The 57,671-nt window shown below is 59.5% G+C and carries 40 protein-coding genes, 1 rRNA gene and 2 pseudogenes; 19 read left to right on the top strand and 24 right to left on the bottom strand.

Annotation, left to right across the window (positions count from 1 at the left end; translation table 11 throughout):
• The first annotated feature begins 71 nt into the window (after window positions 1-71).
• The 12 genes and pseudogenes from JZ00_RS17600 to JZ00_RS30250 all read left to right on the top strand — a co-directional run bounded on the left by JZ00_RS17600 (window position 72) and on the right by JZ00_RS30250 (window position 13,950).
• Window positions 72-1,088, top strand: coding sequence for a hypothetical protein (locus JZ00_RS17600; protein ID WP_235433098.1), 1,017 nt, complete (start codon window positions 72-74; stop codon window positions 1,086-1,088).
• A gap of 199 nt (window positions 1,089-1,287) precedes the next feature.
• Window positions 1,288-4,752, top strand: coding sequence for a type I restriction-modification system endonuclease (hsdR, locus tag JZ00_RS17595; protein WP_039592356.1), 3,465 nt, complete (start codon window positions 1,288-1,290; stop codon window positions 4,750-4,752).
• 96 nt (window positions 4,753-4,848) lie between these two features.
• Window positions 4,849-6,360 (top strand): RNA-binding domain-containing protein, encoded by a 1,512-nt coding sequence (locus JZ00_RS17590; protein ID WP_039592357.1) that lies wholly within the window; start codon window positions 4,849-4,851, stop codon window positions 6,358-6,360.
• 66 nt (window positions 6,361-6,426) lie between these two features.
• Window positions 6,427-7,977, top strand: coding sequence for a class I SAM-dependent DNA methyltransferase (locus tag JZ00_RS17585; protein WP_039592358.1), 1,551 nt, complete (start codon window positions 6,427-6,429; stop codon window positions 7,975-7,977).
• Window positions 7,970-9,433 (top strand): restriction endonuclease subunit S, encoded by a 1,464-nt coding sequence (locus JZ00_RS17580; RefSeq protein ID WP_039592359.1) that lies wholly within the window; start codon window positions 7,970-7,972, stop codon window positions 9,431-9,433. Before JZ00_RS17585 ends, JZ00_RS17580 begins: the two co-directional genes overlap by 8 nt.
• 7 nt (window positions 9,434-9,440) lie before the next feature.
• Complete coding sequence (locus JZ00_RS31795; RefSeq protein WP_327183643.1) at window positions 9,441-9,581, top strand: restriction endonuclease; 141 nt, start codon at window positions 9,441-9,443, stop codon at window positions 9,579-9,581.
• A 443-nt stretch (window positions 9,582-10,024) separates the two neighbouring features.
• Complete coding sequence (locus JZ00_RS17575; RefSeq protein WP_039592360.1) at window positions 10,025-10,627, top strand: TetR/AcrR family transcriptional regulator; 603 nt, start codon at window positions 10,025-10,027, stop codon at window positions 10,625-10,627.
• 322 nt (window positions 10,628-10,949) lie between these two features.
• Window positions 10,950-11,633, top strand: coding sequence for a type 1 glutamine amidotransferase domain-containing protein (locus JZ00_RS17570; protein WP_039592361.1), 684 nt, complete (start codon window positions 10,950-10,952; stop codon window positions 11,631-11,633).
• A 102-nt stretch (window positions 11,634-11,735) separates the two neighbouring features.
• A complete protein-coding gene (locus tag JZ00_RS31535; RefSeq protein WP_039592362.1) occupies window positions 11,736-12,071 on the top strand; it encodes an aldehyde dehydrogenase family protein in 336 nt (111 codons plus the stop codon).
• Window positions 12,047-12,259 carry an aldehyde dehydrogenase family protein gene (locus tag JZ00_RS31530; protein WP_327183713.1) on the top strand — a complete coding sequence of 71 codons (213 nt, stop codon included), beginning with the start codon at window positions 12,047-12,049 and terminating at the stop codon, window positions 12,257-12,259. The genes JZ00_RS31535 and JZ00_RS31530 overlap by 25 nt, the downstream gene beginning before the upstream one ends.
• Window positions 12,260-12,293: 34 nt before the next feature.
• On the top strand, window positions 12,294-13,451 hold the full coding sequence (locus JZ00_RS17560; RefSeq protein WP_039592363.1) for an alkene reductase: 1,158 nt from the start codon (window positions 12,294-12,296) through the stop codon (window positions 13,449-13,451).
• Window positions 13,448-13,950: pseudogene (locus JZ00_RS30250) on the top strand (SDR family oxidoreductase). The gene JZ00_RS17560 and the pseudogene JZ00_RS30250 overlap by 4 nt, the downstream one beginning before the upstream one ends.
• On the opposite strand, the gene JZ00_RS17550 reads toward JZ00_RS30250, so the two are convergent.
• From JZ00_RS17550 to JZ00_RS17525, 6 genes are all read right to left on the bottom strand, one after another.
• Window positions 13,844-14,773, bottom strand: coding sequence for an AraC family transcriptional regulator (locus tag JZ00_RS17550; protein ID WP_039592364.1), 930 nt, complete (start codon window positions 14,771-14,773; stop codon window positions 13,844-13,846). The pseudogene JZ00_RS30250 and the gene JZ00_RS17550 overlap by 107 nt on opposite strands.
• Window positions 14,774-14,796: 23 nt before the next feature.
• Entirely contained in the window at window positions 14,797-15,630 is an 834-nt protein-coding gene (locus JZ00_RS17545; RefSeq protein ID WP_039592365.1) for an oxidoreductase, read from the bottom strand.
• Between the two features lie 350 nt (window positions 15,631-15,980).
• On the bottom strand, window positions 15,981-16,556 hold the full coding sequence (locus JZ00_RS17540; RefSeq protein WP_039592366.1) for a hypothetical protein: 576 nt from the start codon (window positions 16,554-16,556) through the stop codon (window positions 15,981-15,983).
• A 110-nt stretch (window positions 16,557-16,666) separates the two neighbouring features.
• Window positions 16,667-17,524 (bottom strand): PoNe immunity protein domain-containing protein, encoded by an 858-nt coding sequence (locus tag JZ00_RS17535; RefSeq protein WP_039592367.1) that lies wholly within the window; start codon window positions 17,522-17,524, stop codon window positions 16,667-16,669.
• Window positions 17,521-26,811 (bottom strand): two-partner secretion domain-containing protein, encoded by a 9,291-nt coding sequence (locus JZ00_RS17530; protein WP_200900490.1) that lies wholly within the window; start codon window positions 26,809-26,811, stop codon window positions 17,521-17,523. The genes JZ00_RS17535 and JZ00_RS17530 overlap by 4 nt, the downstream gene beginning before the upstream one ends.
• 24 nt (window positions 26,812-26,835) lie before the next feature.
• Window positions 26,836-28,542, bottom strand: coding sequence for a ShlB/FhaC/HecB family hemolysin secretion/activation protein (locus JZ00_RS17525; protein ID WP_039592368.1), 1,707 nt, complete (start codon window positions 28,540-28,542; stop codon window positions 26,836-26,838).
• Window positions 28,543-28,995: 453 nt separating this feature from the next.
• On the opposite strand from JZ00_RS17525, the pseudogene JZ00_RS31995 reads away from it, so the two are divergent.
• Together JZ00_RS31995 and JZ00_RS31990 are read left to right on the top strand one after the other, a co-directional pair.
• A pseudogene (locus JZ00_RS31995) lies at window positions 28,996-30,009 on the top strand (methyl-accepting chemotaxis protein); the annotation flags it as partial.
• Between the two features lie 42 nt (window positions 30,010-30,051).
• Window positions 30,052-30,915 carry a methyl-accepting chemotaxis protein gene (locus JZ00_RS31990; protein WP_412177682.1) on the top strand — a complete coding sequence of 288 codons (864 nt, stop codon included), beginning with the start codon at window positions 30,052-30,054 and terminating at the stop codon, window positions 30,913-30,915.
• A 53-nt stretch (window positions 30,916-30,968) separates the two neighbouring features.
• Here the strand turns inward: JZ00_RS31990 and JZ00_RS17515 are convergent, their stop codons facing one another.
• The 6 genes from JZ00_RS17515 to JZ00_RS17490 all read right to left on the bottom strand — a co-directional run bounded on the left by JZ00_RS17515 (window position 30,969) and on the right by JZ00_RS17490 (window position 35,900).
• A complete protein-coding gene (locus JZ00_RS17515; protein WP_039592370.1) occupies window positions 30,969-31,388 on the bottom strand; it encodes a type II toxin-antitoxin system VapC family toxin in 420 nt (139 codons plus the stop codon).
• Window positions 31,385-31,630, bottom strand: coding sequence for a FitA-like ribbon-helix-helix domain-containing protein (locus tag JZ00_RS17510; protein ID WP_039592371.1), 246 nt, complete (start codon window positions 31,628-31,630; stop codon window positions 31,385-31,387). The genes JZ00_RS17515 and JZ00_RS17510 overlap by 4 nt, the downstream gene beginning before the upstream one ends.
• A gap of 71 nt (window positions 31,631-31,701) precedes the next feature.
• A complete protein-coding gene (locus tag JZ00_RS17505; protein ID WP_039592372.1) occupies window positions 31,702-32,070 on the bottom strand; it encodes a glyoxalase superfamily protein in 369 nt (122 codons plus the stop codon).
• A gap of 124 nt (window positions 32,071-32,194) precedes the next feature.
• On the bottom strand, window positions 32,195-33,667 hold the full coding sequence (locus tag JZ00_RS17500) for an N-acyl-D-amino-acid deacylase family protein (protein WP_039592373.1): 1,473 nt from the start codon (window positions 33,665-33,667) through the stop codon (window positions 32,195-32,197).
• A gap of 1 nt (window position 33,668) precedes the next feature.
• Entirely contained in the window at window positions 33,669-34,529 is an 861-nt protein-coding gene (locus tag JZ00_RS17495; RefSeq protein ID WP_039592374.1) for a MurR/RpiR family transcriptional regulator, read from the bottom strand.
• A gap of 21 nt (window positions 34,530-34,550) precedes the next feature.
• Complete coding sequence (locus JZ00_RS17490; protein ID WP_039592375.1) at window positions 34,551-35,900, bottom strand: GntT/GntP/DsdX family permease; 1,350 nt, start codon at window positions 35,898-35,900, stop codon at window positions 34,551-34,553.
• A gap of 271 nt (window positions 35,901-36,171) precedes the next feature.
• On the opposite strand from JZ00_RS17490, the gene JZ00_RS17485 reads away from it, so the two are divergent.
• Window positions 36,172-37,617 carry a SulP family inorganic anion transporter gene (locus JZ00_RS17485; RefSeq protein WP_039592376.1) on the top strand — a complete coding sequence of 482 codons (1,446 nt, stop codon included), beginning with the start codon at window positions 36,172-36,174 and terminating at the stop codon, window positions 37,615-37,617.
• Between the two features lie 106 nt (window positions 37,618-37,723).
• Here the strand turns inward: JZ00_RS17485 and JZ00_RS17480 are convergent, their stop codons facing one another.
• Window positions 37,724-38,641 (bottom strand): LysR family transcriptional regulator, encoded by a 918-nt coding sequence (locus tag JZ00_RS17480; protein WP_039592377.1) that lies wholly within the window; start codon window positions 38,639-38,641, stop codon window positions 37,724-37,726.
• A 42-nt stretch (window positions 38,642-38,683) separates the two neighbouring features.
• Window positions 38,684-39,274, bottom strand: coding sequence for an NAD(P)H-dependent oxidoreductase (locus JZ00_RS17475; protein WP_039592378.1), 591 nt, complete (start codon window positions 39,272-39,274; stop codon window positions 38,684-38,686).
• A 197-nt stretch (window positions 39,275-39,471) separates the two neighbouring features.
• On the opposite strand from JZ00_RS17475, the gene JZ00_RS17470 reads away from it, so the two are divergent.
• A complete protein-coding gene (locus JZ00_RS17470; RefSeq protein WP_039592379.1) occupies window positions 39,472-39,786 on the top strand; it encodes a putative quinol monooxygenase in 315 nt (104 codons plus the stop codon).
• On the opposite strand, the gene JZ00_RS17465 is transcribed toward JZ00_RS17470, so the two are convergent.
• On the bottom strand, window positions 39,776-40,540 hold the full coding sequence (locus tag JZ00_RS17465) for a sulfite exporter TauE/SafE family protein (RefSeq protein WP_039592380.1): 765 nt from the start codon (window positions 40,538-40,540) through the stop codon (window positions 39,776-39,778). The genes JZ00_RS17470 and JZ00_RS17465 overlap by 11 nt on opposite strands.
• A gap of 161 nt (window positions 40,541-40,701) precedes the next feature.
• Between JZ00_RS17465 and JZ00_RS17460 the strand changes: the two genes are divergently transcribed.
• A complete protein-coding gene (locus JZ00_RS17460; protein WP_039592381.1) occupies window positions 40,702-41,583 on the top strand; it encodes a LysR substrate-binding domain-containing protein in 882 nt (293 codons plus the stop codon).
• Window positions 41,584-41,680: 97 nt separating this feature from the next.
• The gene (locus tag JZ00_RS17455) at window positions 41,681-42,025 is read left to right on the top strand and encodes a cupin domain-containing protein (RefSeq protein WP_039592382.1); all 345 of its coding nucleotides are present in this window, start codon (window positions 41,681-41,683) and stop codon (window positions 42,023-42,025) included.
• A gap of 118 nt (window positions 42,026-42,143) precedes the next feature.
• Here the strand turns inward: JZ00_RS17455 and mmsB are convergent, their stop codons facing one another.
• Entirely contained in the window at window positions 42,144-43,031 is an 888-nt protein-coding gene (gene mmsB / locus JZ00_RS17450) for a 3-hydroxyisobutyrate dehydrogenase (protein WP_039592383.1), read from the bottom strand.
• A gap of 10 nt (window positions 43,032-43,041) precedes the next feature.
• Window positions 43,042-44,568 (bottom strand): CoA-acylating methylmalonate-semialdehyde dehydrogenase, encoded by a 1,527-nt coding sequence (locus JZ00_RS17445; RefSeq protein WP_039592384.1) that lies wholly within the window; start codon window positions 44,566-44,568, stop codon window positions 43,042-43,044.
• A 140-nt stretch (window positions 44,569-44,708) separates the two neighbouring features.
• Here JZ00_RS17445 and JZ00_RS17440 point away from each other — a divergent pair, with 140 nt between their 5' ends.
• Window positions 44,709-45,656: a LysR family transcriptional regulator gene (locus tag JZ00_RS17440; protein ID WP_039592385.1), complete on the top strand. Its 948-nt coding sequence runs from the start codon at window positions 44,709-44,711 to the stop codon at window positions 45,654-45,656.
• Here JZ00_RS17440 and JZ00_RS17435 read toward each other — a convergent pair.
• The 7 genes from JZ00_RS17435 to rrf form a co-directional block, all read right to left on the bottom strand.
• Window positions 45,653-46,156, bottom strand: a complete 504-nt coding sequence (locus JZ00_RS17435; RefSeq protein WP_039592386.1) for an OmpA family protein — start codon at window positions 46,154-46,156, stop codon at window positions 45,653-45,655. The genes JZ00_RS17440 and JZ00_RS17435 overlap by 4 nt on opposite strands.
• Window positions 46,157-46,160: 4 nt before the next feature.
• Window positions 46,161-47,429, bottom strand: coding sequence for a diguanylate cyclase domain-containing protein (locus tag JZ00_RS17430; protein WP_039592387.1), 1,269 nt, complete (start codon window positions 47,427-47,429; stop codon window positions 46,161-46,163).
• Window positions 47,426-48,001 (bottom strand): YfiR family protein, encoded by a 576-nt coding sequence (locus tag JZ00_RS17425; RefSeq protein WP_039592388.1) that lies wholly within the window; start codon window positions 47,999-48,001, stop codon window positions 47,426-47,428. Before JZ00_RS17425 ends, JZ00_RS17430 begins: the two co-directional genes overlap by 4 nt.
• A 147-nt stretch (window positions 48,002-48,148) precedes the next feature.
• Complete coding sequence (recD, locus tag JZ00_RS17420) at window positions 48,149-50,236, bottom strand: exodeoxyribonuclease V subunit alpha (RefSeq protein WP_039592389.1); 2,088 nt, start codon at window positions 50,234-50,236, stop codon at window positions 48,149-48,151.
• Window positions 50,233-53,922 (bottom strand): exodeoxyribonuclease V subunit beta, encoded by a 3,690-nt coding sequence (gene recB, locus JZ00_RS17415; protein ID WP_039592390.1) that lies wholly within the window; start codon window positions 53,920-53,922, stop codon window positions 50,233-50,235. The genes recD and recB overlap by 4 nt, the downstream gene beginning before the upstream one ends.
• Complete coding sequence (recC, locus tag JZ00_RS17410) at window positions 53,919-57,371, bottom strand: exodeoxyribonuclease V subunit gamma (protein ID WP_039592391.1); 3,453 nt, start codon at window positions 57,369-57,371, stop codon at window positions 53,919-53,921. Before recC ends, recB begins: the two co-directional genes overlap by 4 nt.
• A gap of 154 nt (window positions 57,372-57,525) precedes the next feature.
• Window positions 57,526-57,641: ribosomal RNA gene (gene rrf, locus JZ00_RS17405) — 5S ribosomal RNA — on the bottom strand.
• Between the last annotated feature and the right edge of the window lie 30 nt (window positions 57,642-57,671).

Below are 57,671 nucleotides of genomic sequence, written 5' to 3'. Positions count from 1 at the left end.
GGCTCAGAAAAAAATACTCTCCGGCAAAAATATGGGGGGCACTCACGGACATGTAGTAAGGACGACAACAAATGAGCGAATCCGCCTTTCTCAGATACAAGGACGTGCTCGTCAACGACCACAGTGCCTCCGCGAAATGTTTACGATCGATCGTGCGGTCGATGCGTGCCCCTTACAGGCACGTAGTGTCCGCAGATGATCTGGGACAGCTTAGTTCGGAACATTTTGGTGTGGCACAAGCCCTGCTGAACGACTACAGGAAAGGGTTGCACAAAGCCCTTGAGTTCACAGATGTGCTTCGTGAGGTTGAGCGACGCTGGCCGGATTACACCGAGGTACCGTATGGGCTGTACCCGTTCCCAGACCCCGAGACGGTATTCGTGCCCGAACACGCGGAGCTCATCGAGCACTTGCAACCGTTCTTTAGCATCGACCTCAGTGTGGTCAATCCTGAGTGGTCCGGATATCTGACCATGCTGGGTCCCATGGAGCCGTCAGAACATCACTTCGTGGGTCAAGCGACGGAGGACACCTGGTGGCATTCTCCGCTCGTGCATACCAACTGGATTGGTTTCAAGGTCGAGCAGGGGCAGTATCGTCTGATGGGCGACCCGCGCTATTTCTTCCTGCATCCGGACAACCAGTATTTAGCCGACCCGTATGTGGAGGCGCGCGCGAACCTGCTCGAAATGTACGCGGATCAGAAAACGGCCTATGAAGCGGCCAAAAAGCTTTATCGGAACTCGGGGCGCCTGTTCTTCCCATCAGCGTTAGTCGATGGGGTCCCCCTGTACGACGTTGAGCAGATGACGTTTGTCGAGCAGATTGGTGGTGTGGCGGACTACTCGAAATTTCCGGTTTCCAGTCTTTCGCTTGGTTATGCGGAACGCCAGGAGAACGGAGTAACAGCAGGATACCCGTGCAGCCCCGCTGGACACCCGTTTCATCACGTGGCGAGCGTACCCGCACATCATTACCAGAGCTGGGGGGCGGATCTGATCATGATGTTCTATGAGCCGGTGGCGCAGTTGGTGCTGTTTACGTTTTATTGGGAGCCTTGCGAGGATGAAGGATACACAGGGGACTAGCTTTGCGAGCTCACCGACGATCTGTGATGGTTATCGACGCAGTTGCATAAAATGCAGAAGAGCCCTGTCACCACGCGGGGCTGTTTTTCCAAGCGCTCGTAAGCACACACTGTAATACACGTACCACGCTTCGCATGGCATTATGCCCTCATTGCGTCGGCACTCTCGGGATGGCCGGTGACTCACTCAAGGATGGAACATGGCAGAGAGCAGCAACTTCGCCTTCTTCAAAGAACACGATCCGGTCTTTTTTCAACTTGCCAATACGGCCGAGCGAGTTTTTTCCAGTGACCCCAACACGACGCTGATCAAACTGCGACAGTTGGGCGAAGCGCTCGCCCAGGATCTGGCGGTAAGAGCAGGCATTGAGTTCGACGCCACCACGTCCCAAGCTGACCTGCTGTATCGCCTGAGCCGTGAAATCCAGCTCGACGGCAACATCCGCAACCTGTTCCATACGCTGCGGGTCGAAGGCAACAAGGCCACCCACGAATTCCGCACCCTGCATCGCGAAGCACTGGATGGGCTGCGGGTCGCTCGCGCCTTGGCGATCTGGTACCACCAGTCATTCGGCAAGGGCGGCAGCGCCTTCAAGGCCGGGCCTTTCATGGTGCCGGTGGATCCGAGTGAGCCTCTGCGTGAGCTGCAGGGACAGATCGAAAAACTTCGTGCAGAGCTGGGCGACAGTCGTCAGCAACTCGAGAGCAACCACCAGTTAGCCGAGCTATTGGCGCAAGAAAAGCAAGAGCAAGCCAGTCTCGCCGGACAGATGAACGAGGAAGCGCGTATCTACGAGCAGATTGCTCTGGAGCGCGAGGCAGAGCTATCCAAAGCCCGAGTCGATTTCGAAGCGCGGCTGAAAGTGCTGCAGCAACAACTTGAGGATCAGCCCAAAGCTGTCCAGCAGGTCACGCGCAAGACTCAGCAAGCCAGCAGCCAGTTCGACCTCAACGAAGACCTCACCCGTATCCTTATCGATCAACAGTTGAACGATGCGGGCTGGGAGGCCGATTCACTCGACCTGACCTACAGCAACGGCGCTCGGCCCGAAAAGGGCAAAAACAAGGCCATCGCCGAATGGCCAACCAGCAAAGCGAAAGAGAACGCTGATTACGTGCTATTCGCTGGCCTCATGCCGGTTGCCATAGTCGAAGCCAAGCGTAAGCGCGTCAACATAGCCGACCGCATCTCCCAAGCCGAGCGCTATTCACGCCAGTTGATCGTGACAAACGATCTGCAACCGGCCGGGCAGAGCGAGGGCTGGGCCGACGGCCAGGGCGACCACTTCAAAGTCCCGTTCGCGTTCGCCTGCAATGGTCGTCCCTACATTAAACAACTCGCCGAGCTGTCCGGCATTTGGTTCCGCGACTTGCGCAGCCCGGCCAATCTGCGCCGGCCGTTGCAGGACTTCCACACACCAGACGGCCTGCTCGACCTGCTCAAGCGCAACACTGAAGACGCCGAAGCGATGCTAAAACAGGAAGGCTTCGGCTATCTCAAGCTTCGGGGCTATCAGGAGAACGCCATCCGCGCCGTCGAGCAAGCGCTGGCGGCCAATCGCCGCCAATGCCTGCTGGCCATGGCCACAGGGACCGGCAAAACGCGCACAATCATTGGCCTGATGTACCGCTTGCTGAAGGCCGAGCGCTTTCGCCGTATTCTTTTCCTCGTAGATCGCAGCGCCCTCGGGCAGCAGGCCATCGAAGCCTTCAACGAAGCGACGCTGGAAAAGAGCCACACGTTGGCGCAAATCTACAACATCAAAGAACTCGGCGACATGGCTGCCGAAGCAGAAACACGGGTCCAGGTCGCCACTGTGCAGGCCATGGTCATGCGCATCTTCCAGTCAGACACTCCGCCGCCCATCGATGCCTTTGACTGCATCATCGTCGACGAAGCCCACCGCGGTTACACCCTCGACCAGGAAATGACTGAGGGCGAGCTGACGGTGCGCGACTTCAACCAATACCTGTCGCAGTATCGCCGCGTGCTCGATTACTTCGACGCCTGCCGCATCGGCCTCACAGCCACGCCAGCCAAGCACACCAGTGAAGTCTTCGGTGCCCCGATATTCACCTATAGCTATCGTGAGGCCGTGGCTGACGACTGGTTGATCGATCATGAACCGCCCATCCGCTACAAGACCCAACTGAGTGATAACGGCATTCACTTTGCGAAGGGCGAGAGCGTCAGCGTCATCGATACGAGCACTGGCGAAGTGGATGTCGCCGAACTCGAGGACGAACTCGACTTCGAAATCGAGTCCTTCAATCGTCGCGTAATTACTCCCGGTTTCGACAAGGTCATCTGCGAGCAACTGGCACAAGAGCTCGACCCGTTGGGCGACGAAAAAACGATGATCTTCTGCGTCAACCAGGCGCATGCCGAGCGGGTGAAAACCCTCCTGGACGAAGCCTTCAAGAACGTTCACGACGAGGATTACAACCAGGCGGCTGTACAAATCATCACTGGGCAGAGTGACAAGGTCAAACAACTGATCCGCCAGTACAAGAACGAGCGCTACCCGAGCATTGCCATCACGGTCGACTTGTTGACCACCGGTATCGACGTGCCGCGCATCTGCCACTTGGTGTTCATGCGCCGGGTGCGTTCGCGCATTCTCTACGAACAGATGAAGGGCCGCGCGACTCGCCGCTGCGATGACATTGGCAAGACGGTCTTCAAGATCTACGATCCCGTTGATCTGTACGCAGCGCTCGAACCAGTCGATACAATGAAGCCGCTGGTGAAGGACCCGAACATCAGCCTGGAACAACTGGTCAGTGAACTGACCAACCCGGCCAGCCTCGATGCTCCGGGCAACCTGCCAGACACCAGCCATGCCCACGACGTTTTGGACCAACTGAGCCAGCGGGTCATGCGCATCCTGCGCAAAGCCACCCATAAAGCCGAGCAGAAGCAAATCCTCAAGGACAAGCTCGCTGAACTGGAAGATATCTGGGGCGTAGCCCCCGACAAACTGCACCAGCACCTGCACAAGCTCGGTCCGCAGCAAGCGGCCCAGTTCATTCAACAGCATGCTCAATTGCTCAACCAGCTCGCCACGGTGAATGCCCTGCTGGGGTCGCTGAACTACCCGGTGATCTCCACCCACACGGACGAACTGATGACCCGTGAGCAGAACTACGGCGATTACCATAAGCCCGCCGACTATCTGGAAAGCTTCAATGACTTCGTCAGGAATCAGCTGAACCAGTCGGTGGCCCTGGGGGTAGTGGTCAACCGCCCGCAAGATCTCACCCGCGAACAACTGCGCGAAGTGCGCTTGTTGCTCGACGGCCATGGTTACAGCGAGGTGAACCTGCAAAGCGCCTGGCGTAACCAGACCAACCAGGAGATCGCGGCCAGCATCGTCGGCTTCATCCGCCGCGCAGCCCTCGGGGGGGCGCTGCTGCCATTCGAACAGCGCGTAACCAAAGCGATGGAGACTATTTACGCCCTGCACCCATGGACTCAAGTCCAGCGTAAGTGGCTGGACCGCCTTTCCAGACAACTGGTGCACGAAGTGGTTATTGACGAGAAGCAGATTGGTGAAGCGTTCAGAAATGATGGCGGCAGCAAGCGGCTGGACAAGATGCTCGGCGGCAACCTCGCCGCGGTGCTAGATGCCCTGAATGATAACCTCTGGGCACAAACGGGGTGAGGCCGATCCGGACTGTCGGATTGGCCACCGCCCTCCTTCATGAGGAATAATGCCTCCTGCTACCGATTTATCGACCGCAACACCTAGAGAAGTTTAATGACCCTTGCCGAGCTTCATCAGATCCTTGCACGTGGTGAGGACAGTCGCCATCAGTTCAAGCGTGATTTCAACAATATCGATGCCTTGGCAGCCGAGTTGGTGGCGTTCGCCAATACGTCGGGTGGCTATCTGATAATTGGCGTAGAGGACTCAGGGGAGTTTAGCGGGCTGGGTAGCATCGACGTTGCGCGACTTAATCAGTTGCTCTCCAACGCGGCCTCACAGAATGTCCGCCCGGCGATCAATCCATTATCCAGTAACCTTCAGACCGAGCACGGACTGGTCATGGTGGTGACAGTCGAACAAGGACTGAACAAACCCTACGTCGACAACCAGGGTCGCATCTGGGTCAAGAACGGGGCCGATAAACGCCGGGTCACGGCGCGCGAAGAGCTACAGCGTTTATTCCAGCAAGCCGGGCTGGTGCGCGCCGATGCAGTACCGGTCGCGGGCTGCAGCGTGACGGATATCGACACTCAGGCGCTGGGCGATTACTTCCAACATCGTTTTCGGCAAAGCCCCGAGCAAGCAGGTTTGGAAACCATCCAAATCCTGGAAAACCTCGGCCTCGCCAGCGGCGGCATACCTAACTTGGCCGGTTTGTTGCTCTTCGGCAGAACGCCACAACGACTGTGCCCTGCGTTCGACATCAAAGCGGTGGCGTTTCCGGGTACGGTGCTGCATGACCGCCACTACCTCGACAGCGAAGACATCGACGGCAACCTGCCGGAGCAATACCGCCGCAGCCTCGCCTTCATCAAACGTAACCTGCGCCATGTGCAACGCCAGCAGGGCTTCAATTCCCTCGGCCAGCTGGAAGTGCCGGAGGAAGTGTTCGAAGAGCTGCTGGTCAATGCCCTGATCCACCGTGATTACTTTGTCAGCGCCTCCATCCGGATCATGATCTTCGCCGACCGCATCGAATTGATCAGCCCTGGGCACCTGCCTGACGTGCTCGATACCGAGAAAATCCGATTCGGCCTGTCCAACCGCCGTAACCCGACGCTCACCTCCCACGCTGTGCACATTCTCCCCTATCGCGGTTTGGGCACCGGCATCCCGCGCGCTATCGATGCGTGGCCAATGATCCGGCTGGAGGACGACCGGCAGAGTGATCAGTTCAAGGTGGTGATTGAGCGCGCCATTGAAAAAGGGCCTCTTTCGGGCCCAAGCGGGGACCAAGTAGGGACTAAGTCGGGCCTAAGTAGGGACCAAGTAGGGACCGAGTCCGCTGTCGAAGGACAACAGGTCGATACTCGCCTGCCTTTGCAGCAAGAGCAGTTAACGCTGCTGTACAGGATGGCAGGCGATCACTCTGCGCCAGAACTGATGACCTTCGTCGGGCGCAGCAACCGTAGCAAGTTCCGCGAGCAGGTTTTGGCCCCATTACTGGCGCTTGGCGTGGTCGAGATGACCATTCCGGACAAGCCCAACAGCAGCAAACAACGCTACCGCCTGACTGCGGCCGGCCGTGTGCTAAAGGCTGAACAACGTTCCTCAGACGACTGAGCCCAGACAACCACTTTTTTGCACCAGCGCAATCTGGCGCTTTACACATTTCGCCACAGGTACCCCATGACCAACTCCGATATCGTTCAGAAACTCTGGAACCTCTGCGACGTCCTCCGTGACGACGGCATCAACTACAGCGACTACGTCACCGAGCTCGTGCTGCTGCTGTTCATCAAGATGGAATACGAACAGGTTCAGAACAACGAGAACTTCGGCCACAAACTGCCCGAAGGCGCGCGCTGGCCAGACCTGGCTGGCAAGTCCGGCGTGACCCTGCTCGATCACTACCGGCAGATGCTGTTGGACCTTGGCAAAAACCCGGACCCGCTGATCGCTGCTATCTATGCCGACGCCCAGACCCGCCTTCAGCAACCGCGTCACCTCGAACAGCTGATCAAGAGCCTGGACGGCATCGACTGGTTCAGCGCCCGCGAGGACGGGCTGGGCGATCTCTATGAGGGCTTGCTGGAAAAGAACGCCAGCGAGACCAAGTCCGGTGCTGGCCAGTATTTCACCCCGCGTCCGCTAATCGACAGCATTATCCGCTGCATAAAACCGCAGCCGGGGGAGACCATTCAGGATCCGGCCGCCGGGACTGCAGGTTTTTTGATTGCAGCTGACGCCTACATCAAAAGCCAAACCGATGACCACTACGACCTGGACGCGAAGGCACAAGCCTTCCAGCGCAATCGTGCCTTTATCGGCGTAGAACTGGTGCCTGGCACTCGTCGACTGGCGTTGATGAACACCTTGCTGCATGGCATGGAAGGCGATGAGGAAGGTGTGGTGCACCTGGGCAACGCCCTCGGCCAGACCGGCGCCAGCCTGCCTAAAGTCGACATCATCCTTTCCAACCCGCCGTTCGGTACCGCCAAGGGCGGCGGCGGCCCGACACGCGACGACCTCACCTACCACACCAGCAACAAGCAGTTGGCCTTCCTCCAGCACATCTATCGTGGCCTCAAACCCGGTGGGCGTGCCGCCGTGGTGCTGCCGGATAACGTGCTGTTCGAGGCTGGCGTCGGCACCGACGTACGTCGCGATCTGATGGAGAAGTGCAACCTGCACACGATCCTGCGTCTGCCTACCGGTATTTTCTATGCTCAGGGTGTGAAGACCAACGTGCTGTTTTTCCAGAAGGGCACCGTGGAAAATCCGCGTCAGGAGGAAGGCTGCACCAAGCGTGTTTGGATCTATGACCTGCGTAGCAATATGCCTAGCTTTGGCAAGCGTACCCCTTTCGGCGCCACTCACCTCAAACCGTTCGAAGATGCCTATGGCGACACACCCGACGGCGAAAGCCCACGATCCGAGAACGTCGAAGGTATCGGTGAAAACAGCCGCTTCCGCTGCTTTACCCGCAATTACATCCGCAACGAGCGGAGTGAATCGCTGGATATCAGTTGGCTAAAGGACGACAGCAGCCTGGATGCTGCCGATCTGCCCGCTCCAGAAGTACTGGCCGGTGAGGCAATGGCTGAACTGACCGAGGCGCTGCATGAGCTGGAAGAGCTGATGAAGGCACTGGGGGCGGGGGATGAAGTGATGGCGCAGAAGCAGTTGATGGCTGAGGTGATGGGGTTGGTGGTAGCTCAGGAGAGTGGCGATGAGTAAGTTGCCGAGCACCTGGATTGATGTAGAGATCGGTGAAATTGCTGAAGTCATAGGTGGAGGTACGCCAAACGCGAATGACGTCGAAAATTTCACTGCTCCCGGCGAAGGTATCGCTTGGCTTACACCGGCCGATCTCAGTGGTTACAAGCGAAAAGAAATTACCTTCGGCGCACGAGACCTAACTTCGCAGGGATATAAGTCTTGCTCTGCCAAACTGATGCCAAAAGGCAGTCTGCTGTTCAGCAGTCGCGCGCCTATTGGCTATGTGGCAGTGGCTGCGAATGAAATCGCGACCAATCAGGGCTTCAAAAGCTTCGTTTTGTCTCATGATATTAACCCTAGCTACGCTTTTTATTACCTGAAAAGTATTCGACAGCTGGCAGATAGCCTTGGAACAGGCACAACCTTTAAAGAAATTTCTGGCGCAACGGCTAAGACCTTACCGTTCCGGCTAGCACCAACCGCTGAACAAACCCGCATCGCCGCCAAGCTCGACGAACTGCTGGCTCAAGTCGATACCCTGAAAGCCCGTATCGACGGCATCCCCGCACTGCTCAAACGCTTCCGGCAATCCGTCCTAGCCTCCGCCGTGTCTGGCAAATTGACGGAGGGGTGGCGTGCGCTTAACCCGAGCGTGAGCCCTATCCTTCCTGATGAACTAAAAAAAGCTTGGGCTGATGCTTATCAATCGGATGGGAGGAAGTACAAAGAAGCGGACCTGCTGCCCGGATCGCTCGGGTATCCGCTACCGAATTCGTGGGTAGAGGCAAAGGTTGGTGAAGTTTTCGATGTATATGTTGGAGCAACGCCGAGCCGTGCAAGTCCCAAATTTTGGGGAGAGGAAATCCCTTGGGTAAGCAGTTCCGAAGTGGCTTTTTGCCGTATAAAAACAACAAGAGAATCGATTACAGAAGCAGGCTATAAGTCCGCATCAACGACCATCCATCCTGCTGGAACGGTCATGTTGGCAATGATCGGCCAGGGTAAAACCCGTGGACAGCCAGCTATTCTTGATATAAAGGCATGCCACAATCAGAACACAGCGGCACTCCGAGTTCATTCGGCTTACTGTATATCCGAATATCTTTATTACTATCTTTACGAGCGTTACGAAGAGACCCGACGTGTTGGCTCGGGAAACAACCAGCAGGCACTGAACAAAAAGACTGTTCAGTCCCTGCCGTTTCCTCTCCCCCCACGCGCAGAACAAATCGAAATCGTCCGCAGGATTGAACAGCTATTCGCCTTCGCCGATCAATTGGAAGCCGGTATCAAAGCCGCCCAAGTACGTATCGACCTCCTAACCCAAAGCATCCTTGCCAAAGCGTTCAGAGGCGATCTTGTGCCGCAAGACCCGAACGACGAACCGGCCAGCGTGCTCCTTGATCGCATCAAAGCTCAACGCGCGGCTGCACCCAAGGCCAAACGCGGTCGCCGGTCTGCCACGGCCGGCTAAATTCTACGTGCAGACTAAGCGCTGGCAGAGCACCGTTGGCCGCCCCGATTTGCAGGCGCTCTATGGCTCCCTGGCAGGGCAGAAAGCCAAACGTGGTGTATTCATCACCACCTTAGGCTTCACTGCCCAAGCGGTCGAGTTCGCGTGATCAGTCGAAGGACTGGTACTGATCGACGGTAAACGCTTGGTCAATCTGATGTTGGATCACAAAGTTGGTGTCAGCTCGCAGCTTTACAAGATGCCGAGGCTCGACAGCGATTACTTTGACGGGTCGCTCGGCTGAGCCCAAAAAACACCACTTATCGAAAACCAGAATACGCAGCATTCCATCTGGTATCCCAAGCAATTCGCCTGATCAATTATTAGTCAATAAAATCAAATAGCTACAGGTTTGTTTCAGCTCACCCCGGCCCACCACTTCATCATCTAAAGACGTCCACGGACGTCTTTTTATGTGACCGTAATTCATGAAAATCCAGACACTGCCCCCTGTAGCGTCCACAAATGCACGGCTCAACCCACGTAACCAGATGCATGAGCCAGGCGCCCTACTAGTAGACCGATCGACTAGAAACGATTAGCATCGCCTCCATGAACACCCTAAAGATCCGCGAAACATCCGACGTCCGCCAAGGCATCCTTGATGTAGGCCAGAAAATCATGGCCGCCAAAGGATATACCGCCGTGGGGCTGAACGAGATTCTGGCGACTGCCGGTGTGCCCAAGGGCTCGTTCTATCACTATTTTGGCTCCAAGGACGCGTTTGGCGAGGCCCTGCTCGAGAGTTATTTCGAGACTTATCTCGACGAGATCGACCAGACCCTCAGCCAGCCTGGCCTGACGATGGCGCAGCGTCTGCTGAACTACTTCCGCATCTGGCAAGACACCCAGTCCTTCCAGGATTGCCAGGGCAAGTGCCTGGCCGTGAAACTGGGCGTGGAAGTTGCGGACCTTTCCGAGGCCATGCGTGCCGTGCTCAAGCGAGGTACGTCGGGAATCATCGATCGCTTGGCGAGTGGGATCGAGTCCGGGTTGGCCGAAGGTTCATTGGCTATCAGCGGCACTCCCCATGAGGTTGCGCAGAACCTTTATCAATTGTGGCTCGGCGCCAGCGTCATGGTGAAGATTACCAAGAGCGTCCAGCCCTTCGAGACGGCGATGTCCACGACCCGCCAGCTTCTGAACCTGCCCTGATTCACTGGCATGAGCGATGCATCGCCAGTCGGAGCGTTGCACTGCTCATGTCAGACCTCGCCGCAGTTTCCCCAACGCTTTCTACTGTCCTTTCTACCCTCGCCTCACAGCCCGAAGAACAGTTTTCATAAAATCTGAAAAAGACTCTAGACGACCGGTCTAATTTACAATACCGTAGCGACACGTTCACCTTCTGGACCTAACCAACTACAGCTCTATCCAGTCAACCCAATGGTCGTTCGCCGCCACCCAACTAGACGACCGGTCTAATTTACAGCGATTTGCCGTGACCTCATGGCTCAACTGAAAAAAGGAAGCACAAATGAAAATTCTCATGGTTCTGACCTCCCACGACACGCTTGGCGACACCGGCCGTAAAACCGGTTTTTGGCTCGAAGAGCTGGCGGCGCCTTATTACACCTTCCTGGACGCCAAGGCCGAGATCGTCCTGGCGTCGCCAGTGGGTGGCCAGCCACCGCTCGATCCGAAGAGCAACGAGCCGTCCTTCCAGACAGATCTGACCCGCCGCTTCGAAACCGATGCCGTCGCCACCGCGCTGCTCGCCAACACCGTACGGCTGGACAGCGTCTCGCCTGCCGATTTCGATGCGGTTTTCTACCCAGGTGGCCATGGCCCGCTGTGGGACCTGGCAGAAGACCCGATCTCGATCCAGTTGATCGAGTCCTTTATCGCCGCCGGCAAGCCCGCAGCCCTGGTGTGCCACGCGCCGGGCGTTCTGCGCCACGTGAAGAAAGCTGACGGCGCCCCTCTGGTCGAAGGCATGCGAGTAGCCGGCTTCACCAATTCCGAAGAAGAGGCAGTCGGCCTGACCCACGTCGTGCCGTTCTTGGTCGAGGACATGCTCAAGGCCAACGGTGGCCTGTACTCGAAAGGTCCGGACTGGGCCTCCTACGTGGTTCGCGACGGCCTGCTGATTACCGGCCAGAACCCCGGCTCGTCCAGCGAAGCCGCAACGGTGCTGACAGAGCTGCTGAACAACGCCTGATCAAACCCTAGGTGGGAGACTGCGCAAGGTCTCCCGCACTCAACGACATCCCGATGCCATCGGCAAGGGGCCGGTTTAGCCCTGACGTTCCTGGAGACACGCATGATTGCGTTCAACTTGCAGCAAATCAAAGACGCTGGTTGGTTGAAAGAAGCCAACTACATCGACGGCCAGTGGATGGCAGCGGATGACGCCAGACACTTAGCGATAAACGACCCGGCCACCGACAACCAGATCGGCCAGATCCCTTGGGGCGGCGCCGTTGAAACACCCCGAGCCATCGACGCCGCACACGCAGCGTTCACATCCTGGTCACTGACCACCGCGGCAGAGCGCACCATCCTGCTCAATCGCATGGCGCAGTTGGTACGCGACAACCTCGATATCCTCGCCAGCACGCCTGCCAGTTCGGCCTGGCCGCGTACTTTTTCACCCTAGACCTGGCACACCCCTTCCGTGTCTCGCGCGACCTGCAGAGCGGCATGATCGGCATCAACGCCGAGGTCATCACTACCGTTGAAGCGTCCTTCGGCGGGGTCAAGGACAGCGGCATCGGTCGCGAGGGCTCGACTCACGGCCTGGACGAATACCTCAACCTCAAATACCTCCGCCTCGGTGGTTTGTAAGCCCACCCGACATTGACGCGACAAGGAATCGAATATGGAACATCGCTCGTTGTTCGAGCCCACCACGTTGGGCTCCATCACGCTGAAGAACCGCATCGTCATGCCGCCACTCACCCGCCAGCGCAGCGGACAGCCCGGCGACATTCCTACGGCCCTGATGGCCCGTTATTACCAACAACGCGCCAGCGCCGGCCTGATCATCAGCGAAGGCACCCAGATCGAGCCACGCGGCAAAGGTTATGCCTGGACCCCGGGCATCTACAACCAGGCGCAGATTGATGGCTGGCGCACCGTGACCGACGCCGTACATGCTGAAGGCGGGGTGATTTACGCCCAGCTTTGGCACGTCGGCCGGGTATCCCATAATGCTCTCCAACCCCATAACGCTGCCCCCATCGCTCCGTCGGCGATCCAGGCACAGAAGGCCAAGGCCTTCATCGAAACCAACCCAGGCACTGGTATATTGGTCACCCCCTCCATGCCACGCGAGCTCAGCGTCAGCGAGATCAAAACGTTGGTCGAGCTCTACGCCCAAGCCGCACGCAACGCATTGAGCGCCGGCTTCGATGGCATTGAGATTCACTCGGCCAACGGCTATTTGGTCAACCAATTCATCTCGACTCACGCCAACCAACGCACCGATGAATATGGCGGATCGCTGCATAACCGCCTGCGCTTCCTACGCGAAGTGGTGCAAGCCGTCAGCGCCGTGGCCGGGCCCGAGCGCGTCGGGGTGCGCTTCTCGCCTCTGTTCAGCAGCACCGATGAAGACCGCGTGTACATAGGCTTTGTCGAAGAAGACCCGCACCAGACCTATATCGAGGCCATCAAGGTGCTTGAGCGAGCAGGCATAGGCTACCTCTCGATCGCCGAAGCAGACTGGCCGAATGCGCCAGACCTGCCCGACGCGTTTCGTCGCGAGGTGAGAAGCACTTTCAGCGGTCGAATCATCTATGCCGGTTTATATACTGCGGCTAGGGCGGCGGGCCTGGTCGAGGCGGGCCTGGCTGACCTGGTTGCGTTTGGCCGGCCCTTTATTGCCAACCCTGACTTGCCTGAGCGCATCGCCAACGGCTGGCCGCTCAACGCCTTGGACGCCGCAGGCCTATATGGTGGCAAAGAGCAAGGGTTCATCGACTACCCGCGGTACAGCCCCTCCACATCCGACGTAAAACAAGAGGTAACCGTATGAACGATGGAATCGAAGGCAAAGTCGTCCTGATCACCGGCGGCAGCACCGGTATTAGTGCCGAAGTAGCTCGCCTGCTGGCCGCGCGCGGCGCAAAGGTGGCGGTAGCCGCACGTCGAGCAGACAAATTGGAGGCAGTTGTGGCCGAGATAGCTTTGGCAAGCTCGACGTGCTGGTCAACAACGCCGGGCTGATGCCGATTCGTCCCATGGCGGAGGTCAACACCGATGAGTGGGGCGCCATGATCGATGTGAATCTCAAGGGCACGCTCTACGGCATCGCCGCGGCGCTGCCACGTTTCCTTGCGCAGGAAAGCGGGCACATCATCAATCTTAGTTTGGGCGACAAGGTTCGCGTGACCTCCATCGCACCGGGCGCGGTGGAGATATTCAGTTCTAATGCGACGAAACATAACCAGACGCTCCCGAAGCTTCGGGCAACGCATACGTTGCCCTCATCCATTCAATCTCCGCCTGAGGCGTTCGCCCGAACATCCGCTTGAACTCGCGGCTGAATTGCGAGGCGCTTTCATAGCCAACATTGAACGCCGCCGTCGAGGCGCTCATCGTGTTGCGCAACATCAATAAGCGCGCCTGGTGCAGGCGTGTCGATTTCAAATATTGCATGGGCGAAGAGTTCGTCACACCGCGAAAGTGCAGGTGAAAGTTGGGCACGCTCATGCCCGCTTCGTGAGCGAGCGTTTCGACGTCCAGAGGCTCGTGGTAGCTGCTATGGATCTTTCGGATCGCCCGCGTGATCTTGCCGAAGTGCCCCTGGCGAGCGAGGGCGGCGCGCATCGAACCGCCCTGCTCGCCGGTCAGGATGCGGTAGTAGATTTCCCGTATCAGCGACGGTCCGAGAATTTGCGCGTCGCCCGGATAACTCATTGCCTCCAGGAAACGCAACGTCGAGCTGCGCAGCGGATCGTCCATGGGCGAGGCGTACATGCCTTTGGGCTGGGCATCGCTGGGGCCGAGGGTTTCGTCCACTTGCAGCATCAGCTCGCTGGCCAGTTGCAAATCGAGGCGCATGTAGATCGCCAGCATAGGCTCCTTGGCGCTGGCGTCGGTCTCCATGGTGAACGGAACAGGGACGGACACCACCAGGTAGTGCTGGGCGTCATACACGTAGACGTCATCGCCCAGATAGCCGCGCTTGCGCCCCTGGCACAGGATCACGATACCGGGCTCGTACAGGACCGGCGTGCGCGTCAGTGGCCGGTTCGAACGAAGGAACCGAATGTCATCCAGCGCGCTGAGGTTGTAGCCCTCGACAGGCGCGAGCTGTTCCATCAACTGCACCATATGCGTAGCGGCCTGAATCATCGACGCCTCCTTTTGCTGGCTGTTCAACCGTCAGTCGAACGGGTCAGCGCTTCCCATTGATCAATCTCGCTGGCCGCCCGACTGAGCTTGTCGCGCACCAGGTTCAGTGCATCGCTGCCCAACAGCAAATGCGCGGGCGGCGTCGGGCTGGCAATGATCTGCAACATCGCTTGTGCCGCTTTCCGAGGATCGCCCAGTTGCTTGCCGCTTTTCTCCACGCGCGCTTTACGGATCGGATCAAAACTGGCGTCGTAGTCGGCAATGCTTCGAGCAGTGCGCTGCATCGAACGGCCGGCCCAATCGGTGCGGAACGAGCCAGGCGCAACGGCCGTCACGAAGATGTTGAACGGTAGCAGCTCCTTGCTCAGCGTATCGGAGAGGCCTTCGAGGGCAAACTTGCTCGCGCAGTAATAGGAAATGCCCGGCATCGTAATGGTGCCGCCCATGGACGTGATGTTGATGATATGGCCGGCACGGCGCTGACGAAAATACGGCACGAAGGCCTTGGTCACCGCGACCGCGCCAAACACGTTGACGTCGAACTGGCGACGCATTTCCTCCAGCGGCGATTCTTCGAGGATGCCTTCGTGACCGTAGCCGGCATTGTTGACCAGGACATCGACCGGACCGTAAGTGGTTTCGACCTCCGCCACTGCGCTATCGATTCGCTCGAACTCGGTGACATCCAGGATCACGCCATGGGCACGTTCCGTGGAAAGCGCTTCGAAGGCCTGCAACGCCGCCTCACTGCGCACGGTGCCGATGACACGGTGGCCCGCTGCGAGCGCCTCCTGCGCCAGGGCGTTGCCCAGGCCACTGCTCACACCGGTGATGAATAGGGTTTTTCTGTCGTGCATGGTGAACTCCAGATGGATAGGCAGGAAGCCATGGTAACGATCGAAAACTGACCCACCTATGCCGGTTTGCCTTGGGGCATTGCCTATTTCTATCAGCCCGTCATATGCCGGGCCGATCATTTGCAACGGCTGGATAGAGCCGCATCGCTTTCGTGGCGAGGGAGCTTGCTCCCGCTGGGGCGCGCAGCAGCCCCTCGATTTTGCGGTCGCTGCGCAACCGAGCGGGAGCAAGCTCCCTCGCCACGGTCTGCTCCCTGGTCATGACAAAGGGATAGATTCATTTAAGAACTGAGCATACAGATAAGTCTGTCCCCCTTTCGCTTCCGGACCTTCTGCTTTTCAAGTCCGACTCAAAGCCCCTGGACGCTCGCCACAGGAATACGCTCCTGAGGTTGAGTGACATCGTAAACATGCTGCTCACAACCTGCCCCAATGATCACGAACTCCACCAGGTAAACCTTTTGCTTCTCGGGCTTGAAGGTGGAACTCATAGGGCCGCACGCATAAACAATTTTTTCGGCATAGCGGTAGTAGTTCGAGTCGTAGACCCGTGATTCACCGATCACTTCAATCGCCTGCCCGGGGTCAGCCTGCACCTCCAGCTGGGGGAAGCGTTTTACGGTGGCGCTGTTGGCAACCTCGTTCACTTTGGCGATCCAGCCGAATACCTTGCCACGACCGGAATCGACCACGGTTCCCAAGACCTCGGCACGTTGGTCTGCATCGGAACTGCGCCGCACGGAGAATTGCACCGGGTGGGTGAATCCTGTCGCCTTCATGATGATCTTGGCGTGTTCCGCGTCAGCGACGACCTTGGGTTGTTGCAACTGCACGCCATCCTTGAGCAGGCTTGGCGAGGAGTCCCTGACGTTTGAATGACAGCCTGCCAGGGCCATGGCTAGAACTAAAAAGGTGGTTTTTTTCATGATTACTTCCCTGCAAAAATTTGAATGACCACAGACCGCCGAAGTACTTTCGACAAAAGCGCAATAGCGATGACCACGTTCTAGTAATCGATGACTGATTTGGACATTGCTTAACCTGAACGTCCTAACAACCTTGCCCACCATCCAGGCTTGGCGACTGGCCCAGGTGTTGGAACAGCTTCTTCACCGGGATGGAGTAAATCTCCCGGATAATGCTCATGTCCGATGCAGTCACTATCATCAAGCCCAAAGACTTTCACGGCGGCGACCGCCTCGAAACACCAACGACCAAAATAGCTTCCCATCTCAAGCGGATGTTTCACTGGATCACCATAGATGTACCACCACGGTTGCTGTTTGCCGCGCCGGTTCAACTCTGGATACCAATGTTTTACGAAAGCAAGCAACAACGTTGCTTGCTGCGCCTGCGGCGCGTCAATGGCCTTGAGCAGCCTTGCGTAGGGCTTGGCATGCAGGAGGTTCTCCCCAATCGGCCGCTCTGGTTGACGTGACGCCACGACTCGATCAAGCAGAACGTCCTGCCCGCCCTCGCCTATCAACGCAACCAAACGAAGCCACTGGTCGTCGGGAATTTCAAGAACGAGCGCCAGGCTCACCAACCAGAAACACCAGATATAGTGGTTTAAATTTGTGAGCTCAAAGGTCCAGTCTCGGCAAGTCTGGAGATTGTTTTCTGCGCAGATTTCATCGGAGGTACGGTTGGATATTTCCCAAGCGTCCAAAATGCCGGGGAAATATGTTGGCATCTCTGCAACATCGCCACCTCTGGAGTAGACCCGTATGGCGGCGCGCAAATTATCTTTAGCGAAGTCGAATGCAAACTGCGCTCTGTATATGGGGTTGGCCGAAGGCTCCAACAAAATTTTACTGGTGCGCTCAATCCATTGCAGATCTTTTGTTTCACGACCATTCCAGTATTGTTCATCCCCCCAAGGTGCACGAATCATGGAACAACCCCATTCAAATTTTTGGCAGGTAAAATTTTAGACGTGTCTATCGCTTTGACTTTTCCACGAGCGTCAAGCACCTCAATCTCTGTAGCGCCGTCTGGCCGAGTTCTCACGACCCAGGTTTCAGTACGATTCGCATCCACAGCATTCCGTACATCCATGCTCCTATTTTCTCCAACCGCACGCTCCAGACGATCACCCCCGAGAGTCCATGCTATAGAACCCTGCTTACCATCCGTCGGATTACCAAGCCCCGAGGAGCCGGACTTCTTGTTATCACTGACAAACTTGTACTCGATAATGACGTAGTCCACATCTGGACGATCCACCTTATAAAGATCATCGATCCCCGTCTCCCCAATCCCCGGAACCCGTGCAAGCTTCTGTCCTTCGGGAACGATTTGCTGAACAGAACGCTCGCCAAACAAATCACCCATGACGCTTTTCTGCTGTTTGGTTAAAACTGCCAGATCCATCATTGGCTGGCCATCAGGACCAAAGATACCGCCACTTTTGATCAGCGCTTGCTCGGACGCTTCGTTAAGTATTCCGGTGAAGCGCTTCCCCACTGCCTCTGCAAGCTCACCTGTCAGGCGTGTCGTCGCCAACCCTGCGCTACCGGCTCCCGCACCGCCCAGACCGATGCCCACTCCCGCAGAAGTCGCAATAGCCTCATTCTGCCTCAGCACATCAGCGCCATACCCTTGCATGATATGCAGGGTGTCCAGATACCCCTTGAGCCTTAAGTCTTCAGGCAAACTTTGGACAGCCTCCACGGCAGCGGCAAATTGCCGTCCTCCACAACTCGGACAATTCACCGTACTCATCGCCATAAGTGCCGTCTTGGATCCGAAACTCGCCAGGTTCTCCACAGCGTTAGCAAAACCTTCGGCGCTGCCTTGGCCCTTTGCATTAAGTATTGCGGCCTGATTCTTTGGGTCACGCATGTAATGGTAAGGGTCAACCAGCTCAATGTACTTGACCAGATTTTCAACTGACTTCCTGTCTTTCATCAGCTCTGCCAAGCCCAGTCGCTCATTGTTATAGTCAGCCAGGCTCACCTGAAACAGATCTGTGCTTTTCAGCTGCGAAAGCTCCGTTCGAAGGAAGTTGGCGGCATCTGCCGTCTTGCCATCCTTCACATCCAGTACAGCATTCCATCCTCGGTCAACCATCGCTGCTGCGGTTCGCAAGAGCTCCATTCTCGCCTGTTCATCAGTGATGCCCTTTTCCTTCGCGTAACGACTGACTCGATCATCGTCTGAGGCGAACTTTATTTCGTCTGGATGCAACTGCCGGTTGTACTTCTCCACTCCCAGCGCAGTGCCACCGGCCACGACCGAACCGATCACGCCACTACCGGATCCAACCGTCGTACCGACGCCAGCAGCTATTAGCGAGGCTACGGTCTTTTGCTCCGTTTCTGTCAGCTTGCTGCCAGCCAAAGCTTGCATGACGGACGGCAATAGAGCTGAGGCGCCCGCACCCAATGCCCCGCTCTGCACGCTACCACTGGAAAGCCCCATCGCCGCTCCCGCCAAGGCATGCAACATGACGCGCGCCGCGCCGCCTTCCGCCCAGGCGGCCTTGGTCACGCTATCGATGTCCTTACGGTTTTTCTGTTCGTCGGCAAAGCTGCCAATTCTGTTGAATATATCGCTGGACGTTGTATTGGCGACGATGCCAACAGCTGTGCCGCCCGTGGCTCCGCCAAGACCTGCGGCAATCAAGCCAGAGGCGATATCAGCCATCAGTTTCTTATCACCGCCTACCTGCCAGCGGGCGGCTTCCAAACTGGCCGCTTCCGCCGCCCGGGCGGTTGACTCGGCAGCCGGCGAACCGGCATTGGCTTGATCCTTTGCCTCCTGCCCAAGCCTCTTGGCCTCATCCGCCTTAGCCTTAGCGACCGTGCTGATAACACCGCTGGCCAGTTGCGCCGAGCTTTGAATCAGGTCGATACGCTCCTGCATGGCCTCTTCATCAGGCTTGTCCAGCTTCTGATTGGCGTTGGCGGTATCGCGGTTCAGCCCCACCAGGTCAGTCGCGCCCTCGGGGTTACGAACAACGATCGTGCCTTCGCTGACAGCACTGCGGGTGTAGCTGTGATCTTTGTCCTTAAGGGCTACTGGGATGCTGCCGCCGAATGAGGAGCCGCCAACATTGCTGCCCGAGATGGAAATTCCCGCCGATTGGCTCTCGATATTGCTGCTGTTCTTGATATCGCTGACGAGCAAGCGATCCGTGCTGAGGCGGTTTTTATCCGCGAGCGCCTCACTGGCAATCACAGCGCCCTGCAGGGTCGTGGTTTTACCCACATGGATGTCGTAGCCACCGGCACCAGCGAACAATCCGCTCTGGTCGGTCACGGCCTTGTAGTCACTGTTCATGTTGGCGCCGGCAATATTCGCCGAACCCGCGACCATGGAGCCGTAGCAGAACGGCGGAACGCAGATGCTCGCTCCGATCCCCCCGCTGCTTTGCTTGCTTTTCGACGATTCGGTGTCCTGGAGAGAAACAATATTCAGGTTGCCACCAATCGAGGCCTTGATGGTGTCCGCGCGGACCTGTGCGCCTTCGAGGGTAGTGTCGCGACCGCTTTGCAACAACAGCGATCCAGTTTCCAACGTGGTATTGACCTGAGTGACGGACTTGCCGTTACCCATGTTTTTCGCACCTTGGGCCCCCAGATCGAGGGTGAAGCCGTTTTGCTCCCCAATGTTGAAGCTGGCACCAATGGCCGTTTTGTTGCTCGACCCGTCGTTTTTGCGATCAACGGTGTCCTGTGCACTTTTCAGCAGCACATCATTTTTAGCCAGCAACAAGGTGTTTTCAGCCTTCAGGCTGCTGCCGGTTATCTGGATATCACCCAGGGTTCCCGCCGCGTCCCCCGTGGCAACAATCGATAGCTCTTGACCGGTATTAAGGGTGCTTTGCTTCGCCGTCAGGCTGTTGTACTCGCTGCTGCTTTTGCTGCGCGTATTGGCCAGCTCGGTACCGATCTTGATCAGTGAGCCATTGCTGGGGGTGCCGCCTTGCTTGTTTTTGAACCCGGAGCTCTGCCCGTTGGCATCCGAGGCCTGGCCACCCAGGTTGTAAAACGCAAGCGCAGCCTGGGCGATTTTTACTGCCTTGAGTCGAGGGTCATCGGCATTCTTCGCAGCTTTGGACGCGTCGCGAATAGTCCTTGCGGTGTCGACGATCGCACCACCGATGACCCTACCCACTGCCAAGCTTTTAGAGCTGTCCTCAGTGGTTTGCCGCGCGGTTTCATCACCCGCGGTGATGGTCACGTTGGAACCGGTAAGCGCCATATCCTTGGTACTGACCAAATCACTGGCCACCACACTCAACTCACGCCCAGCCGTAAGCGTCACATTGCCAGCACTGGAGCCAACTGTGCTGCCGGTAAGCGTGGTTTCTGCAGCCGTGCCGTTGTGCTTCTGACTGTTGATAAACAGATGCTGATTGCCCGTCATGTCATCCAGGCCCAGCTTGTTACCAGTCAATACACCTGTCAGGTCGCGATTCTTTTCCTTGTGCATATCAGCGCGCGAGAAGGTATTTTTCGCCGCATCGATGGTCAGGTCGCGCCCGGCCTGGACTGCCAGATCACCGGTACTGACCAGGGACGAGCCCGTCACTTTCACATCTTGGCCGCCCGCGACGGTGACCGTCTCGCCTGAGACCATGCTGCCCATGGCAGTCGTGCGCTTCTCATCGACCTTGTCCTGGACTTTGCTCGACTTGAACCCACCCCAACTGCTTTTGCTTTCCTTACGCTCATGGCGGGCGCTGTCGGAGTCGGTCACGGCAAGAATCTGTACGTCCTTGCTGGCGACCAATTTCGTCGCGCCTTTCTCGGAAGTCACGGCGCTACCTGCCAACAGCAGGTTTTCACCCGCCACCAGCGTGCTGTTGCCGCTGGAACTGACCAGGCTGCCCACATGGGTGGTGCTGCCCGTTTCATCCAGCCGGAATTTCTTCCCTGAAGAAGACTTCTTGGTCTTGCTGTAGAAGCTGTAGTCCTGATCCGCAGCGGCCTTGAGGTCAAGGTTCTTACCCGCCACCAGATAGGCTTCCCCCCCGGCATTGACCGTACTCGCCACCAGCGCCAAATCCTGCCCCGCGCTCAGCGTCGCATCCCCTCCCGCCTTGAGCGCGGTGGACACCTGCTGGACATGATCCTCGATGCTCTTGACCTTCTTGCTCTGGCCATACGAATGCTGTTCATTCGCCGCTGGCCCCAAGGTCAAGTTCTTGGTAGCGACAATGGCCAGGTTCCGCTTGGCTTCGACCTGGCTAGCGACCACGTTGAGGTCACCGCCCGCAGCGGCCTGAAGATCCCGCCCAACCGTAACGCTAGAACCGTTCTGGGTAATGGTCTGGTCTCGATGTTTGCTGCCCTGCGTATGGCTGTCCACCTGCTCGGCGGCGGTGATGTTCATATTTCGGGCAGCACGCAATGTTGTGTCATTGCCGCTCTTGAGCACGCCCCCCTTGTTGGCGATATCCCGCCCCGCCCCCATTGCCAGATCATTGCTCGCCTCGATCCGCGCCGCACTGTCGGCAAAGTCACGTTGCTCGGTCTTGTAGCCCGTGCTGCTGGCATGCCGGGTGATGGTGCGTTCATTGGCCAAATCACCGGCAACGGCAACAACACTCACGTCACGCCCAGCAATAACCCCACCCGCCCGGTTAGTCAGGTTATTACTCGCCAACGCATCCAGCCGACCACCCGCTTCCATCAACCCACTGTTGACCAAGCTGTCGCCCGCCGTCGCCCTCAGGTTGCTGGACGCACGTAAAGTGCCCGCATTGTTCAGGTTTTTACCGGCAATCAGGCTGACGTCTGAGCCCTGAATCAGCGCACCATTCGGCGCCAGACGATTGTTGGCCTGGGCCAGATAAAGCACCGGCACCAGCACCTGTTGATTATTCACCGTCCGGTTTTCCATCCAGACGATGTCATGGGTCAGGGCCGCAACCTGTTCGGCGGTCAGGCTGACGCCCAGGGACAGGTTAAGAGCGTCCTTGCTGGCGATGGCATTGTTCATCAGGTACTTGAACATGCCGTCGTCGGAGGTCTGACCGTCGAGGAAGCGCTGGCCGGTGCGGGCGATCACCGCTTGTTGGATCAGGCGTTGTTCGTAGAAGCCGTCGCCCAAACGCTTAGCGGCGACGTCGGGGTCGTAGCCCAGGTTGCTCAGCAGGTAATCCGAGCTCATGAAGCGACGCATGTCGGTCAGCGCCGGGTTGGTCTCGATCAGGTATTTTTGCGGGTTGGCCTGGAACGAACGGTCCGGCAGGCCACGCACTTGCGTCAGCCCCGCACCTTGGGTCGGCGTGGTCGAGCCGTCGCCGCTCATGCGGAACAGGCCGTTTTGCCCGGTGGGCAAGTCAAACCCCGGCAGGGCCAGCGGATCGACCTGTTGCTGGGTCAGGTTCGGCGGTAATTGTCGATTGATGTTGATACGGGTCGAGAAAACATTGTCAGCGTCGGTGTCGGTACGCGGTCCGGCGCCAACATAATTGTAACCGCCGCGCACGACACGGCTGTCGGCTTCGCCCTGGATACGGACATCCACGGCTCCGCCGGCCTGGATGATCGCAGCATAGGTCTGGTTATCAGTGGTGGCTGTTTGAGTGCCAAACTGGGTCAACTCATGTTCGGTCATGCCGATGAAACTGCTCATCGCAGCTTCAAGGCCGGTCAGCTTATTGGGATCGTAAGCTGGGCTTGCGATCCAGTATTTGTTGGTGAAGTCATCTGCGGCAGAGCGCCAGTTGCCTGGATTACGCGTGCGTTCGGACCTGAAGGTGCGCGAGGTTTCAATCTCACCGGTCTCAATGCCGATGTTATCCAGCTTGAGAAGATTGGCGGTAAACGCACCGCCGACACCCAGGCTGCTGCTCCGGTTGGTCAGGGTGTCGCCCTGGATATCCAGGCTGCCGCCGGTGGTGATACTGGAAGCCGCGCTGGCCGAGGTAACTTCGAACTTGTCGCGCTGGATAATTTGCCAGACGTGGTTTTCCTTGCCGCCGCTGCAATCACCGGCGTTGTACCCTTCGATGCAGGCCACTTCCCTGATCGAGGCGGTGTAGATGCCCGCGTCGTGGGTGGTCAGTATTTCGCGGACGTTGTCGATCGTGCTGGCTGCCAGGCGCATGTTGCCGTCGCTCTGCAGCGAGCCGGAGCTGTTGAGGATGCGGCTGACACGGGTGCCGAGGCCGTCGCGATCAATGCTCAGGTCACCCAGGCTATAGATATCGGCATAGCGGTTGGTCAGGCTATTGACGCGCAGGCTGGTATTGCCGCCGCTGAAGATCAAACCGTGTTCGTTGAGCAAGTCGCCGGTGGATACGTCGAGCGCGCCGGCACTGCCCAACGTGCCGTAATTGTTCACCGTGGCGGCAGTGATGCTCATGTCCGCCGCTGAGGTCAGGCGACCGTAGCTGTTGAGGACGCCATCGACCACGACGGTTGTGTTGCCACCGCCAGCGATGCTGCCGCCTTGCTCCAGATCGATCAGCGCGGCCTTGAGCCCCAAGGTGCCGAGACTGCTCAAGCGACCGTTGCCTGTATAGGCGCCGGTCAGTTGCAGGTCGATCGCACCATCGCTGCCGACCAGGCCGTCTACACGCCAATTGTTGCCACGGCCCACCATGCCATTGGTGCTGAGCAACTGGCCCGTGGCGGTCTGGGTCAACTGATCAACATCCACGACCAAGTGCCCGGCCTGGATCGCCGTGTTGTTGGTCCAGCGATCAGCCGTCACCGTCAGGTTGCCGTAGGTCACCAACTGACCGCCGGCCTGCCCCAGGTTGGCTTGGCTGATGCCGAACAATCCCAGGCCAGTGTGCAGCAGCTTGCCACCCACGTTCTGGACGCTGCCGGTGTTGAAGCCCACATCATTACTGGCGGTTTCCAGGGTGCCGTCGTTGTTATCGAACAGGCCACCGATCTTGAACACCGTGGTGCTGTTCTGGCCCAGGGTGCGCAGTTGGCCTTTCTGGTTGCTCAAGCTGGCGGCCAGAATGTCCAGGCTGTCCTGGCTTTCGATGATGCCGGCGTTGTTGTTCAGCGCACCCGAAAGGTCAAAGTCGATACCACTGGCGCTGACCTGCCCGCCGCCGCTGTTGTCCATGTCCCGGCCAGAGATCCAGACCTTGCCCGTGGCGTATATCCCGCCGTTGCGATTGTTGATGTCCGCCGTCGCGTTGGTAACCACGACATCGCCGGCTTGCGCAGCGATGCGTCCGCCGTCGTTGAACAGCCCAGCCAAGGCTCGGATGTTGAGTCCTTGAGCCTGGATCGTGCCGCCCTGGCGGTTCACGTCATAGCCGTTTTTCAGCACACCGGTGGTGCGTGCCTCCAGCGCCGCCTTGACGCTGGACAGCACGCCGCCACGGTTGTCCAGATTCGTCGCGAAGACACTCAGCTTGGCGTCCTTGGCGATGATGCTGCCACCCTGGTTATCGATGTCGTCGGATACATCCACGGTGACCAGGCCCTCGCCTTGCAGCGTGCCCTTGGCGTTATTCAGACTGGCAGCATCGAACTCGACCTCGGCAGTACGGCTGGCGATCAGGCCTTTTTCGGCGTTGTTGACCGCGCCGGTGGCGCTGACCAGCAGCTTGCCATTGGCGGCGACGGTGCCTTTGTTGCTGTTGTCCAGGCTGGCGGTGCGCACGGTCATGACGCCTTGGCTGGATAGCTCGCCGCCCCGGTTATTGATCGCGCCGGTGTTAGTGATGTCGAGGTTCTTGCCGGCCATGACCAGGCCGGTCAGGTTGTCCAGGCTGTCGAGGACCAGGGTCGCGCTGTTCAGGCTCGACAGTTCACCGGCATTGTTTTCCAGATGGCCCAGGTTGGCCGTCAGCAGGCCCTGGCTATTGATCAGGCCGCCCTGGCTGTTGAGGACTTGATCGGCGCTCAGGTGCAGTTCGGTGTTACCCAGGATCCGGCCTTTATTGCGGTTATCCACAACGTTGCCGGTGACGGTGGTCTTGCCCTGACCACTGAGCGTGCCGCCCTGGTTATTCAGCGCAGCGGTGGTCGTGACATTCAGGTCGCGGCTGGCGATGACGGTTTTGCCGGCGTTGTTCAACTGCTTGGCGGTGAGGGTGACATCACCCGTGGTGTTGCGGCTGTTATCGGCATTGACCCCGGCCTCGACAATGCCGTTGTTGGTCAGCGTGCCGCCGCTGTCCAGGTGGATGCTGTCGCGCGCCACCAGGTTTTTCTGGCTGCTCAGGTCACCTTGGGTCTTAACTTCGAGTCGGCTTCCGGCGTACACGTGCTCCCGGGCTTCGAGGCTTTTGGCCTGGATATGGACCGCTCCGGCAGCCGCCGTCTCGGCCAGGCTCAAATGCCCATTGGCATCGAGCTGGATATCACCGCCACTGGCGACCATCTTGCCGTCCAGCTTCACCCCGACACCCGCCTCGGTGCCCACCAGTTTGATAGCGCCTGCGTACATGCCGCCCAGCGCCGAGGAGTCGATCGCCAGTTCCGGCTTGGCACTGCCGTCATCGGCGCGGGCGGTGGCGTTGAGGGTGTCGGCGTTGACGTCGTTGCGACCGGCCACGATCGTCAGGCTTTTCGCCTGGATCTCAGCGTTGATCTTGGCGCTGCGGGTGATGATTTCGAAACGGTCGACATTGCTGGCGTTAAAGCCCGCGCCTTCAATGGCCACGCTGCCCTGATCCACTTGGTAGCTGTTCAACTGGCCGTTCTCGATGATCGGCTTGCCCGTCGTCAGCGTCGCCCTCGGCGTATTGATAAAGCCACATCCGTTACATGTGATGCCATGAGGGTTGGCGACGATGACGTGGGCCGATTGCCCCGCGACTTCGGTGTAGCCACGCAACTGGCTGGGGTTGCCACCGTTGACCTCATTGAGGATGGTCTTGGCGGCCGAGCCCTTGAGGTTCGGATTACCGAGGATGATCCCGCCCAGTTGCGTGGCCTGGGCAGGGTTGGTGGCGTTGTTGAGGATCACGCCGTTGCTGCCGACGTTGTAGTCCTTGAACTGGTTATGAGACAGCCCACTGCCGTTGGGCTTGGCAATGTTGACGACGGGCACACCGTTGCCCGCCTGACCGAGACTGGTGCCCGGCGCGCTGACCACGATACCGTCGGCCTGGGCCCACAGCGGTTGCCAGAACATGACGTTGGCCAACAGGAACGCCAGGCCACGCTTGGGCATGCCCCAGAAGGCGTCGCGGTTTTTCAGGGCAGCAGAGGGCTGGCGGGCCAGGAAGGCGTATTGGCGGTCGTCCATGATCAGGTCTCTTTGCAAACAGAATTAGATGGATACATCCACGCGGAAGTAGATCGGCGCTTCGCGCTCGGTCAGGGCGTCCGGACGTTCCAGGGAGTGGGCAAATGTGACGCTGGCGCTCAAGTGCTGGCCGCGGGCGAACAGTTCCAGCGAGTTGCTCGACATGCGGCCATGCTGGTCGCCGTTGTAGCGATCGCCCCGAATGACGCCCTGGTCGTAACCGAGGCTGGTGCCGTACTCGGCGAACACCGGACGCAGCCACTCCAGCGTCACCGGACGGCTCCAGCGCAGGTCGTTGCGCCAGTAGCCGCCGCTGTCGCCGGACAGCGTCTGGTCCTTGTAGCCGCGGACCGAAGACAACCCACCCAGGCTCATGCGTTGCGGGCTGAATAACGCGTCCTCGCTGCGCTGGCCGGTCATCAGGCTGCTGAAGCTGAAGGATTCGCCGCCCAACTCGAAGGACTGCAGGTAGCTGAGGGTGGCGGTGTATTTGCGGTATCGCGCATCCGGCACGCCAGGCCCAGGGTCGCGGTCGCCCTGGGCGTCGAGGGCGCCGATACCGTTTTGCAGGCCCAGGTCGAGGTTGACGAAGGCATTGCCGATCCGCCGCCCATGGTTGATGCCGAACTGCGCCTCGCTGATGCGATTGCTGCTTTCGGAGAGCTTGCTGTCTTCGATGAAGTTGTTGGTACGCAGGTAGGAAAGGCCTGTGTTGAGCGAGGTCTTGCTCACCGCGTCACGGTGGACCACCCGTTCCAGGCGCAACTGATGGTTCTGGCTGTCGCCGCTCTGCTTGAAGTTGAAGCCGTTGGCCTGGCCCAGCGCGCGATACTCGCTTTGGCTGTAGGTGTAGCTCAGGTTCCACCAGCCAAACGGCAGGTTGTAATAGAGCATGGCATTGCGGGAAGTCTTCTGATGGTCGCTGATGGCATCGTGGCCACCGCGCAGGGCCAGTTGATCGGCAAGGCCCAAGGGACTGTCCCAATCGAAGGCGGTAGCCCATTGCTGCTCGCCGGTACTTTTTTGCCCATCGTTATGCCGTGACAGGCCGACGCGCCAAGGTTTTTGCGAGGTATTGCTGACCAGCACTTCACTGCCGCCGATATTCTGTCCCGGCGTCAGCTCCATCCGGGCGCTGTTGGAGGGCAAACGGTTCAACTGATCAACCATTTGCTCGATGTCCCGCAAGTTGAGCAATTCGCCGGGCTTGCCGGGAAAACTCATGGCCAGTTCGCGCTCGGACAAGCCACTGCCCTCGACGCCCTTTAGTCCTTCAAGCCGTCCCTCGACCACCAGCACCTGCAGATGCCCACTGGACAAGTCCTGTTGCGGCAAATAGGCACGGCTCGTGACCAGGCCCTTTTCCAGGTACGCATCGGTAATGGTCTTGAGCAACTCGTTAAGCTGCGGCACGCCCAGGCATTGATTGATGTAGGGGGCGAGCAAGCGTTGGCGCTCACGCTCTGACAGGGCATCGGCGCCCTTGAGTTCGATGGTCTTGATCGGGAAGCAACGGTTGTCGGTCGGCGCGACGGGGGCTTGGGGTGTGGCGGGTTTGCCCGGTAACTCTTTGAGCTGTTCGAGGCGCCGGCGCTGCTCTTCGAGCAGACGGTCCTGGCGCTCGCGGATCAGATCCGTGTCGCCGGGGGTCGGCGCGGCGACGGCAATGTCCATCGCCAGAAAATACAGCGACGCGACGACAAGCCTTGTCCCTAAGGCATACACGGACATCTTCGATCCCTCGATACAAAACGACAGCAAAATTGCGGCGCAGGCCAAATCGGACAGCCTTCTGCGCGCACACCAGACCCTGCAGATCGCGTTCGGTTCAGAAATCGGACATTTTTTGACTCAAAAAAGAGACATGCCTCACAGGACACGTCCGAAATCACCTCGCTGATGAATACTTTTCGAAGAGAGCAACAAGCTGAACCGCATGAACTTTTCTTCACCCCACGCCTTCATGCAATCCGATACAGTCCCCTCGCTCATTCAAGAAACTAAGGTTTTAGCCCGCTCTCCCGCGGGCTTTTTTTTGCCTGTCATTTTTCGTCCCGGTAAAAAAATTTTCAGATTCAGGGCCAGCCGCCGATACAGCTCCGTTAAACGTTTTTGCTGGCTCTTAACAACAACAATCTTCCAGCCAACCGACGATAAGCAGCGCAACGTTCCTGGAGGAATTTGATGAATAGCTGGTTTGGCAACATTAGCGTCAACATGAAACTGGGCCTGGGCTTCGGCCTGGTGCTGGTACTGACTTGTCTCCTGGCCCTCACCAGTTGGACCAGCCTGGGCGGTTTGATCGACCGCAGTAATTGGATGAGCGACATCACTCAGCTCAACGCCGGCCTGACCAAGCTGCGCGTCGTTCGCCTGCAATACATGCTGGCCAACGGTGACGAGACCGTCGCACAAAATGTGCAGACCACCCTCGATGGTTTCGTCGCGCAACAAAATGCCCTGCTTAGCAGCTTCAAAAGCCCGGCAAACGTCAAGCTGCTCAAGGAGCAGAGCGCGGTCATCAGCGCCTATCAGGTGTCGCTGAACAAAATGCGCAGCGCCTACCGCACTGGCAACGCCGCGCGGGACGTCATGAGCACGAACGCCGAGGCAGCCTACAAGCTGATCGAAGCCATCGATTCCGATGTAAAGCAATTGGCGATCAGTGACGAGCGCTTCGCCCAGTTCCAGGCCATCACCCAGGCCAAGCAGGCGTTCATGCTGGCCCGCTATGAAGTGCGCGGCTATACCGCCAACCCCAACGCCGATACCGAACGCAAGGCCTTCGCTCAACTGGATGTCGCCATCGCTTCGCTGAAACCGCTCGATGAACATTTCGCCAGCACCCGCCAAGGGGAGCTGCGCCAGCTGGAGTCGACCCTGGTCCAATACCGCAGCGCCGTGCAGGCCTTCAAATTGGCCACGGCCGACGTCGTGCAGGCGCGCAAGGAAATGACCGACCAAGGCGCGACCATCGTTTCCCTGAGCGAGCAGCTGTACCAGATCCAACTCGACCGTCGCGACGCTGAAAGCGCCCAGGCCCGCACGCTGCAATTGGTCAGCACATTGCTGGCTTTGTTGGTGGGCATCATTGCCGCCGTGGTCATCACCCGCCAGATCACTCGACCATTGCGTGAAACCCTGGCGGTGGTCGAACGCATCGCCAGTGGCGACCTTTCGCAGAACGTCATCGTCACCCGTCGCGATGAGCTCGGTGTCCTGCAGCAGGGCATCGCTCGCATGGGCGTGACCCTGCGCGACCTGATCAGCGGGATCCGCGATGGCGTGACCCAGATCGCCAGCGCCGCCGAAGAACTGTCCGCCGTGACCGAGCAGACCAGTGCCGGGGTCAACAGCCAGAAAGTCGAGACCGACCAGGTCGCGACCGCCATGCACGAGATGACCGCCACGGTCCAGGAAGTGGCGCGCAATGCCGAAGAGGCCTCCCAGGCCGCAGCCGCCGCCGATGGCGAAGCCCGCGCCGGCGATCAGGTGGTCAGCGAAGCCATCGCCCAGATCGAGCGCCTGGCCAGCGAAGTGGTGCGCTCCACCGATGCGATGACTGTGTTGCAACAGGAAAGCGACAAGATCGGCGCGGTGATGGACGTGATCAAGGCCGTGGCCGAACAGACCAACCTGCTGGCGCTCAACGCCGCCATCGAAGCGGCCCGCGCCGGTGAAGCCGGACGCGGCTTTGCGGTCGTCGCCGACGAAGTCCGTGGCCTGGCCCAGCGTACGCAGAAATCCACCGAAGAAATCGAAGGCCTGGTGGCCGGGTTGCAGAACGGCACCCAGCAAGTGGCTGCAGTGATGAACAACAGCCGCAATCTCACCGACAGCAGCGTGGCCCTGACCCGCAAGGCCGGCGTTTCATTGGAAAACATCACCCGCACGGTGTCGAACATCCAGTCGATGAACCAGCAGATTGCTGCCGCCGCCGAGCAACAGAGCGCCGTGGCGGAAGAGATCAGCCGCAGCATCATCAATGTGCGCGATGTGTCCGAACAGACCGCCGCTGCCAGCGAAGAGACCGCTGCGTCCAGTGTTGAACTGGCGCGCTTGGGTGGTCAGCTGCAGCAGATGGTCAGTCATTTCAGGGTTTGATTACGGAAACGCCCGTTTCCAATGGAAACGGGCGTTTTGCATAGCGATGCAGCTCAAGCGTTCCAGGGATTGATCACTTCAATTCCAGGAAACTCGAAGTCTCTTATATTGCGAGTGGCAATAGGAGCGCCGTGAGCCCGGCAAATAGCCGCTATTTGCGCATCGGCCATACCCGCCGCCTTACCCTTGGCCTCACACGACGTAACAAGCGTTGCGTACTCAACAGCCGCATGGGCATCAAAAGATAAAATCCTGCCTGCAAAATCCTCTTCAAAAATTGCCATCGCATGGCATTCGAGCTTCTGCTTTCGCTTGCCGAAGGGCAGCCTGGCTATACCATGAAGAATTTCCGCTACCGTAATAGCGCAGATGACCAGATCCATCGCTGGCTGTGAATCGACCCAAGTCAGAACTTTTGTATCCGGTTCAATGCGCATGAATTCGGAAATCACATTGGTATCGAGGATTATCATTCAGAGAAATCCACCGCCTTTGCTTTTTCGTCACGGGACGGTAGGTCAAGCTCAACGCCCCCCAGGGCCCGGAACCTGTTTCGAATACGACTTCCCAATCCTCCCGCAGAATTAACCGTGGCCAATGCGCGCCCCAGAATAAGACGAGCCTCTTCCTCCATTGAATGACCATTGTGAGCCGCAGCGATACGCAGTTGCTCTTTTATTTGATCATCTAGATTTCGAATCGTGATACTAGCCATAACACCACCGCAATCAATGAAATCATTGACTGCAAGATTAGGCGACGAGTCTTCGAATTGTCCAGCCGCCGTTACACACTGATCGCATTGGTAAACACCAACCGATTCCCGAACGGATCCATCACGGTCATGTCCTGGCTACCCCAGGGCATGGCCTGGATCTGTGGGTGGGCGTAGCGGTATTGCTTGGCGAGCAATTGCTGCTGGAAGGCTTCCAGCTCATCGGTCTCGATTCGCAGCGCCGAGCCCGGCGTGCAATCGCCATGGTGCTCGGACAGGTGCAGCACGCAGTCACCACGGGAGACTTGCAGGTACAGCGGAAAGTCATCACCGAAGCGGTGTTGCCAGTCGACGGTAAAGCCCAGGAAATCGACATAGAACGCCAACGCCTTGGTTTCATCGAAGATCCGCAGGATCGGAGTGGTTTTACCGAAGCTCATGGGTTGCTCCCTGGCTGAAAAGTCCCAGTTTAGATGGGTTGAACTTACTGCTTCGGCTTTATATCCGGCTTCTTTAGTGTCGTAGTGCCATTATTGTGGCGCCAATTAACCCAATATCAACCGCTTATACGCCCTTCGTTGGACTAAAACCCCGACGCAGATCGCCTTCGCGCGCCAGGAAGCGCCCCTCACGAAGTCCGTTCGCCTGACCGTCGCAATAGCTCAGGGCACCGTTGACCCACACGCCATCAATTCCTTCGGCGGGCCGCTGAGGCTCGTTGAAATCGGCCACGTCGCGAACGGTTTGCGGATTGAACAAAACCAGGTCCGCCCAGTGTCCTTCACGGATTTCGCCGCGGTCCTTCAGGCCGAAGCGCGCAGCTGAAAGCCCGGTCATTTTGTGCACGGCGGTGTGCAAGGGAAAAAGTCCAATGTCTCGACTGAAATGTCCGAGTACCCGTGGGAAAGCGCCCCACAAACGCGGATGAGGAAAGGGGTCTTCGGGCAGGCCGTCGGAGCCGACCATCGATAACGGGTGCGCGAGGATTCGTCTTACGTCGCTTTCATCCATGCCGTAGTACACCGCGCCTGCCGGTTGTAGGCGACGTGCTGCCTCCAAGAGCGACACGTGCCATTCGGCGGCGATGTCCATCAGGTCTCGACCGCCCATGTGCGGATACGGTGTCGACCAAGTAATGGTGATGCGATGGGCATCGGTCACTTGCTTGAGATCAAGCGTCGAGGAGCTGGCCGCGTAGGGATAGCAGTCACAGCCGACAGGATGGGTTTTGGCCGCGTTTTCCAACGCCGCGAGCACCTGCGGACTACGCCCCCAATTACCGGCACCTGCACATTTGAGGTGGGAAATGATCACCGGGCTCTGTGCACGGCGACCAATCTGGAACGCCTCGTCCATGGCTTCCAGCACCGGTTCGAATTCACTGCGCAAATGGGTGGTGTAGACCGCGCCGAACGCTGCCAGCTCTTCGGTCAGCTGCATGACTTCATCAGTGGAGGCGCAGAATGCATTGGCGTAGGCCAGGCCGGTCGACAGGCCCAGCGCACCGTCCTCCAGGCTTTCGTGCAGTTGCCGACGCATCGCGGCGATTTCTCCCACCGAGGCCGTGCGCAACAAATCATCCATGTGATTGCTGCGCAACGCCGTGTGCCCGACCAACGCGGCCACATTGACCGCCGGCGTCGCTGTTTCCACCGCCCGGCGATAATCGGCAAAACGCGGGTAGGCGAACGCCTGGGCGGTGCCGAGCAGGTTCATCGGGTCCGGCGGATCGCCCCGCAGGCTCACCGGCGACGCACTGATACCGCAGTTGCCGACGATCACCGTGGTCACGCCCTGGCTGAGCTTGGGCAGCATCTGCGGTTGGCGAATGACCACCGTATCGTCGTGGGTGTGCACATCGATAAAACCTGGCGCCAGTACGCGGCCGGCGGCATCGATTTCTGTGATCGCCAGGGCACCGTGCAACTCACCGATGCGTTCGATGCGACCGCCGTGGATGGCAACGTCGGCGCAGTAGCCGGGCGTGTCGCGGCCATCGATGACCAGCGCATTGCGGATAAGCGTGTCGTACAGCATGTCAGTCTCCCAGCGGCAAATGGTCGTCGCCGCCGCGGTAATCGTCGAGGGCGAGTTTGACTCGCCGCAGGCGCTCTTGATTGTCTTCGGGATGGGCCAGCGCCAACTCGGTGGCGAGTACGTCGATGGCCAGCAGCATGCCGTAGCGCGCCGCCGTGGGTTTATAGATGAACGAGGTTTCGGCGCCTTGCAGGGGCAGCACGCAGTCGGCCAGTCGGGCCAGTGGCGAGTCGGCGCAGGTGATGGCCAGGATCGCCGCGCCGTAGCTGCGGGCCAACTCAACTGCACTCAACAGCTCCGGCGTGATCCCAGTCAGGGAACAGGCGACAACCAGATGCTGGTTGCTCAGCGAGGTGGCGGTGATGCGCATCATCACCGGGTCGCGGCAGGCGGCAATGGGGTAGCCGAAACGCACCAGCCGCACCTGCAGTTCCTCGCCACACAGCGCCGACCAGCCACCAAGGCCGAACGCATGGATCATTCGTGCCTTGCCGATCATCCGCACGGCATCGCCGAATCGCGACTCTTCGAACCCTGACAGATGCTGGCGCAGGGTCGCTTCGATGTCGCCGACGATCTGTCCATAAAACGCCGACTGTTCCGGCGCGCCGGCCGGGTCGAGGAAACGGCTGCCGACGCCGCTGGCCTGGGCCAGTTGCAGGCGCAAATCCCGCAGGTCGCGACAACCGACGGTACGGGCGAAGCGCGACAGGGTGGCGCTGCTGACTTCGGCACGCAGGGCCAATTCTTCCAGGCTGGCGGAGGCGGCAAATCCTACGTCGTCGAGCATCAGCCGAGCGATTCTTCCTTCGCCGGCGCTGAAGGAATCTTGGCGGGAGCGGATCTGGTAGAGGATGTCCATGACGGCTCCTTGCAGTGGCGGTCAAAGCACGCGCGCAAGCCCTAGGGTCATGGCGAACGCGACCAGGGATATCAATGTCTCAAGCACCGTCCAGGTCTTGAACGTTTGGGTGACGGTCATATTGAAGTATTCCTTGATCAGCCAGAAGCCGCCGTCGTTGACGTGGGAAAAGATAACCGACCCGGCGCCGGTCGCCAGCACCAGCAGTTCGGGATGGGGATAACCCAGGCCGATCGCCACAGGCGCGACGATGCCCGAGGCCGTGGTCATCGCCACCGTGGCCGACCCCGTGGCGACGCGCATCAGTGCGGCGAACAACCAGCCCATGACCAGCGGTGACAATTGGAATTCCTGGGCCAGGCCGACGATTTGCTGAGTCACCCCGGCGTCCACCAGGATCCGGTTCAAACCACCGCCAGCGCCCACCAGCAAAGTGATGCTGGCGGTCGGTGCCAGGCATTCGTTGGTGAATTTGAGGATCGACTCACGGTTGAAGCCCTGGGCCAGGCCGAGGGTCCAGAAGCTGAGGATGGTCGCCAGCAGCAAGGCGATCACCGAGTTGCCGATAAAAAGCAGGAACTGGTTGAACCCGCTGCCCGGCGTGGAGATCAGGTTGGCCCAGCCGCCGATCAGCATCAGGATCACCGGCAGCAGGATGGTCCCCAGGGTCACGCCGAAACCCGGTAGGTTGGCGCGCGGTTCACGGTCGAGGAATTGTCGCTCCAGCGGATTTTCGGCCGGCAGCTGGATGCGCGGCACGATGAATTTGGCGTACAAGGGGCCTGCGATAATCGCGGTGGGAATGCCGATCAGGATCGCGTACAGCAAGGTCTGCCCCACCGAAGCCTGGAACGCCTGCACCGCCAGCATCGCCGCCGGATGCGGCGGCACCAGCGCATGGACCACCGACAGCCCGGCGACCATCGGCAGCCCCACCATCAGGATCGACACGCCCACACGCCGGGCGATGGTGAACGCGATGGGCACCAGCAATACAAAACCGACCTCGAAGAACAGTGGCAGCCCCACCAGGAAGGCAATGCACACCATCGCCCAGTGGGCGTTGCGCTCGCCGAAGCGTTCGATCAGCGTCTGCGCCATGCGCTCGGCCCCGCCGGACTCAGCCATCATCTTGCCCAACATCGTGCCCAGGGCCACCACCAGCGCGATGTGCCCCAACGTCTTGCCGACACCGGCCTCGTACGCCCCCACCACGCCCGAGGGCGGCATCCCGGCCAGCAGCGCCAGGCCAATGGAGACCAGGGTAATGACGATGAACGGATTGAGCCGATAGCGCGCGATCAGGACGATCAGCGCAATGATGGCGATGGCCGCGTAGACCAGTAGCCAATATCCGAAAGCAGGTGCCATGCGTTACTCCTCGAATGGGGTCACGTCGATGTGTTGTGAAACTCATAAATCATTTCGACGAGGAATCTTCAAACCCACTGAAAGTAATTTTCGCGCACAGGTAAAATTTGTCGCGGACGGACATCGCGACACGGCCGTGATGAAAATCCGGCGCAAGATTTTCATCGTCCTCGTGGCTGGCAGCCCCGCACTCAATTCCGTACCATCGGCCCCTGTTTTTTGCACCATTCCCCGGCAGCCGACGCTCCACCGGCGCCCAGTCAGGTAAACCATGAAACCAGCACGTCTTCGCGCCGACGCCCTCGCCGGCCTCACCACCTCTTTCGCCTTGCTCCCCGAATGCATTGCCTTCGCCCTGGTGGCCCACCTCAACCCACTGATGGGGTTGTACGGCGCGTTCATCATTTGCACGCTGACCGCTTTGTTCGGCGGTCGGCCCGGGATGGTGTCAGGCGCGGCGGGGTCGATGGCCGTGGTGATCGTCGCGTTGGTGGTGCAACACGGTGTGCAGTATCTGTTGGCGACCGTGCTGCTGGGCGGGCTGATCATGATGGTGTTCGGGCTGTTACGACTGGGCAAGCTGGTGCGCATGGTGCCGCACCCGGTGATGCTCGGCTTCGTCAATGGCTTGGCCATTGTGATTGCGCTGGCGCAACTGGAGCATTTCAAGAACGACGGCGTCTGGCTCAGCGGCACCCCGCTCTACCTGATGGGTGGGCTGGTGGCGCTGACCATGGCCGTCGTCTACCTCCTGCCGCGCCTGACCCGCAGCGTGCCGCCGGCCCTTGTGGCGATCCTCGGCGTTGGCCTGGCGGTCTATCTGCTCGGCCTGCCGACCCGGACGCTGGGGGACATGGCCCACATCGCGGGCGGCTTGCCGACCTTTGCCTTGCCAGACATTCCCTGGAACCTCGAAACCCTGCAAATCGTCGCGCCCTATGCGGTGATCATGGCGATGGTCGGTTTGCTGGAAACCCTGCTGACCCTGAACCTGACCGACGAAATCACCGAGAGCCGTGGCTATCCGGACCGTGAGTGCGTGGCGCTGGGTGCGGCCAACATGGCCTCCGGCCTTTTGGGCGGCATGGGCGGTTGCGCGATGATCGGCCAGACGATGATCAACCTCAGCTCGGGCGGGCGCGGGCGGTTGTCGGGGATGGTGGCTGGGGTGATGGTATTGCTGTTCGTGCTGTTCCTTTCACCGCTGATCGAGCGCATTCCGCTGGCGGCGCTGGTGGGCGTGATGTTCGTGGTGTCGCAACAGACATTCGCCTGGGCATCGTTGCGAGTGGTCAACAAAGTACCGGCCAACGATGTGCTGGTGATCATCGCGGTGACCGTCATCACGGTGTTCACCGACCTGGCCGTCGCCGTGCTTTGCGGAATCATCATCGCGGCGCTCAACTTTGCCTGGCAACAAGCCCGGGAGCTGTACGCCGACGCGCACATGGAGGCGGACGGCAGCAAGCTTTATCACCTGCACGGCACGTTGTTCTTCGCCTCGACGACTCAGTTCCTCAATCAGTTCGACCCGGCCAACGACCCGGCCCTGGTGACGGTCGATTGTCGTCACTTGAGCTTCGTCGACTACTCTGCCATCGCCGCGTTGATGACCCTGCGCGATCGCTACAGCAAGGCTGGCAAGCATCTGCGCGTGTTCCATCTGTCGGAGCGTTGCAAGCGGATGCTCAAGCGCGCGGGCGTGCACCACGACTGACAAGACGCCGACACAAAACCCGTGGAAGCAAATGTCTCTTTGACTACATCAGTGACGGGACGAGTATCGAGAACCGGTCCTTGCCCAAATCACTCAAGCCTTGAGGTCACGAATCAGCCTTGAACTCCCGCGAGGCGTATTCGGCGAGCTTGCCCTGGATAAAGTCCAGGAAACACTGGATCCGCAGGGCCAGTTGGGAGTTGCGGTAGTACACCGCGTTGATGGGCTGGCGGTAGCCGCTGTTGGCGTCGGCAAGCAGCACCTTCAGCCGACCGGTTTGGATGTCGTCACGGGTCATGAAGTCCGACAGGCAGGCAATGCCCTGCCCTTGCAGGGCCAGGTGACGCACCGTTTCGCCGCTGGACGCGCTGATGGCCGGCTGGATCGCCCAGCGATCACCGTGCTGATGACGCAGCGGCCACTGGTTGAGCCCGTCGTTCTGGGCAAATCCCAACAACGAATGCTCGACCAGCTCGGCGACGCTCTTGGGCGTGCCACGTTGCTTCAGGTAAGTCGGGCTCGCCAGGATGTGCAACGGACTGCACCCCAGCGAGCGGGCGTGCAGTGTCGAATCAGTGAGGGTGCCGATGCGGATGGCGACATCCGTGCTCTGTTCGAGCAAATCGATGATCAAGTCGTTGCTGTTGAGCTCCAGCTGGATATCCGGGTAGAGCGTGCGGAACTCGTCGATGTGGGGAACGATGGCGTGGAGCATGAACGGCGATGCGGCGTTGATCCGCAGGCGCCCGGCGGGATTTTTCTGGCGAGACGACAGACGCTCTTCCAGTTCATCCATCTGGTCGAGAATGCCCTTGGCCTGTTCAAAAAAATACTTGCCCTCTTCGGTCAAGTCCATGCGCCGCGTGGTGCGGTTGATCAACGTGGTGTCGAGCTTTGCCTCCAGCCGCGACAACGTGCGACTGACCGCCGAGGGCGTCTGCCCGACTTGCTCGGCGGCAGCGGAGATGGATCCGCATTCGATCACGCAGACGAAAATCTGCAACTCGTCGGATCTGGCTTTCACAAATGTCCTCTCGCTTTCAGGCAAGTCCCGATAGTAGCCGGATTACCGCGAAAGGCCGAACACCTCGATCAAATGCCGCTCATACCGCGCCACATCTTCCTCGATGTTCGGGCGCTTCATCACGTCTACGCACAGGAAGGTCGGCAGGCCAGTCATGCCAAGAAACTGATTGGCCTTGTGGAACGGGAAGTACACAGCGTCCACACCCTTGGCTTCGAAGAAGTCGCTCGGGTCGTCGAAGGCTTGCTGCGGGGCGTTCCAGGTCAGCGACAACATGTACTGCTTGCCCTGCACCAGGCCACCGCTGCCGTACTTTTGCGAAGCATCGGAACGCGTGCGGCCGTCGCTGGCATAGAGGCTGCCGTGGCCTTCGGTGAAAACTTCGTCGATGTATTTCTTCACGGTCCACGGGGCCCCCATCCACCAGCCAGGCATCTGGTAAATGATCACGTCGGCCCAGAGAAATTTGGCGACTTCTTCCTTGATGTCATAGCCACCGTCGATGAAGGTGGTTTTCACATCCAGGCCGCCACGGTCCAGGACGCTTAGCGCGGTGTCGTGAAGGGTGGCGTTATAGCGACCGTCGGAATGGGCGAATTGTTTGCCGCCATTGAGAAGCAGGACTTTTTTCATCGGGAGCCTCATCGGTTCCAAGGCGGGGCCGCTGGGCCGACGCCAATGGAAGATTGAAAATGATGGCGGCAGAGTACCGATGCACTTCGCAAGAAATAAGCACTGCAACGACAAAACTGTTTTGATCAAAACGCACGAATAAGCGCCTGATTGTTGCCGTAAGATCTTCCGCACTTTCCATCCAGGAGCCTACCCTGATGAGTGAATTGCACGGCTTCATCCTGCATGCCAAGACCCGCCCGGAAAAAGCCGAAGCCTTCGAAGCGTTGTTCCGCGCCTACGTCGAACCCAGTCGCGCCGAGCCCGGCTGCATCGAATACCACATGCTGAGGGATCAGCAGGACCCGACGTTGTTTATCTTCTATGAAATATGGGCGTCCCAGGCTGATCTGGACGTGCACTCGAACCTGCCGCACATGAAACAATTCTTCGAACAGCGCATGGATTACCTGGAGCGCGACTTCGATATTCGCCGTGTCGACATGCTCAGCCCATCCTCGGCTAGCCGCTGACCAGCAGATGGCCGCCGAGCACGCCGAGGCCGATAAAAAATACCCGCTTGAATAACACGGCGCTGATCCGCTGGCGCAGCCACCGCCCCAGCCACATCCCCAACAGCGCCGGCACCAACGCCAGCAGCGAAGCGCTCAGCTCCCCGCCGCCCAAGGCGCCTCGCCACAACAGCCCGACTGCCAAGGCCAATGTTGAAACGGTGAATGACAGGCCCAAGGCCTGCACCAGCTCATCCTTGTTCAAACCCAACGCCTGCAAGTAAGGCACCGCCGGAATCACGAAGACCCCGGTCGCCGAGGTAATCAAACCGGTGAGCAGTCCACAGGACGGGGCGAGCCAGCCTTCATGCCTGGCACTGACCTGCAACGTCGGCAACCACAATCCGCTCAACGCATAGACAACCAGCGCCGCGCCGAGCCCTCGTATCGCCCAGGCCCCGCCGACCATGCCGCCCCACAGTGTGCCGAGGCCGGTGCCGATGAAAATCGCCAGCAGCAACGGCCAGAGGCGCCGGGTAAGCCCTGTCAAATGTCCACCAAACGCCAGTTGCCAGAGGTTCGTCAGGGTTGCCGGAATGATCAGCAGCGCCGCAGCCTGCGCCGGTGACAGAGCCAGACCAAGCAAGCCCATTGCGATGGTCGGTAGGCCGAGACCGATCATTCCCTTGACGGCGCCGGCCAGCAGGAAGGTGCCAATCACCAGCAGGGAAAGGGCCAGGCCGAGGTTTTGATAGAAAGCGATGAGGGTGTCCATGGGCCTATCGTGCGCCCCGGGCCCTGGTTTTGAAATGTGCCATATACTGAGGGTGCCTCTCTTTCTGCAAGAGGCTAGAACTCTGTTGACGCTATTGACGCCTCGGCGAGCAGGCTCGCGAAGGCGGCATACCAAACACCACAGAATCTGAGACCGGCCTCATGCACTTCGACCTCACCGACCTGCGTCTCTACCTGCACATCCTCGACACCGGCAACATAACCGCCGGCGCCACTCGCAGCCACTTGTCCCTGGCAGCGGCCAGTGCACGGATCCGGGCCATGGAAGCCTCCCTGGGCATCGACCTGCTTGAACGCAGGCGGCGTGGCGTAACCCCGACACCGGCCGGAAAAGCCCTGGCCGAACATGCGCGGATCCTGTTGCAACATGCCGAACGCCTCCAGCAGGACCTGGCCGAATACGCCCAAGGTACCAAAGGCCGGGTGCGGCTGCTGTGCAACACCAGCGCCATGACCGAGTACCTGCCAGAACGGCTCGCCGGCTTTCTCAAGGCCCATCCCAACCTCGACATCGACCTGCAGGAATTGCCCAGTTCACGAATCACCCATGCACTGCGCCAGGGCACTGCGGACCTGGGGATCGTTTCCGACGCGGTGGACACCGATGGCCTTCAGGCCTGGCCTTTTCGCGACGACCCGCTGGTATTGCTCCTACCGACCGGACACCCTCTGGCTGACGGCCGTACCGTGCGTTTCAGCGAGACCCTCAGCCACGACTATGTCGGCCTGAATGCCTCCAGCGCCTTGGCGATCCATCTGGAAGAACAGGCGCTGCACATCGGCTCGCGCATGCAAATCCGCATTCGCGCCGACGGTTTCGACGGGGTGATCCGCATGGTCGCGCACGGTGCTGGCATTGCCATCGTGCCCAAGGCTGCCATCGACCGGCGCCCATTCGAGCCGTCGTACCACTGTGTCCCGCTGCAAGAGGGCTGGGCCAACCGAGCCTTGCTGCTCTGCGCCCGTAACTTCGAAGGCTTGCCTGCCTACGCCAAGACCCTGGCCCGGCATCTGGCCGAGTGATGCGCGCTTCTGGATAGCCCGGTGTCGACCACAGACATCTACCCGCCCATGCCGCGCGTTAGGGTGCCTGTTCTTTTCTGCCCCTTTCGGAGCTCACATGACCGCACCCATCACCGTCCTGCGCGACACCCATCCGCTGCCCGTACTCGACGCCTGCAAATGGGAAAAACTCGAAGGCGACCCGCACACCGTCAACCTCAACGCGTACACCAGCGAAGACGGCAGCAAGATCATGGGCACCTGGATCTGCACGCCGGGCAAATGGCGTGTGGATTATGTGAAGTGGGAGTACTGCCATTTCCAGGAAGGCTACTGTGTGATTACGCCGGACGGCATGGAGCCGATCCATCTGCGCGCCGGTGACATCTTCGTCGTCGAGCCAGGCATGAAAGGTACTTGGGAAGTGGTCGAGACCGTGCGCAAATATTTCGTGTTTGCCTGAAACGAAAAAACCGAGAGACCACCCGACATGGTCTCTCGGAAAACAACTTCTGGAATGCATGACCCTGTGGCGAGGGGATTTACCCCCTCGCCACAAAGGCTTCAGAACACCGCAGGTTTTACTGCGGCTTGCGATAGCTGTTCACAATCGCCGAGAAATCCTGGCCGCCCTCGCCCCGCTGGCTCATCGCCTGATACAACTGCTGCGCCACCGCCCCCAAGATCACTGGCTGACGGGCCTGGCGCGCGGCTTCAGTGGCCAGGCCGAGGTCCTTGAGCATCAGGTCCGCGCCGAAGCCGCCGGTATAACCGCGAGACGCCGGAGCCGTTTCGATCACGCCCGGCCATGGGTTGTAAGTGTCCGAACTCCAGCAACGGCCCGTCGAACTGTTGATAATGCCGGCCAGCACCTGAGTGTCGATCCCCAAGGCATCGCCCAGGGCCATGGCTTCGCTGACACCCACCATGGAAATCCCCAGCAGCAGGTTGTTGCAGATCTTGGCGATCTGCCCGGTGCCGACTTCGCCACAGTGCACAATGTTGCGACCCATCTGCGCCAGCACCGGTTGCAACGTTGAAAACAACTCCTGCGTAGCGCCAACCATGAAGGTCAACGTGCCCGCCGCGGCACCGCCGGTGCCGCCCGAGACCGGCGCATCGGCCATCGCCACCCCTTGTTTCGCCGCGGCAGCCGCCACGTCGCGGGCGGTCTGGGGATCGATGGTGCTGCAATCCACCGCCGGAGTCCCGGCGGCGATGCCGGCCAGCACGCCGTCCTCACCCAGCCAGACACTGCGCACATGGGCAGCGGCCGGCAGCATGGTAATCACCAATGCAGCGCCCTGGGCCGCATCGCGCGGCGAGGCACTGATGGTGCCGCCCAGCGCCGCCAGTTCGGCCAGCACCGTCTGGTTCAGGTCGAACAGATTCAGCGAATGGCCAGCCTTGAGCAGGTTGCGCGCCATCGGCGCGCCCATGTTGCCCAGGCCGATAAATGCGATGTTCATGTCCGGATCCTCAACGCAAATTGATGGTGGTGTTCACACCGTCATTGACGCTGTCGTCATCGAACCAGCGTGCGGTCACGGTCTTGGTTTGAGTGTAGAACTGCACCACTTGTTTGCCGTAGGGGCCAAGGTCGCCGAGTTTCGAACCGCGGGAACCGGTAAAGCTGAAGAACGGCACCGGCACCGGGATCGGGATGTTGATGCCCACCTGGCCGACATCGATTTCGCTCTGGAATTTGCGCGCCGCCGCACCGCTCTGGGTGAACAGGCCGGTGCCGTTGCCGAATGGGTTGGCGTTGACCAACGCGATGGCCTGGTCCAGCGTGTCCACTTCCAGCACCACCAGCACCGGGCCGAAGATTTCTTCGGTGTAGATGCGCATGTCGGTGGTCACGCCGGAAAACAGGGTCGGGCCGACGAAGTTGCCTTGCTCGAACCCCGGCACGCTGATGCCACGGCCATCGAGTTCCAGCTTCGCGCCTTGCTGCACGCCGCTCTCGATCAACTCGAGGATGCGCGCCTTGGCCCGCTTGGAAATCACCGGACCGATGTCGGTGCCCGGCTCGCTGCCAGCGTTGACCTTGAGTTTTTGTGCCAAGGCCTTGAGCTCTGGCAACCACTGTTTTGCCGCACCCACCATCACCACCACGGAGGTGGCCATGCAACGCTGGCCCGCCGCGCCGAAACCGGCACCGACCAGGGCGTTGAGGGTTTGCTCACGATTGGCATCAGGCAACACCACCGCGTGGTTCTTGGCGCCCATCATCGATTGCACGCGCTTGCCATGGCGACCCGCCAGGTCATAGACATGGGTGCCGACCGCGGTCGAACCGACAAAGGAAACGGCCTTGATATCCTTGTGGGTGCAGAGCGCATCCACCACGTCCTTGCCGCCGTGCACCACGTTGAGCACACCTGCCGGCACCCCGGCCTCGATGGCCAGCTCCACCAGGAGCATGGTCGACAACGGATCCTGCTCCGACGGCTTGAGCACAAAAGTGTTGCCGCAGGCGATGGCCATCGGGAACATCCACAGCGGAATCATCGCCGGGAAGTTGAACGGCGTGATGCCCGCGCATACCCCGATCGGTTGGCGCAGCGTGTAGGTGTCAACGCCACCAGCGACGTTTTCGGCGAACTCACCCATCTGCAGAGTGCCGATGGAACAGGCGTGCTCGACCACTTCCAGGCCACGGAAAATATCGCCCTCGGCGTCGGCAATGGTCTTGCCCTGTTCGGCGCTGAGCACCGCGGCGATGCGCTTGGAATGCTCGCGGATCAAGGCCTGGAGCTTGAGCATGATGCGCATGCGCGCACCGATGGGCGTCAGCTTCCAGGTCTGGAAAGCCCGCTGGGCGGCGCAGATGGCGGCATCGACTTCCGAAGCCGTGGCAAACGGGACCTTCGCCAGCACTTCTTGGGTGGCCGGGTTGACGATGTCGTGCCATTCGCTGGATTGGGATTCAACCCACTCACCATCGATCAACAGTCTGACGGTTTGCAGGGCGGTGTCGCTGGGCGTAAGGGAAACGTTCATGCTGGCCTCCGGGATTGTTCTTATAAGAGAGCGCTGGTTCAGCAAAGACCAAGGAGCATGCGCACGCTTGGTGATAAGACGGTTTTTGGAGTATAGATGTGCAAACTTCTAATAAGAACGCACATAAAAACCGGTCCATCATGCAAAAAAACATCACCTCCCTAGGGTCGCTGAATTGGGACGACCTCAAGTTTTTTCTCGAAGTGGCCCGTACCCGCAAGGCCAGCACGGCCGCCAAGCGCCTGGCCGTCGACTACACGACGGTGTCGCGACGCATCAGCTCGCTGGAAGCTTCGCTGGGCACGCTGCTGTTCGAAAAATCCCGGACCAACGGTTTTGTCCTGACTTCCGAAGGCCAGCGATTGCTAGGCTACGCCGAATCGATCGAAAGCACGCTGCACATGGCTTGCGAACAGGTCTCAGGCTCCGGCGTTGCGCTGTCGGGCCATGTGCGCATGGGATGCACGGAAGGCTTCGGCAGTTTTTTCATCACGCCGCAATTGAGCCACTTCGTCGATGCCTACCCAGCCATTTCCGTGGACATCCTGCCGCTGCCGCACTTCATCAGCCTTTCCAAGCGCGAAGCAGACATCGTCATCGCCCTCGAACGCCCTGAACATGGCCCATACGTATGCTGCAAGCTGTGCGACTATCGGCTGCAGCTCTACGCAACCCAGCAATACCTGGACAATCACCCGCCCATCCACCGCCCGGCGGATTTGGCCAAGCATTCGTTCATCAGCTATGTCGACGATTTGGCGTTCAGTTCCGAGCTGTTGTACCTCGCCAACGTCCTGCCTGGCGCGCACGCTCTTCTGCGCAGCACCAGCGTGATCGCGCAGTTTGTCGCGGCCCAGCAAGGTCGGTCACTGGCTATCCTGCCCTGCTTCCTGGCGGCCCAAGACCCACGCTTGCTGCCGGTGCTGCCAGCGGAAATCACGGTCACTCGCCAATTCTGGATGTACTGCCGGGAGGACTTGAGGAAGCTCAAGCGGATTACATTGCTGTGGGATTACATCAGGGATGTGACTGAGCAGAACCGGCCATTGCTGATCGGCAACAGCCGGGAGATGGTGTTTGCCGATTAGTCGGCGATAACCACGATGGCAACGCGGCGGTTTTCGGTGCGGCCGCTGGCGGTGTCGTTGGACGCGACGGGTTGGCTGCTGCCAAGACCACGTAGTTGGACGTTTTCTTCACGCATGCCCACGCCAATCAATACTTTGCCGACGCTGTTGGCCCGACGTATCGACAGTTGTTCGTTATAGGCTTGGGAGCCTGATGCGTCGGTGTGACCGTCGACTCGCACTCGTTCGATACCCGCGCCCAGCAAGGCCTTGCCGATCCGCTCGACAATTTCGGTGCTGGCTGGATTGAGGCTTTCCACATCGCTGCCAAACAGCACTTTGCCGGAAAGACCAAAGGCCCAGCCCTCGTCCGTCAACTTGAAGCCCTGCTCCTTGAGCACGGCGATTTGCGCTGGGGTAAGGCCTTTCTGGAGAGTGGTCTGGCAACCTGCCAGGGCAAAAACGGCGACCAATAAAAATGCTGCGAACCGCAGCAGGGAAAAACGAGCATTCGAAAGCATGCATTCAGCTCCTGGTTTGAAGATCCGCGACCGGGTGCTCCGCCCCCGCCGTGTGTTGGCCGCCTCGGGCGAGGCGTTTGGCCTGGTACATCGCCGCATCGGCGGCACTGAGCAGCGCACCCGGTGTTGCGCCGTGCTCGGGATAAACGGCGATACCGATACTGAGGGAAGTCAGGACCGAGGCATTACCCGGCAGTTGGATCGGCATTTCCATGCTGGCGATGATCTTTTCAGCGATACGCTGCGCATCCTCGATTTTATGCAACGGCGTCAGCAGCACGGCGAATTCGTCGCCGCCCAGGCGTGCCACAAGGTCATCCTCTCGCAACTGCGCCCTGACCCGCGTCGCAACGGCCGTCAGCACCGCATCGCCGGCCGCGTGGCCGAAATTGTCATTGATGCCTTTGAAGCGATCACTGTCCAGATACAGGACGGCCACTTGCTCGTCGAGCTTGCTGGCGTTGCGCAAGGCGCGGATCAATCGGCCTTCGAAAAATGCCCGGTTAGGCAATCCGGTCAGGCTGTCGTGGCTGGCCTGGTGAGCCAAGGTTTCGTTTTCGCTTTGCAGGTGGGTCTGCCAGGACTCCAGCTCAGCGAGCAAGCCATTGAAGTCGTTGCCCAGATTGTCCAACTCCGCGATGTCGGCCGGCGGCACCCGTCGATCCAGGGCTCGCTCGCAGCGCGCGGCGTGGGCGACTTCAGCCAAGCTGCGCAACGGTCCGGTGATCGCCCGCAGCTGACGTCGCGCCAGGTACAGCGCGACCCAGGCACTGACTGCGGTGCACACAATGATCCCCGCCAGGCCGCTGAGCAGGAAACGCAACAGGCTGCCGCCATGCCCGGCCAAAAGGATCCTGCCGATATCGCGCCCTTGATGGACGATGGGGAGGCTGATGGGCTTTTCCAAAAACGCCTTGGCGATGTGCATTTCCAACTCCGACAGGAGTCCTGTTTCCGGCCGCTGCCAATGCGCCAACAAGCGGCCGTGTTCATTGAACACCTGCGCATCGGCGACTTCTTCGGTCGTGGCAATCAAGGCCAGCGCTTCCGTGGCCGCGGCTGCATCATCGAACACCACGGCGGCTTCCACTGTGTAGTTGATCGAACGGGCGATGAGGTGCAGGTTGTGATCGGCGTAGACACGCAAGGCAAGCACGCCCAGCAAGGTCAGGGAGACACTGGCCATGGTGATCGCCACCAGCGCGACGATCAGATGACCGCGACCGATGACCGACCCCAGCGTGGGACGAATTCGTGGTTTCGACGAACTCATGGGGCGGCAGGCCTGCGGCGCGATAATTGAAGGACACTCGGATGGATACGCACGCCGCTGCGGGCCACCGAATCGAGATTGACATCGAACGACACTTGCTCGTCACTGACCCGCAGGCAGAACAGGCTGCCGACGGTGCACTGGTCACCGCCCTCGCTGATGCTCAACACCGGTTTGCCGATCAGCGAGGCAAACAGACGAGCGCGTTCCTCACTGCTCAGGTTGCCGATGTAGACAGCGTTGCAGTCAGTGGCGATGCTCGGATAATCAGCCAGCACGCGCTGCACGGTCACGGGTCGGCCGGTGGCCTGGGTGGTGCCTTTGACCAGGTTATCGGTGTATTGGGTCGGGCCGACGATGCACAGTTGCAATTGCGTTGGCTCAACCGGCCAACGGGCGTAGCTGAGTATGCCCAATACGACTTGCGTAACCGCCTCGGCTCGCTGGTCGGCTCGGGTAGCGGTCGGCGGGTCCTGGGCAAGGACCACAGGCGACAGCAGCCACAAAAGAACGGCAAGCAAATAATGCCTGCGATCCTTGCTGCCCACCTTCTCCCGCTCCACCGCCGTCATGGATGATCTCTTGCTGTAGATAAGAGCCAGAACGATAGCACAGTGTCAAAAAGCCAGCGAGACAGTGTCCTACGGAGATTTCCGACAAAAAACAGGCATTAGCGCGACCGACACACCGAAGCGCTGAAAACCAGTCATTCCATCACCTTATTCCCACTCCAACATCAGCCCGCTCAAGCGCTTGACCTTACGTCGCACTGCCTCTTCGAATATTCCGGCGCGAGGCTCGATCAGGCTGAACCATTGCTTGGCCCGGGTGATGGCGGTGTACACCAGCTCCTTGGTCAGGACCGGGTTCAGTGCGTCCGGAAGAATCAATGCCGTGTGGGTAAATTCCGAGCCTTGGGATTTGTGCACGGTCATGGCGAACACGGTTTCCACATCATTCAATCGACTGGGGAGCACAAAACGCACGCCACCTCGGCCGTCGTTACGAGGGAAGGCGACACGCAGCACCTGTTTTCCTGCATCAGGTCCGTCACGCTCAGGCAACTTGAGGGCAATACCGATATCGCCATTCATCAACCCCAGTCCGTAATCGTTGCGCGTCATCAATACCGGACGCCCTTCATACCAGAGCTGGTCATTGTCGATCAGACGCGCCTTGAGCAGCGCCGCAGTGATCCGCTGGTTCAATCCTTCGACACCCCATGGGCCTTTGCGTACCGCGCAGAGCAGCTGGAACTCGTCGAACGCCGACAAGACCTCCCGAGCCCAATCAGCCCAGCAGTCTTCTTCCAGCGGACGGGAAGCCGCCGGGCGTCGTTGCCGCAAGACACTCAGGTAATGCCGGTATCCTTGCGGTCCCGATGCCTGGCCGTCCAGCAGCAAACGTTCCAACGCAGCATCGTGTTCACCTTTCAACGCCAACGCGGACAAGTCGGAATATTGGCCCTCCCGCAACAATTCTCGGGCCTGCTCCGGCTGTTGCCCATTGACCCTGCGAGCCAACTGGCCAATACCGCTGCCCTCGCCGAAACGCCGGGAATGCCTGAGCATGACCACTTGCTGGGCCAAGGGATGGGTGCCGTCCAGATCCTGCTTCAGATCGCTGGCCATCAGGTCCTCGCCACTGACGGATTCCAGCCAGGCCAGGGTCTGCGGGCTATACCAGCCCTCTTCGGCATCCCGGCACAAATCGCCGAGTACCGCGCCGGCTTCTACCGAAGCCAACTGGTCCTTGTCCCCCAGCAATACCAAGCGCGCGTGAGGCGGCAGCGCATCCAACAGATTTGCCATCATCTCTAGATCGATCATCGATGCTTCATCGACGACCAGCACATCCAGCGGCAGTCGGTTGCCTGCGTGATGACGAAAATGGCGAGTACCGGGACGACTGCCCAGCAGGCGGTGGACCGTGGTGACTTCGCAGGGAATGCGTTCACGCACGGCATCGGTGACGTCCAGCGTGCGAACCTGTTGGCTGATGGACTCGGTCAGGCGCGCCGCCGCCTTGCCGGTGGGCGCGGCCAGGCGAATGCGCAGCGGTTTCCCTGCTTCGACCGCGGGTGCCTGCAGCAAGGCGAGCAGACGCACGACCGTGGTGGTCTTGCCCGTGCCCGGGCCGCCCGTGACGATACTGAACGCGCTCCGAGTCGCCAGCGCGCAGGCCAGTTTCTGCCAGTCGATCGGACCTGTCCCGCGGGCCGGCCCGAACAATCCGGCCAGGCGCGCTCCAAGGTCATCGGGCACCGAGCCGTGATCGGCCAGTCGTTGACGCAACGCGCTATCGATTCGCCGCTCGTAACCCCAGTAACGACGCAGATAGAGACGTTTACCAGCGAGTACCAACGGCCGTTGCCGCATCTGCTCACGTTCGTCACCGGCCAGGGCCACCAGCGGGCTGCAAGCCAGGACCTTGCACCAGCCGGCACCGTCCAGCGTCTGCAATATCTGCGATGGCAGCAACATCATGCCGGCCTGCAGGTCGCCCTCCGGCGGCAACGACAATGCGAAATCCGGTTCCTTGAGCGTTTCGTACAAATCCAGACAGACGTGCCCATGGCCCAACTGATGGCTGGTGAGTGCGGCAGCAAGCAATACCAGCGGGTCGTCATCCGGGCACAACTCATGGAGGAACAATACGAACGCCTTGTCCAGGGCCCGCAACCAACCGCGCTCCACCCAGCGGGTCAACAGCAGCAAGAGGTCATTCACTTCGCTCAAGGGCGCCAGGCCCCGCAGGCTCTCGTCGTCGGATGGCTTGGGAAGCAGATCGGCAAAAGAACGACTCATAACAATTCCCCCTGCACCCAAGCAGGTTCCGCCTTGGGCTCCGGCATTCCTTGGAACAGGCGATCCAGTTGTTCTATCAAGGCGCGTGGAGGCTTGGTGAAATAGACACCCTGGCTGGCTGCGCGCGTGCCGCGAAGGAATATATACAACGCGCCGCCGACATGCCGGTCGTAGTCATAATCGGGCAAACGCGCCTTGAGCTGGCGATGCAAGGCCAACAGGTACAGCACGTATTGCAGGTCATAGCGGTTGTCCAGGATCGATTGCTCCATGGCCTGCCTGGTATAGGCCGCGTCGTCCATTCCCAGCCAATTGGATTTGTAGTCGGCCACGTAATACCGGCCGTCGTGCTCGAAGGCCAGGTCGATAAACCCTTTGAACATACCATTGAGCAATACGGGTTCGGCAGCGACACGAGGCGCACCGTCGTGGGTGAAGCGGCAAACCAGATCATCAAGCTTGAGCACATCGACCTTGTGACTGGCGAACCAGAATTCCATTTCCACTTGGAACCGGGTCAAGTGTCCTAGCACCACTGGTGCCTGGCCATCGCCAATCTGCAGAGGCATCTGGGTCAGGTGCAGCAACCAGTCGCCCAGCGTATTGATCCAGCCGTTCCAGCCCCGACGGTTGCAGCGCCGGGCGATGGCATCCTCAATGATGGCTGGCTCTATCGGAAACCCTTCGCCGGCGGCCCACTCCAGGAGGCCGTGCAGGAAGGTGCCTGGGTGAGGGCCGCGGGGAAAGCGGTGGATGTCACCGCCGGCAGCCACGGTTTCCCGTGGAGCGTCCGGATCGAGTCGCTCATCATCGAATAACTTCTGGGCCTGAGGATCTTCCGGCGAGGTGTCGCCGCCGGCGTTGAGGCTTTCGCCAAAACGCAAGGCGCTATAGGACGCAATCCACCAGTTCTCGCTGGCTTTGCGCAGCACAAGCAAGGGTTGCAGAAGTACCGCGTCGTTGCGTGCGGGTCGATAGCGCTCGTCGTTGGCCTGCGGCATATCCTGGCAGCTCACCGCCTGGCTGCCTTGCTGCAGGTCTTCCAACCAGCGCCTCAGTTCCACCGAGTCGTTCAACGCCGCACCACCACCCAACAGATAGCCCAGGGCAGACAAATGCAGGATCGAGCGGTTGTTACTGCCACGCTTGAGGTCGGCAACTCCCAGCCAGCAGGCGTGCTGGGCCCGGGTGAGCGCCACATACAGAAGACGCAGATCTTCGGCCAGGCGCTCGTCATCGGCCTTGGCAACCAGCTCCGGCGTAGCCAGGAGGCTAACCTGCGCCTGGCCGCGTTCATCGTGGTAATGCAGCGGCAGTCGACTGCCATCCACCGGTTTCGTCGAGCATATGAATGGGAGGAATACCAAGGGGTATTCAAGTCCCTTGGATTTATGAATCGTTATCACCTTGACCAACTGCTCATCGCTCTCGAGGCGCAGGATCTGCTCTTCTCCCGCCTGCCCGGTCAAGGCCAGATGCTCAGACAGATAACGAATCATGGCTTGCTCGCCATCCAGCTCGACAGCGGCCTGCTGCAGCAACTCACAAAGGTGCAGCAGGTTGGTCAGTACCCGCTCGCCATCATCACGGGTCATCAAGGCCTGGGGCAATTTGAAATCGTGCAACAAGCGCCTCAGCATGGGCAGCACGCCTTGCGTGCGCCAGACCATCCGATAGCTACGGAACTGCATGACGCGACTTTCCCAAGCCAGTTCATCCTGGTTCAGGCGCTCGAGTTCTGTAAGCGGCAGATTCAACGTAACGCTTGCCAGGGCTGTCCGCAGCAGTCGCTCGACATCCGGCTCCGCGCACGCCTTGAGCCAAGTCAGCAAGTCCCGTGCTTCCTGGGAGGCAAACACCGAGTCCTTGTCGGACAGATAGACGCTGCGCACGCCTCGCGCAGACAACTCGCCTCGCACGGCCTGCGCCTCCTTGCCATCGCGTACGAGAATGGCAATGTCGGCAGGCAGAATTCCACGAAGCAGTTTTCCATCCTGGAAAAAACCATCGCGCCCCGATTGGCCGCCGTTAAGCAGCGCTGTGATTTCACTGGCGCAGGCTCCCGCCATCTGCTGCCGATACACCGCACCGGAGATGGGTTGGTCGCAAGCCAAGTGCCAGATATTCAGGGCAGCCAAGGCCTGCCCCGCGACCTGCAATGACTCCTTGCGACCTTGGGACTCCACAGGCAGGAACGGCACAGGATTCTCACCTGATGCCTCGCGGAACAGGAACGCTCCCCGCCCTTGCTGACGCGCCTCGGCATGCTGGAAAACCTGATTCACCGCGCCGACCATGGCATGGCTGGAGCGGAAGTTTGTCCCCAGCGTATGCAGTCGGCCAGCGGTGGCTTCCCTGGCGCGCAGATAGGTATAGATGTCCGCGCCGCGAAACGCATAGATGGCCTGCTTCGGATCACCGATCAGGAACAGCCCGGTATCCGCGTTGTTTTCTTCAATACGATAGATGCTTTCGAAGATCCGGTACTGGACCGGATCGGTATCCTGGAATTCATCGATCAACGCCACCGGAAATTGCTCGCGAATCAGGCTCGCCAGCCGCTCCCCGCCTTCGGCCTGCAAAGCCGCGTCCAGGCGCAGCAGCATGTCGTCAAAGCCCATTTCCGCCCGGCGACGCTTCTCCGCTTCGAAGCGAGTCCCGACCCATTGCGCGGCATGTTGCAATACTGCGGCGTCCGGGGTGGGCAAGGCGTCCAGGCTGGCCTTGAGCCCTGACATCGCATCCAGCCCTGGATGGCTGGGCACCTCGCCTTTCCATGCCTCGGCCATGCCCTCGGGCGTCAGTCGTGTAAAGCCGGTGCCAATGTCCAACAGTTCGAGACTTTCGTCCTCCACCCAAGCAGTGATTTTCTGGAACCAGGGCTCGAAATAGCGAGCCTGCATCTTGCGTCCGTCAACGCTTTTATTGGCAACGCCTTGCTGGCAGATCTCCAGCAACTCCACGGCCCATTGTCGCCAAGGGGCCTTGAGGTCGAGCAATGCGGCGCTGCGTTCCTGCAGGGATGCGGCAATCAGCTCGGCCGGCTCAATCCCCTGCGCCTCACCTCGAGAGCTGGAAAACAAACCCCTTACCCGGGGCAACAGAGCGGCAGGGCCGCCCCAGTGAGTTCGCACCCAGTTCAATGCTTCGCCTTGCATCGAGTAGCAGAACAGGCGCCAGTAATCCCGCAACACTTCCCCGAGCAATTCGCTGTGGTCGGTTTCCAAGGTCTGGGTAAACAGGCTGCCGCTGTCGAACGCATGCTCGCGAAGCATTCGCTGGCACCAGCTATGGATAGTCGAAACGGCCGCTTCGTCCATCCATTGCGCGGCTATATCGAGCCGGTTCGCGCAGGCTGCCCACTGCTCCTGGCCAAACTCATCACGCAGCGAGGCGATCAACGAGTCCGGGGCGGGAATTTCGTTACGGAAAAAACGCGCTGCTTCCGCAAGGCGCGTGCGGATACGCTCGCGAAGCTCCTTGGTGGCGGCATCGGTAAAGGTCACCACCAGAATCTGCGGAGGGAGCAACTCGCGGTCAAATCGGGTCTCCGGATCGCCATGCCCTAACACCAGACGCAAATACAAGGCAGAAATGGTAAAGGTCTTCCCGGTGCCGGCGCTTGCCTCGATCAATTGGCTGCCACGAAGCGGGAATGCCAGGGCCAGGGGAATTTGTCGGCTCATGGATGCGCGTCCTCACTGACCGATGAGCGCCAAGGCGCGTCGAGCAGCGGCCGGTAAAGCGCATCACACCAGTCGGGAAACGTTTCGTCAGCCATCAGCGCATTGAAATCGGCGTATTGCCGAGCCAGGGCTGGGCTTTCCCGGCGCTCGCCCTCAAATGTCAGCCCATCGCCTTCGTAGGCTTTGCGAGCCGCCGCCTGGGCTTTTTCCGGGTCGCTTTGGGCGAGCCAGGCGAACGCGGTCTTCACCGCAATAGGCAAAGGCTGGCGCATGCCGGTTTGCCAGGCTTGCAGCAAATCGCCCAGCATCTGTCGCGCTACCGCCTCTTCGAACGGGGCAAGCAGCAAGCTGTCATCGCTGGCGACCAGTGCGGTAGTCATCGAAAGCCCGCTGGCACAAGCTACGAGATGATTGACCCAGGGCCGTATCAGCCGATGCCATTTGCGAGTCTTGGTAGAACCTATGCTGTTTGGGATCGAGGTGATGGCGAGAAGCGAGCCATCGGCTCGCTGGTGCAACCCGCTGAGCCACCCTTCTACACTGACATCGTGCAACCGCAGACTGACGGGTACGGCACTGGTCAGTGGAGTTGGCCATGAAGCCAAGAGTTGCTGGTAGCGCTGGAGCAGGTCAGGCAACGGCTCGATCAGCTCGCGTTGCAGGCTTTCACCGAACCCCGCCATAGGTAACAGGCCACTGTTTTGCAATCTTTTGGCGTGCGCCGCCAATGCCAGGCCTGGTTGATCAAGGCGAACAAGGGCGGCTTCGAGCAGGCTGTCGCTCAGGCTGTAGCGCTGCAGAGCATCGAGAACGAAAGGTTCGTCATCGGTCAGGGGGGCTTCGAACGCTTCGAAGAACACATGGAGTCGCTGACTGAAGAAATGACGGACAGGGTTGCGCAAAAAATCCTGCAACTGACCGATCCCCAAGGGCTCTTCCTGGACAAAAGGCTCCAACATTGCAGGCATCGCATCGTTCTCACGGGGCTCGTGAAGCGTTCGCCATTCACTGGCATAGCTGAACAGCCCGTCACCTTGATAAAAATAGCGAGCGCTAAAGGGTTGCAACGGATGCTCTTGGGTCAATGCCCCAAGTAGATCCTCATCACCGCTTGCCAGCCGCCAACCGCTGGCGAGGTGATCGCGCAATTGGCCGATCAAGACAGATGCAGGCCGATCACTGTTGTCACGAATGCTGCGACCCACCCAACTGATGTAGAGCATTTCCCGAGCAGAAAGCAGCGCTTCCAAGAGTAGATAGCGATCATCCTCGCGCCGGGAGCGATCGCCCGGCCGATAATCGCTACCCATGAGATCGAAATCCAACGGTGGTTGAGCTCGCGGGTAATCGCCGTCGTTCATCCCCAGCAAACAAACCAGCTTGAAGGGGATCGCCCGCATCGGCATCAGCGTACAGAAATTGACCGCTCCGGCGAGGAAGCGCTGGGATAATTTGCCCTGATCCAACCCTGCCAGCCAGGCTTCCCTGACCACCGTCAAAGGCAGTTCGTCATCCAGCCCGACCGAATCGCAGGTTTCCAGCCATGTTTCACGCAGATCTTCAAGTTGGGCCAGCAGATAATCGTCGTGCTCGTTGCTTGCCAGGAAGAATAATTGCATCAAATCATGCAAACGCGCGCCCCAAATCCGGGGTGACGCTGGCTGGCTGAGCTCTTGGTGAGCAACTTCCAGCGCGTCCAGCAAAGCGACCAGCGGACCGATCAAAGCCGCATCGAGGCCGCCGATCTCGTCATAGGGCTCGATACCTTCGTAGGCGTCTGAATTGCCCACTGCATACCCCAGCAACATGCGACGCAGACCGAAACGCCAGCTGTTCTGTTCAAGCTCCGCCGGCAACCCCAAGCCGGCGCGGTGTTCGGCACTCATTCCCCACCGAATACCGGCGCCTTCGATCCAGCGGTGCAGGGTCGGCAAGTCAGCCTCATCAATACCAAACCGCTCGCGCAATGCGGGCACATCCAGCAGATCGAGGATCTCGCTGACCGGAAAGCGACTGTCCGGGAGCTTGAGCAAATGCTCGACGGCAATCAGTAGAGGGTCTCGACCGCGCTGGCCCTGGTCCGTCAGCGTGAACGGAATGAAACGTGGGTCAACCCTGTCGAGCTGGCCGAATACGGAGCGAATATGCGGCGCATAGCTGTCGATATCCGGAACCATGACGATGATATCCCGGGGACGCAGGCTGGGATCCCTGCTGAAGTGGGCAAGCAACTGGTCATGCAGGATCTCAACTTCACGCTGGGCGCTGTGTGCAACATGAAAACGGATCGACTGATCTTGTTCGGGATCGACGGCTGGCCACTGTTTCCGGGTTTCATCCAGGGGGCGTAACTCCAGGATGTCGTCCTGCAATTGGCTGAGAAGGGTCGTGGGATTGCCTTCGCTGAACAGGTCGATCCGTCCCTCGCGAAATACCGAGCGATAGGTGGTTGGATCATCGTAGCTGTCGAGAAGGTTGATGTAGTCGCGCCCTTGCTTTCCCCAAGCGGCCAATAGCGGATGAGCATGTTGATGCAAGGCTTGCGAATCAAGGACGTTTGGCATGCTGCTTTTGCGGGCCTGTCGTTTGTACTGATGACGAAGCAGGTCCTTGTCAGCGACGATGTCCGCCCAATGGTAACGACAGGGATTATGGACGCACAGCAAAACCTGGCTGAACCGTGAAAGCCCGGCCAGGGCCTCAAGGGCTTGGGCTGGCAGTGAAGAAATACCAAAGACGATTACGCGCGCCGGTAGGCCTTTTGGAGCGACCTCAAGGTTATTGATGCGCTCGAGGTAGCGCTGATGAACGCCTGCACGACTTTGAGCCATTCCTGCCTCTCCCACGTCCAGAAGCAAGGCTCGCCACAGCTCCGCTTGCCAACAATTCGCCGCCGCCAGCGGCTTTGTTTCGCCACGCACGCTCCTTGTCTGGTGGTGTCCCTGCGCCCAATCTTCGAGCCAATCAGCTCGGTACACCTGGTACTGGTCGAAAAGATCAGCCAGACGCTCAGACAATTGGTATCGCTTGCGTAGATCAGCGTCGTGAGTGAGGAAACGTCGCAGGGGTTCGAAATGAGGTTGCTCAATCAGCTGAGGCAGCAGACGCATCAGCCTCCAGGTGAGGGGGGCCTTATCCAGCAGGGACTTGGCCGGGATCTCATCACGCCCGAGTACCATTCGATAGAGCTGCCACATGAAACTGCCAGGCAACTGCACCTCGATGGCGGCCGCGATACCGCAGCCGCCACTGTCGTCGTCTTCAGGATCCTCAGCCAATGCCAACTTCAGCCACTGGGCGATGCCGTTGCTTTGAACGAGGGCGATCTCATTCTCAAGAGGGCTTAGCGGATAACGTCGCATCAGACTGATAACCAGGCTGCGCAGCTCATCAAGGCGATTCCCGTGAACCACCATGAAAGCAGGGCTAAGGGACGTCGCGTCCGGCATAAAGGCATCCTTGAAAATGCAAAAGCTAGGGCGGAACCTTAGCACTGTCGGGGGGCTGTGACAGCCAGGAGCTGTCCGAGCGTGTCGTAAGAACTTTCCTGCAGGCAAAACAAAACCCCTACCTGCATCAGCAGATAGGGGTTTCGGAATTGAATCTTGACGATGACCTACTCTCACATGGGGAAACCCCACACTACCATCGGCGATGCATCGTTTCACTTCTGAGTTCGGGATGGGATCAGGTGGTTCCAATGCTCTATGGTCGTCAAGAAATTCGGGTACTGAGTCGCGGCCTGATGG

This window comes from Pseudomonas frederiksbergensis, from assembly GCF_000802155.2.
GTDB classification, from domain to species: Bacteria; Pseudomonadota; Gammaproteobacteria; order Pseudomonadales; family Pseudomonadaceae; genus Aquipseudomonas; species Aquipseudomonas frederiksbergensis_A.
This window is presented reverse-complemented; position numbering and strand designations above follow the sequence as displayed.

Coding starts and splice junctions, on each gene's coding strand:
- JZ00_RS17600 (WP_235433098.1), top strand. CDS start 72: ATGAGCGAATCCGCCTTTCTCAGATACAAGGACGTGCTCGTCAACGAC.
- hsdR (WP_039592356.1), top strand. CDS start 1,288: ATGGCAGAGAGCAGCAACTTCGCCTTCTTCAAAGAACACGATCCGGTC.
- JZ00_RS17590 (WP_039592357.1), top strand. CDS start 4,849: ATGACCCTTGCCGAGCTTCATCAGATCCTTGCACGTGGTGAGGACAGT.
- JZ00_RS17585 (WP_039592358.1), top strand. CDS start 6,427: ATGACCAACTCCGATATCGTTCAGAAACTCTGGAACCTCTGCGACGTC.
- JZ00_RS17580 (WP_039592359.1), top strand. CDS start 7,970: ATGAGTAAGTTGCCGAGCACCTGGATTGATGTAGAGATCGGTGAAATT.
- JZ00_RS17575 (WP_039592360.1), top strand. CDS start 10,025: ATGAACACCCTAAAGATCCGCGAAACATCCGACGTCCGCCAAGGCATC.
- JZ00_RS17570 (WP_039592361.1), top strand. CDS start 10,950: ATGAAAATTCTCATGGTTCTGACCTCCCACGACACGCTTGGCGACACC.
- JZ00_RS31535 (WP_039592362.1), top strand. CDS start 11,736: ATGATTGCGTTCAACTTGCAGCAAATCAAAGACGCTGGTTGGTTGAAA.
- JZ00_RS17560 (WP_039592363.1), top strand. CDS start 12,294: ATGGAACATCGCTCGTTGTTCGAGCCCACCACGTTGGGCTCCATCACG.
- JZ00_RS17550 (WP_039592364.1), bottom strand. CDS start 14,773: ATGATTCAGGCCGCTACGCATATGGTGCAGTTGATGGAACAGCTCGCG.
- JZ00_RS17545 (WP_039592365.1), bottom strand. CDS start 15,630: ATGCACGACAGAAAAACCCTATTCATCACCGGTGTGAGCAGTGGCCTG.
- JZ00_RS17540 (WP_039592366.1), bottom strand. CDS start 16,556: ATGAAAAAAACCACCTTTTTAGTTCTAGCCATGGCCCTGGCAGGCTGT.
- JZ00_RS17535 (WP_039592367.1), bottom strand. CDS start 17,524: ATGATTCGTGCACCTTGGGGGGATGAACAATACTGGAATGGTCGTGAA.
- JZ00_RS17530 (WP_200900490.1), bottom strand. CDS start 26,811: ATGGACGACCGCCAATACGCCTTCCTGGCCCGCCAGCCCTCTGCTGCC.
- JZ00_RS17525 (WP_039592368.1), bottom strand. CDS start 28,542: ATGTCCGTGTATGCCTTAGGGACAAGGCTTGTCGTCGCGTCGCTGTAT.
- JZ00_RS31990 (WP_412177682.1), top strand. CDS start 30,052: ATGGGCGTGACCCTGCGCGACCTGATCAGCGGGATCCGCGATGGCGTG.
- JZ00_RS17515 (WP_039592370.1), bottom strand. CDS start 31,388: ATGATAATCCTCGATACCAATGTGATTTCCGAATTCATGCGCATTGAA.
- JZ00_RS17510 (WP_039592371.1), bottom strand. CDS start 31,630: ATGGCTAGTATCACGATTCGAAATCTAGATGATCAAATAAAAGAGCAA.
- JZ00_RS17505 (WP_039592372.1), bottom strand. CDS start 32,070: ATGAGCTTCGGTAAAACCACTCCGATCCTGCGGATCTTCGATGAAACC.
- JZ00_RS17500 (WP_039592373.1), bottom strand. CDS start 33,667: ATGCTGTACGACACGCTTATCCGCAATGCGCTGGTCATCGATGGCCGC.
- JZ00_RS17495 (WP_039592374.1), bottom strand. CDS start 34,529: ATGGACATCCTCTACCAGATCCGCTCCCGCCAAGATTCCTTCAGCGCC.
- JZ00_RS17490 (WP_039592375.1), bottom strand. CDS start 35,900: ATGGCACCTGCTTTCGGATATTGGCTACTGGTCTACGCGGCCATCGCC.
- JZ00_RS17485 (WP_039592376.1), top strand. CDS start 36,172: ATGAAACCAGCACGTCTTCGCGCCGACGCCCTCGCCGGCCTCACCACC.
- JZ00_RS17475 (WP_039592378.1), bottom strand. CDS start 39,274: ATGAAAAAAGTCCTGCTTCTCAATGGCGGCAAACAATTCGCCCATTCC.
- JZ00_RS17470 (WP_039592379.1), top strand. CDS start 39,472: ATGAGTGAATTGCACGGCTTCATCCTGCATGCCAAGACCCGCCCGGAA.
- JZ00_RS17465 (WP_039592380.1), bottom strand. CDS start 40,540: ATGGACACCCTCATCGCTTTCTATCAAAACCTCGGCCTGGCCCTTTCC.
- JZ00_RS17460 (WP_039592381.1), top strand. CDS start 40,702: ATGCACTTCGACCTCACCGACCTGCGTCTCTACCTGCACATCCTCGAC.
- JZ00_RS17455 (WP_039592382.1), top strand. CDS start 41,681: ATGACCGCACCCATCACCGTCCTGCGCGACACCCATCCGCTGCCCGTA.
- mmsB (WP_039592383.1), bottom strand. CDS start 43,031: ATGAACATCGCATTTATCGGCCTGGGCAACATGGGCGCGCCGATGGCG.
- JZ00_RS17445 (WP_039592384.1), bottom strand. CDS start 44,568: ATGAACGTTTCCCTTACGCCCAGCGACACCGCCCTGCAAACCGTCAGA.
- JZ00_RS17440 (WP_039592385.1), top strand. CDS start 44,709: ATGCAAAAAAACATCACCTCCCTAGGGTCGCTGAATTGGGACGACCTC.
- JZ00_RS17435 (WP_039592386.1), bottom strand. CDS start 46,156: ATGCTTTCGAATGCTCGTTTTTCCCTGCTGCGGTTCGCAGCATTTTTA.
- JZ00_RS17430 (WP_039592387.1), bottom strand. CDS start 47,429: ATGAGTTCGTCGAAACCACGAATTCGTCCCACGCTGGGGTCGGTCATC.
- JZ00_RS17425 (WP_039592388.1), bottom strand. CDS start 48,001: ATGACGGCGGTGGAGCGGGAGAAGGTGGGCAGCAAGGATCGCAGGCAT.
- recD (WP_039592389.1), bottom strand. CDS start 50,236: ATGAGTCGTTCTTTTGCCGATCTGCTTCCCAAGCCATCCGACGACGAG.
- recB (WP_039592390.1), bottom strand. CDS start 53,922: ATGAGCCGACAAATTCCCCTGGCCCTGGCATTCCCGCTTCGTGGCAGC.
- recC (WP_039592391.1), bottom strand. CDS start 57,371: ATGCCGGACGCGACGTCCCTTAGCCCTGCTTTCATGGTGGTTCACGGG.